This window comes from Microcoleus sp. bin48.metabat.b7b8b9.023 (assembly GCF_013299185.1).
Lineage (GTDB): Bacteria > Cyanobacteriota > Cyanobacteriia > Cyanobacteriales > Microcoleaceae > Microcoleus.
Map to the genome: position 1 here is coordinate 1 of NZ_JAAFKG010000003.1, position 57671 is coordinate 57671.

Consider the following 57671-nt stretch of genomic DNA (forward strand, 5'->3'; position numbering starts at 1 on the left):
GCAGTAGTATATTGCAGGGTGACTTGTCTCGTGAAATAATATGAAGCGTCATGTCTCCTATTTTATAACACTTTTTTTACTCTGCTTACTTTTTTTCTCGGCTACCCCGAATTATTGAGCGGATACGAAAAATCTATCCCTCCGATCATTTTGGTCTCCTCACCCAGCTAGAATCCATCGCCTCTTTACAAACCATCTCACCTGTCTATAAAAGTGCAGTTGTAATCATTCCACCGGATGACATTTTACCTGCAATTCAAAGTATTCGCCGCCGCTGCGATCGCCAATTTCATCGTTGGATGCCTCATATCAATATAATATATGGTTTTCTGCCAGAATCATATTTTTCAGAAGCAGCAGCAGCCATCACCCAAGCACTGACAAAACTAGAATCATTTACTATAACTCTATCAAACTTTGAAACTTTCACGCACTCTTCTAGCTGTACGGCATGGTTAAATCCGATTCCTCAACCTGCCATTGCGCTGCATCAATTACAAGCAATACTTCAACAAATATTTCCGCAATGCGACGAACAAAGTAGCAAATCAGCTAACGGATTTACACCCCATTTAACTGTAGGTCAATTTCCCACAACTCAAGTCGCCCAAACCGAACTTTCCCAATGGCATCCAGTCAAATTTCAAGTAGACTCGATCGCCCTAATTAGCCGCCGCGATAACGAACCATTCGAGATTAGATATCGGATACCTTTAAAATCAGCAACTCCCTCAGAAATTTCCGGCGCAAAAACAGGAGAAAATGAGTCTAACTTATCGCTAATCCAAATAATCGACCAACTCGATCCCAAACTCACTCAAACACAGATACTGCATCGAGAAGTCATTCAATCAATTGTCGCCCAAGCTTGTCAAGAATGTTTGGGCTACCAACCATTATTACAGCAAATCGGTTCGGGCAGGATCGGCGTACAAAGCAGCCACAGCGATTTAGATTTACTTTGTATAATTCCTGCCCCTTTAACACCAGAAGCATTCCTCAAACAGGTACAAACTAGATTAGCAGGATTGTGCGATTTATCGCAACTGGTGAAATCGGAGAGAGTACCAGTATTGAGAATGGAAATTGAAGGAATCGCCGTCGATTTACTCTCTGCCACAACCCTCGGACAATCCCAGATAATTGAACCATTATCTGAATCTGCTAGATTATTTTTTGATGCCCTCAGTTGGAGTGCCGTAGTAGGTGCTTTGGAAGCGGATTTAATGGTAGATACAGTCAGCCAACATCTCTCCTGGGATTTGTTTATAAACTTGTTAAGGGCGGTGCGAACCTGGGCAAAAGCACGTCAGATTCACGGTAATGCTTGGGGATTTCTCGGTAATTTTTCTTGGGCGTTACTGACAGCTTGGAGTTCGATTCATAGCAAAGACTTAAACCTAGATATCTTGCTTGCCGATTTTTTCCAAATCCTCAGCCAACATGATTGGACTCAACCAATAGCATTAACTGAAGCCGGAACACAGTATCAAGTACAAAAATCGCGGGAATGGTTGCCTGTAATTACATCGATCGCACCTTGTCACAACAGTACCAGAAATGTCACGCGATCGACCGCAGAAATATTGCGCCGTGAATTAGAGAGGGGTGCAGAAATTGCCTCGCAAGTATTGACAGGAAATACCACTTGGACTACTCTATTTGAGTCGGTTGATTTATCTGCACAATCGAATGCGTTTTTAGTATTGACGGTAAGTAGTGAAAAAGTTGGTAATTTAGAAAAATGTGGCGGCTGGATTGAAGGTCACATCATTGGATTAGCGATTAATTTAGAGCAAAAACTGAATATTTATGTCAGGCCTTGGCCGGAAATTCAGAAAAGGCAAAATCTAGTTAGTGTAGTGTTGGGCATCATCTGTAATATAGATCGAGATGCTGGTACGATCGCCCAAATTAGCAATGAGTTTCGCGATCGGTTCAATGCTGCTAACGATTGTAGCGGTATATTGGCGATCGAGTTGTGCGATCGCGATTCATATCACGTCGCGTCGGGTCGATCGCATTGTACCTCATCTACCTGAGAAAGGCTACAGAACCCATTTGACATCTTTTCTTGAACAAGAAAGGCAGATCGATCCGTCGTCTGGCGTAACTCAATGGTAAAATTGTAATCCAACTGTAGCGCTCCGATGAATTTGCATCCTACATTCCCAAATAAAAACTCAAATTAGCGCCTCCACCGAGTCACTAACCTACCAGCGTTATCTGCGCCTAGCAGTTTTTAAAGAAATGGATTTACCAAAATTTTTATGAATATAAAATGGTCGATAAAAAACTTATTTCGATCGCAGAACTTCTGGATAATTGTGCTAGTTGTGGCCATCTCTAGGATTGTCTTAAATTCACAACTTGACGAGTGGATTGGTGTAGCGCCACCTTCAGCAGCAATCGAACGTCTCGCCACCGCCGCCACCATGACGCGGGAAGCGCAACAAATTTTCTACCGGCAAACTCCAACCATCGAACCCAAGCAAACCTTCTTAAAAGTGTGTCAACCAAAGGAAGGGATGAAGGACAGCTTAATTATATTTGGGTGCTATTTCACCAACGGTAAATCGGGCAAAATTGCGATTCAGTCGGTTACAGACGATCGATTTCAAGGCGTGATGGAAGTGACAGCAGCCCATGAAATGCTCCATGCCGCTTACACTCGCCTCAGTCCATCGGATCGCGACAAGCTAACACCCCAACTCAAACAAGCTGCTTTGCTTATCAAAAACGATCGCTTGTCTAGCATATTGAAACAATACCAGCAAAAGGATATAGCTTTGTATGTTAACGAATTGCACTCGTATCTGGGGACAGAGCTCGGCAATCTCGGCGATGTCGAACTCGAACAATACTATCAGCGTTACTTTCGCGATCGCCAACAAGTGGTAAAATTAGCGGATAGCTCTCAAGAGATCGTGCGAAAATTAGATGAGAAATCCCAGCAACTCAAACCTGAAATTGATACCTTAGAAGCAAGTCTCACACAAGCCAAGCAAACAATCAAAGAGCGCAATCTCGAACTCGGATCGAAGAAACGCAATCTAGATGCGTTGCAATTGGACTTACTGCGTTTTAAGGAACAAGCTGAAGAATCTTACCGACAGGGTAACGGCTCTCCAGAAAAGGTGTTTCAGTTTGAACAAAATAAATCTGATTACAATCAAAAAGTGCAAGAATTTAACGATGGAGTGCGCCAACAGCAGGAGCGCGTTGCTGGTTTTCAAAAGCAATTCGATATTTACAAGCAGAAAGTTAACGATTACAATGCAATTGGTCGTGAAGAAAAAGCCCTCTTCGACGATCTCAAAGCTACCCCACCAGTCAAGCTCGAAGCCCCAAAAGAGCGCTGAAGCGCAACTATAGCGGTTATCAGAAAGATGAGGTACGTTGTTGGGCTTTAGCCCTCTTTGCTAATCTTCGGAAAGAGCGCTAAAGCGCAACTACATACCTTGGCTTATTGGTAGTTGTATATATCCTATCCTGACAAGATGGTTTTATTGTAGTCGCGCTCTTTGCAAATATTAGGAAAGAGCGCTGAAGCGCAACTACATACCTTGGCCTAAAACTTTTATTATAATACCAACGGAAGTGTCACCACACAAGTTGTACCAATACCAACTTCACTGGTAATCTCAATACTACCTTGATGCAAATCAACGCACTTTTTAACTACGATCAATCCCAATCCCGTACCAGGAATAGTTCGGACATTCTTACCTCGGTGAAATGGCTCAAATAACTGCTTGATATCTTCAGGAAAAATGCCAATTCCTCGATCGCAAACCTGGAGTAGCACCTGATGCAACTGAAACTCTAAACCAAGATGCACATTTCCTCCTTTGGGCGAATACTTAATTGCATTCGACAACACATTCGACAAAATCGATCGCAACAATTTTTCATCCAAACAAACGGGAATTGGATTTCCTTCACAGGTAAAGGTGATGGTATACTGACTGCCAGCGCTGAGCCGCATTTCTTCCACAAATTGTTCGCAAAATTTGTCCAAAACCAAAAATTTTGGATTAAATTCTAGTTTCCCAGTTTCGGCGCGATTGATGGTTAAAATATCGTCGAGCAATTGCACCATATTCCTCACAGAATCCTGAATTCGGTGCAGGTTTCTCAGTCGCTTTTGGGAGTCATTCCATTCGTCTGGGCTGTTTTCTAGAATTTGAGCTGCTGCTAAAGCCGTACTGAGTGGAGTGCGAAATTCATGGGATGCCATTGAAAAAAAACGGGTTTTCAGAATACTCAGTTCTTTTTCGCGCTCCAGGGCTAACCGAATTTCATCGAGTCGTTTGCGTTCGGTGATGTCACGAGTATTGACGATAATTTGTGTGGTGGCTGCATTGTTTATAAAAGGCTGGCTAATCGCTTCCAAGGTTCGCCAAGAATTATCTTTGTGTCGGTAGCGGAATTCAATGGGACGGTTTAGTTCTGCACTTTGCCAAGTATTGGTGAGACTTTGATAAGTAGTGGTAAAATCATCTGGGTGAATTGGCTCAAATATTTTTTTCCCCACGAGTTCAGATACTAAATAGCCTAAGACTTTTTCCACAGAAGGACTGACATAGCCGATCGTACCATCTGTATCTAGAATCATAATGATGTCTAGAGCATTTTCAATGAGCGATCGAAACCGTTCTTCGCTATGTCGCAGGGCTTGTTCTGCTTGTTTTCGTTCGGTGGTGTCTCGCTGGATGGCGATCCAGTGCGTATACCAACCCGTGCGATCGCCAACAGGAACAATACTAAATTCATTCCAATATTCGGAGCCATTTTTCCGATAATTAATCACTTCAACGGTGACTGATTCCCAACGCGAAAGTGCTGTCCGAATTTTGTCTAATTCTGTGCGATCGGTTTTTTCGCCCTGCAAAATCCGGGGTGTTTTACCCAAAACTTCTTCTAGGCTATATCCTGTAATGTTGGTAAATGCTTCATTGACATAGATGATGCGAAGACCAAGTTCATCGATCGCTTCCGCTTCGGTAATTACGACGCCATCGTTTGTGTTAACAACAACTGATTGGAGGAGTCGCACCTGTTCTTCCTGTTGCTTTTGTTCGGTAATGTCGGCAATCACTGCGACAATGCCATCAATCTGATTCTCACTATTCTTTAAGGGGGCGGCGGAGAAGATAATGTCGATCGCACTTCCGTCTTTTTTGTGGCGGCGCAGTTCGACACTATATGTGATTCCTTGCAGAAGATTGCTGCGGAGAGTGGAATAATCTTCTAATGGATCGTCTATAAAAATTGGGTTGGGATGGTTGATGACTTCTGCTTCTGTCCAACCAAACATCTGTTCGGCGGCAGGATTCCAAATCTTGACGTATCCTTCTATATCCAGCGTGAAGATAGCGCGAGGAGAGGCGCTAATCAGGGTTTTTAGGGTGTGGTTGGTGTGGCGCAGTTCTACTTCGGTGCGCTGTCGTTCGGCAATTTCGGCTCGCAGGGCGACGTTGGCGCGAGCTAATTCTTCGGTGCGCTGTTGCACGCGCTGTTCTAGTTCGGCATTGAGTTGTTGAAGCTGTTGGTATAATTCAGACTGTTGAATGGCGATCGCCACCTGCGTCGCTAGTTGCTGCATTAACTCCAATTCCCAGGTTTCCCAGATGCGGGGGCGATCGCATTGGTGAGCAATCAATAACCCCCAAAGATACGGTACAGAAGGATTCCCCTCAACCTGCCGATTTTCTTGGACGATGGGGACAACCAATTTTGCTATGACTCCAAATTGTTGGAGAAAATCAGTCAGACAAGTTTCGAGATCGGCTTCTTCAATATTTTCTATGAGGCGGGTTTTCCCCAGAGAATAAGCCTCATGGTACTCGCTGGGAAACACTTCTGGTGGAAAGGATGTTCCTAAAATGACGGGGTAAGGGGGTAAAACCGCTTCGTTAATGGCACTGCCCGTTCCGTCTGGCCACAGGCGGTAAATGAGAACGCGATCGGCTTCCAGAAAGCGTTGCACATCTGCTACCGTGGTTTCTAGCACGTGGTCTAAATCCAGGGATTGTCGGATGTGTTGAGCAATTTGATTGACTAACCGTTCGCGATCGGTTTGTTGTCGCAGCACCCCTTCCGCTGTTTGTCGTCGGGCTACTTCCTGTTTGAAGCAGGGGCAAATGACTACTACAAGTAAAATACCGATCGCAACTAGAAAAATGTTACTTAGCATAGAAAATGGCTGGATAATTCCTATGAAAATCAGGAGGCCACCAACAAACAACAATGCTGGAACCATGCTAACCAGTATCAGCCAGATCAAGAGCTTGGATCGAACCTAGTCTGGAAACTACCATATTTAAACCAGTATTGCTTGAGGTTGTGACAAGGCGTATGCAAACTGGCTTTGGCACGATATAGAATGACTTGACGGTGATCGCCCATCCAAATTTTGTCGATCGGCTGAACCGAGATTAATGTTCCTCCTAAAGCCGTAATCGACTCGGTAAACCGCTCAATAGCGCTATAGTCTATAGTTTCAAAGATGTAAAAATTGCCAGAACAAATTAAATGACGGCTGCGAATCCAGCATTGCAACTTTTTTTGGGCTTGTGGTGGCAACATTCTAATATGATTGAGTGTGATACTCATGGTCTATCGGCAAAATGTGATGAGGATTTAATATTAAATTAAATTTTGTCAAGCCAGTACATCGATAGAGTTGACATCCTTCCGAATCGACTGCGCTCAATTCTGGACAATACTTTAGCATCTCAAGATGAGGAAATACCAGTCCTCCAAAATCATACAATATTAACAAATGTAGGTTGATAGTAGGATATCTACCCAACGATGTATATTGTACAATTATTTGTTTGAGAAACTGGTATTAAATCAACTTTCATCCAGTTTTTATAGAGGGATGTAGGGAGATATAAATCTAATTAAAAACACTAGAAAAAACGCCCTACCCAGTGATTCAATCCATCTATTATACCTGGGATTTGTGTTGGATTTAGAGAATCTCAGTGATGCTAACAATTTTGCCAGAGGTGCGATTGATCCGCTGAATTTGCGGAGTCATATTGTCTCCTGCCACAATGTATGTCGTGTTGCTGAGGCGCCGAGGTCGATCGAATTTAGACCCTGTTACCACAATTTTGAACATCTTTTCGGTTGCCACATAAGCGCCTCCTCGACTGGTTGAGGGCTTGATGGCGTTAGCGCTGTTCGTGGCAACGGCGTAGACTAACTGAGATGCTTTGACGGCACTGTCGATTTGGGCGAAACCCCGATCGAGCAGCGACATCCGATTGTAACCTAGTTGCTTGGTATTTGCTTCGCTGCTTCTGCCTCGGTAATAGGGAACAACGTTTTCACCAAAAGCGGTTTGATACTCGTCGCTGTCGAGATAGGAGTCAATTTCGGCACTGTAGCCTTGCTCAACACAGCGGATAATGTGTTCAGAAATTTCTGTTTGATCTTGGGGCGCACGGCCTAGCAGGTGCAGGAAATTGAGTTCGACAAATCGATAGGGAGCGCACTTTTGAAAATAGCGAGTGCTATAAAAATCAGATTTAGCAACCAATCGCACAAATTCACGGACGGAGATGCTGCGATCGCACAATTGAGATTCCGCAGTTACCAACCGCTCGCTTTCCATCACGTGGGGATTGCCCAAAACCTGCTTGTAGACGGCGCGAATCACAGCTTGCACCTCATCCGCGCCGCTGGTTTGCCACAGTTCACATTTTGTCGAATCTGCCATTACAATTAATCTCCGATACAAATAGTTGATAGTTGGTATTAGCTGAAATCTTGCATCACGGTCAATAACAGGCAAGATGCCTGTTCCACAAAAATCAATTTTCTTGTGGGTCGGAATTCGGCCCGCCCGTAAAAGGGTGATTGCAAATGCTGCAAGATTTCAGCAGTAAAGTCCTGAACGCACCTGTCGTTAAAAACCTGTTTTTTGAGAACCTTTTGTTACCAAAAAGAATTGGTTGAAAGCCCGCCCGCCCGGGAGAAATTAAAATCAGGCTATTCATTACTCCCCTACTCGGATTTCTAGGTCAACTGTCAACTGTCAACTGTCAACTGTCAACTGTCAACAGCCTGCTTCAAAGGCAAAAAATCAGTTTTATGAACGTTTTTAGGCGTTAGTCTCGATAGTTTCCGGTCAGAATTTGACCAGAATTTGACTAGACAGGGGTGATACTAGCGATCGTCCCACCTTGTTTGTGAATCCGTTGATAGGTTTCGGATAGTTCGTTAAACGACACCAGGTAAACTTGGTTGCTGCGGCGAAACTTGGAAATCCGATTCACCACATTGGCGCGATAGCCGGTAACTTCAATGCGATAGACTTTGCCGTTTTCATCCGATCCAGCGCCATGACGAGTCCGAGCACTACCGGATGGATTGCGGAATGTCGATCCGCTGCTGGCTGGAGAAATTACGGCGGTTGGCGTGCCCTGAATTACTAGGGAATTCAAACGCGGACTCTTGCCTGCCAGATTTCCCTTCAAGCTGCTGCTAGAAGCACCTCGCACCAACTCGAAGGTATGGGTAAACTGCACCATGCTTTGACAAGCTTCGGTTTTGTATCCCCGGATGTAGGGAACAATGTCATCTCCAAAAGTATTCTGGTATTCATCGCTATCGAGATAAGAATCGATCTCAGCCTCAAAGCCTTTGGTATCCAGAATGGTACTTTTGCTCCGCATTTCTTCGAGATCTAGCGGTGGGCGGCCAAGTAGATGTCTGAAGTTGAGTTCGATCGCGCGATAACGAGCACAACTATCGAAAAATCGCGATCGATACAAGTCAGACTTAGCAACCCGACGCACAAACTCCCGTACCGTCAGTTCATCGCGTTTAAACTGCGATTCACAAACGGTGAGGCGTTCGCTCTCCATCACGTAGGCATTTCCCAAAACTTGTCGGTATACTGCCTGAATGATGGTTTCAAGGTCTTCATTGGAGTTACCTGTAACCCGCTCTATTGGTGGGGTTTCATCAAACAGGCTCACTCCCAATCTTGAAGCTGGTCCAAAAGTCATTTAACACTAATCTCCCAAATTAACTATCAAGTGGGTGGGAGAATTTACCCCATCCAAATGCCGATCCCACCCAGATTTGCATAGAATAAGTAAAGAAATGAGTCTGAAAACGGTAAAGAAATCGGAAAGATTCTTAATAAGTAATAAATCGTGATTTTTTGCAATATTTTTTAATAAAGCTTTGACCAATGGTTTCTGAGCTTCACTTGGGTCAAAACTTGTTGACATCTCGATCGCAAATCGGTAAAATTTGGGGCCCAAATGCGAATAAGATGTTGAGGAGCTAGAATGGCGATCGCCCTAGCCCTATTTGCATTAGACCGCTCTGGTTCGCTAACTCAATCTTGTCTAAAAGTCAACTCGAACAGAAGGAGTCCCCCGCTGTACAACGAGCGTACTCGCGATGTTTGTCAGCGGTGGGAGGAATTCGCGCGAGGTGAGGATTCCATCTGCCCATAATCCATCAAGCGACGCTCTTGGCAGATGGGCAGATGGATGACGAGACGAGCAAATTCCTTGCTCTTGCCAAAGTTTCACGTATTGAGATACAATGAACTCATGAAGCAAGTCCTGACAGTATCCTGCAAACTCCAAGTAACACCCGAACAGTCCGCCAAAATTGACGGAACTCTTCGGGCGTTTGCTGCTGCTTGCGGATACGTGAACGAAACTGTACAACCAACTCTGATGAATGAGTTGGCGATCCAGTCCTTGGTTTATCACGATGTCAGGGCTAAATTTGGGCTTTCGGCTCAGTTGGCTATCCACGCGATTAGACGGGTTTCTGGCAACAGGAAGACGGCTAAAAAGGACGGTAAACCAGTTGGGAGTTTTGCCCCTACCAGCGCGACTTACGATGCCCGTACCTTTTCCTTCAGGGAGAAAGACTGGACGGTAAGTTTGACAACTATCGATGGTAGAGAGCGATTTAACCTGGCTATCGGCAACTACCAGATCGGATTGTTGAAGGGACACAAGCCTAAAACAGCGACTTTGTGTAAGCGCAAAGATGGTACTTACTATCTGAATATCCAGCTTGAATCTACGCCACCAGAACCGGAGAAAACCTCTAAGGTTTTGGGCTGCGATTTGGGTAGAACCGACATTGTTGTTACATCTGAAGGGGATAAGTTTAGCGGTAAAGAAATTACCAAAGTTAGAAATCATTACGCTTCCTTGAGAGCGAATATCCAACAAAAAGCCACGAGAGGCTCGCGTTGCACTCGACGCAGATGTCGAGAATTGTTGAAACGGTTGTCGGGCAAGGAGAAACGCTTTCAGGAATTGGTAAATCACACCATCAGCCACAGGCTGATAGCTAGGGCAAAATCGAGCAAACAAGCCATTGCTTTGGAAGATTTGACCGGAATTAGAGATCGTACCAACCAAATCCCTCGCACCAAGAAAGAGCGAAGGTTGAGTAATAGTTGGGCGTTTTTCCAGTTGCGACAATTATTGATATATAAAGCGATTAAGCATGGCGTACATCTTATATTTATCGACCCTAGATATACCAGCCAAACTTGCCACAATTGCAACCATATTCATCCCGTTCGTGGTGAATCCTATCGGAGTGGTAAAAAGTTTTCTTGTGGACATTGTGGCTGGATTGGTGATGCGGATTTGAATGGCAGCCGGAATATTGCTGCTCTTGGGGCTGTCGTAAATCAGCCTAAAGGTTCGGGATTGTCTTGCTCTTTGCACGACCATCTCAGGGCTATTGAAAGCCCCCGCCATATTGTGAGTGCGTAAGCACGAAACAATTGGCGGTGGGTAATTTACTAAGTGGTTTTGTACTTTCCCCCAGCCTCTTTATTATGAGGATTCTCTTGGTTGAAGACGATCTGCGCCTTGCAGAAACCTTGGCAGAAGCCTTGACAGACCAGCGCTATGTTGTTGATATAGTTACCGATGGGGAATCTGGATGGCATCAAGCAAAGATGCTCAACTATGATTTGCTGCTACTAGATTTGATGTTACCAGAACTCGATGGAATTAGCCTTTGCCATCGATTGCGATCGCACGGCTATACTATGCCTGTCCTCATGATCACAGCCCGTGACACCCTCAGTGATGAAATTAATGGGCTGGATGCTGGGGCTGATGATTATGTAGTCAAGCCAGTGGACTTGCAAAAACTATTTGCTCGGATTCGAGCCTTATTGCGTCGAGGTAGTAGCTCTTCTGGGCCGATTTTAGAATGGGAAGAAATTCGCCTCAACCCCAGCACCTATGAAGTCACCTACAGGAAAACTCCACTGCATCTCACGCCCAAAGAATACGCGCTTCTGGAACTTCTCTTGCGAAATGGTCGCCGCGTTCTCAGTCGAAGTGTCATGATCGAACACGTCTGGTCGTTGGAATCTCCTCCAGAAGAAAATACTGTCAAGGTTCACATTAGAGGTTTGCGTCAAAAACTCAAAGCTGCGGGATCTGCTGAAGATTTAATTGAGACAGTTCACAGTATGGGCTATCGTCTCAAACAATCAGATTCCAGTACAAATACGATCAAAACTCCTCTAGAGGAATTGAAAACTACACGTTGAAAACATTCACTTCACCAACAATACCCGCCAATAATTGACAATCTCAAATGACCATCTCAAAAACCCGTCCCTGCCGACATATTATTATTATAATCAATCGATCGTCCAGAATATAATAACCAGATCCCCGACTTCTTATTAAATAAGTCGGGGATCTAACAGAACAAAACAATACTAAAGCTAGGCTTCAGCAGAAACCAATTCTACTTCATCTTCTTTGAAGTGAGCTCGAAATTTTTTGTCAAACTGAACTAGCACCGGCCAATTAGCACTGACTGGTCTGCCTTGCCATTCGTGAACGATCGCCACGACTTCTCCTTCCAGACCCTTAATCTCAACTGGTTGACTGCGATTTTCCGGGTGGTGGTAGACAACAACAGAGTTTTTAACGCAAACGCGATCGCCAATTTTCATAGGTAAAAATTTAGTGTTCTTTCTTCAAAACTCTACAAAGCCTGCAAGTGCAGAACACCTTTAGGCTTTGGGGACAGTCTTTTCATCTTCCCACAGAAGTAGAGCGAATACTCAAAGAAAATTGGCGGTTGTTTGTCGGTACTTCGATTCCGGGAAGCCTGAATGCCGATCGACTCTGATTCGATCCCCACCGCCCGATCGGCATTTAAACCGATCTGGCGGATTCTGCTGTGCCGGAATTGATGCAGGTTAATCGATCGGCGATCGGCTTAATTGATCCAACCAACACTCAACATCAACGGCAAGAGTTTGACCCAACTCCAACAACTGCCGGATCGAAGGCAACTCCCAGCCGCCGTCTGAGCTGGCGGTATCCAAGGTAACAGGGTCAACCTTATTATCGCCCGTCGAAGCAGCTTGCCGTTGCAGCCAGCCCAAACACAGAGGGACAATTTGACTGTACAGAGAATCAAAATAGAGTTCCTGCGATTTGTCCAAACACAAACCCAGACTCAGCCGATCGCCCACAGCTATCAAACGCTGAATGTAGCGGATATCAGCTTCTAACTTGACAGACGATCGATCGTCCGCGCCCGATCCTGCTTGCAGTAGCGTGTCTAGAGAACGCCAAACCAGCCGTTCCAAAATTTGCTTGACTTCAGGAACATTCAACCGGCTGCGGAGGTTGCCAGCTTCAGTGGCGATCGCCTCAATTTCCGCCAGCAGCGACTCCGCGTCCTCCGTTTCCAGTTCCAGCGCCTTCGCCGCCGTCAAACAGCGGTGTCCCAAAGCCACCTCAGCAGCCACCTGCAACTCTAGCGGCACCGGCAACTCGTCGCGGTGGAAAGCCATCATCACCCCGTAATTTTCCCGATAAACCTGAGTGTAAAGTTGATCCAAGCGAGTCAAATTTTCCTGACTCAGCAACTGCACGATGCGGTGGCGTTCCTCAGCAAATAAATCCCGCAAGCTAAAGGACTGATCCCCAAACAACCGCACCATTTCCAGAATCGCGTGGGCCGCCGAAGCTTCTTCCAGAACTCCAAACAACCGCTCTTTGAGCATAGTGTAAGACCGGCGGCTGCCGAAAGGCTGAATGCAGCAGTGGAAGTCCCAGCCCCCGAGGTGGAATGCAGCAAACACAAAAACCTCTGTTTCCCGGGTAATTTCCGAGGTTAACTGCAATTGACCCACGGCCAGAGTCATCGATCCCATGCGCTGAATTTGGAAATCTTCCTGTTCGGCCTGATAGCAGTAAACTCGCTGTTCGCGGGGATATTTGGCAAACAGAGAACTAATCGCGTAGTGGGCGGCTACTTGTTTGAGACTGACTTGGGCCGTCGTCACCAGTTGGCGGTAAACTTCTGCACCCGTTTTGAAAGAGTCAACGTTGCTGGGTATTAGGGCTAGTCGATCGATAAAATCCTTTTCGAGGTGCACACCAGCAACTTCCCCCGCCAATTCCAGCGCCCTGGCTGCGTAGCGCAAAATTTGCACGCCTTCGGGGCGAGAGACTTCTTCAAAAAACCAGCCGCAGCTAGTGAACATTAACAAAGTGTGGCGCTGCATTTCCAGGAGGCGCAGGGCGTCTACCTGTTCGGCGGCATCGAGTTCGCGAATTTGATGGCGTTGGAGGAAACTGTCAACGTTAGCGGGCGATCGATCGCGGATGACATCAATATATTCATCTCTAGCTTTCCAGGGATCGCGAAACAGCTTGCGCCCCGCTTCCTCATAAATCGGAATCAGTCGATCGCGCAGCCAATTTAGAGTATCGCGCAAAGGCTTGCGCCACAGGAGGTGCCACCCGCCACCGCCACCGCACCCACAATCATCTTGCCAGCGATCGACCCCGTGAGAACAACTCCAAGCCGTCACCGGTTTGAGTTCCACTTCCCAAGTGCTGGGATTTTGACCTAAATAATGAGCATAATTTGTCACAGTCCAGCCGCGGCGGGGAAACTCTTCTGTGAAAGCGTAGGCGAGACATTTTTCCGTACTGTTTTTGTGGTGGCCGAAAGTTTCGCCATCTGTCGCCACGGAGATTAATTGAGCCGGTCTGTGGTCTCCCCGCACTGCTTGACCCAAGCGCCCCGCCAAATGGTGGCTGCTGCTGAGAACGTCGTTGAAACCCATATCTCGCGAGATCGGGCCGTCATAGAAAAAGATATCGATGTAGGGAGTGTTAGGATTTGGGGCTGAGGACTGCTGGCCGTGTCCGCGAGTAAAGTGGTAAGTGCTCAGGGGCGAAAGTTGGTGGTCAGCCATCAAGCGCATTTCCGGCTTCAAATAGCAGCGGTAGGGGCGAGTCGGATCGATTTGGCCGCCGCCGACTTCGTGCCATTCGGCATCTGTTTCTTGTTGTCCTTCTTGGTTTTGCCCGATTAGCGGGCGGCAGCGTTCGGCTTGGGAGGGGGCTAAGACAATAAAACGAATGCCTTCAGCCACCAAAACTTCCAGGGTGGCGTAGTCTACTGCGGTTTCGGCGAGCCACATTCCTTCGGGATGGCGATCGAATCTAGAGCGAAAATCTGCGATCCCCCAGCGAATTTGGGTGTATTTGTCTCGCTCGTTCGCCAGCGGCATGATGATGTGATTGTACACTTGGGCGATCGCGTTGCCGTGACCGTTGAGGCGCTGAGAGCTTTTGCGATCGGCTTCCAGAATCCGCTGGTAGACTGAACTGTCGTAGCGTTCCAGCCAGCTCATCAGGGTCGGGCCGATGTTGAAGCTGAGATATTCGTAGTTGTTGACGATCCCCGCGACTTCACCGCGATCGTTGAGTATGCGTGCAAAGGCGTTCGGGCGGTAGCACTCGTTGTCAATTCGTTCGTTCCAGTCGTGGAAGGGAGAGGCGCTGGCTTGGCGTTCGATCGCGTCCAGGTAAGGGTTTTCCCGAGGTGGCTGGTAAAAGTGACCGTGAACTGTGATACACACTCCAGTTGCTGTAGCGGTGCTGCTTTGGGTTGCAGCCGTCACGATTGGCGCAGACACAGAGAGCAAGTCGGACTGAGTTTTAGAAATCGAAACCATGCGATCGAATCCTCAAGTAGTTAAAGACATGAAAACCAGCCTAATCAGTAAGTTAAACCTTACGCAGCAGGCGTTTGGGCTAGGCATCTGTAGGTGCTAAATTTTGCCAGATAATTTTTGATTCATTTGTAGTATTTCGAGCAAAGCATTCGTTGCAATATATCAACCGTCGATCCCTGAGTTTTTCTGCCAATGCTTTGCTGTTGAAAGAGTTATAAAAGTTAGCTGTTGCTGCTTTGTGGCACTTTCGACCCATTTCAGGTTAGTGCGTGCAGGGCTGCTCGTTGAGAGTTTATATTTACATTGCTGCATTTTAAAGTCTTATTCATTAAATGGCAAGTTTTCCCCGGAAAAATTTAATCTTTGGCGATCGATGGTAGTTGTGCTGCTGAAAGTTAACAACAGGGTGAAACCCCTCAACAGCCAAAATTTTGGCTGCTGAGGGGTCTGTTGCACCGCTTTACTGTACTGTTGCTGTGCTTCTCCTCCCGAAAGTTCATTTGGATGGTATCGGGGGCGATCGTAGACATTGCGGAGGACTGTACCGGACTAATCCAGAAAATGATTATACTGCAACTGTCCGAAGTATTGGTTACATAGACAATGCAAGAATCCTTTTCCAACTCAGCAGGCAGGCATTTACAGGATGCCCAAATTCTCTTGCAAACCCAACGCTGGGACAACGCTGTTTACCTTGCTGCCTATGTCGTGGAATGTTCATTTAAACTACTTGTTGAGCTATACTTTAAAGATGATAAAGGTGCCGTAAAAAAGTATGGACACGACCTCCAGGAACTTGATGGAAGAGCAATGGAACGCTTGCGGGTTCTTTATCCCATTTTGGATCGGCAACTTCCTGCTTCAAGAATAGCTGGCACTGTTCTAGCCCAAGATCACCCAGAGAGGAGATACGCCAAGTCTCAGCTTTGGACTGAGGAAGAAGCAAAGTTAGCTGTTAAACGTGCCGAAGAAATTTACCGATCAATCATCCCCAAATTAGTGCTAAATGGCTCAATTTCCAGCAAGGATATTTAACACATGACGATCGCTTTTGGTGAAACATTTGAGCGAGTAAAGGAATGTTTTAGTGAACCCAGCATTGTATCTGAACTTGTGCCTAAGCTTCAGTCTGTCACCATTATTCGTGATGTCAATGGAAAAATTAGACTTTTTCTTAATTTATCGGAAGGTCAAAAACCACAAGAAGTTAATACTACTGACCTCGCTCAGCTTCTTTCTCAAAAACTTGGCCCTTATTACGGCACTGATATCTGGTTGCCAGCGGGAGAAAATGATGCTTACAAAGCCTTAATTGATACTATCGAGAAAGAAAGAGTTTTGGCCTCGTGGGATGATGAATTAGTTCTGCCTCGCTGGTATATTCTTGAGCGTCACATTGCTAAACAGGCCTGGACAGATCAGAAGGTAGGTGAACCACCTTGGAAAGAGGAATTAGTCTATGAAAAGCGTAAGCCTGCGATCGTATCTTTTTTCTCCTTCAAAGGAGGTGTCGGACGAACCAGTACCCTCGTTGCTACTGCATTAACTTTAGCCCGTAACGGTCATCGAGTTGCCATTGTTGACCTCGATTTAGAAGCACCCGGTCTTGCTACAATTTTTTCACCAGACAACTCCAATAATCCTGGTGTAATTGATTATTTATTAGAAAAGAAGATTCAAGGAAACGATTGGAAACTTAGCACTCACATCAAAAATCTTACTGAACCAACTTTGCTAGGAGATAATGGCGAAGACCTGAAATTACTTCCGGCGGGTACAGTAGATCGAGATTACTTAGAAAAATTAGCACGATTGGATTTTCAGAATCTCGTCGGTGGTGAACTGCGAAGTACAATGGGAGATATGTTAAAAGAATTACAAAGTGCAGCAAAACCTTTAGATTTTATTCTAATGGATGCGCGGGCTGGTTTTCACGATATTGGTGGCTTGGCGATTGCCAATCTTTCCCATGCAGCAGTTATCTTTGGAACTCAATCACGCCAAAGTTGGGCGGGACTAACTCATGTAATACGCCATTTAGCAAGCCCTGGAGTCGATCAGCGTTTACCATTAATTCTCGTACATTCGATGGCTCCAGCATTAGGAATACCGGGCAGGGAGCAAGAGTTAGCAGGATTTCGAGAACAAGCCTATACGATTTTTCAAGATAACTATTATTCTGAAGATGAAACCGTTCCTAATTCAACTAATATAGGGGAGCCATTTACCCCTTTTGTTATACCATATCAGGAAAATCTACGAGGAGACATAGCCCTATTTATCCGTAATTTAACCCCTGAAGAAGCAAGTCGGCTGTCAGACATTGTAAGGATAATGACTAATTCCCCTTATCAGGATATTGCTAGAAAATTATGCGAAATATTTAATTTTAACCTTGAAAAAAGTAGATAAACAAGCATCAAAAAATGAGTGAATTTAACCAACAAAAACTACTAGAATTGATCGGTGAAATTGCTCCCGGAATGGGTACGGCTGAGCACGAAAGTGATAATGAGGAGAAGTTCTTAAAAAATTTCTTACCGATTCCAAATTATCGCTATGCTTTAGAACCCAATATCTTGTTAATACTAGGAGGACGCGGGGTAGGAAAAACAGAATTATTCCGTTTACTAGCCATCCCTTCTGGACGGGAAGCCTTGGTTGAAAGTTTGAGAATTAGAGGATTACCTCCTTTGAGCCAAACAACGTGGATAGCTGGCTTTGGGCGGACTCGCACAGCAGAAAAGCGATTTCCTATACCAGACATTGTTGAGCGTCAAATGCAAGAAGCTACAAATATTGAATGGCGTAGCTTCTGGATCGGTTTAATGTTAGGTGTCATCCTAGAGCAAGAAGAATTTAAGCTAAAAGATTTTCTTCTTGAAGCAATAGAGCCGGAAATTATTAATGTCCTCAAAGGGAAATTATCTCTATTGTCAGACTGGCTGCCCCTAGTCAACAAAAATATTGAAAAGTTAAATTATGTCTTAGATAAATTAGACGAAAAACTCCTTGAGACTGATGATTGGTTATTTGTCACTTATGATGAATTAGATCGATTAGTTACTTCCTACATTGCCTTAGCAAATCCCATTCGTCAACTTTTAGCTTTGTGGCTAGATAGATGGCGACGTTGGGAGAGAATACGCCCCAAAATATTTTTGCGTACCGATCTATTTCGAGAGGATTTTTTGAGCTTTCCCGATGCTTCCAAACTGCGAGGTCATCAGGTTGAATTGGAATGGAAACCTTCATGGCTTTATCAACTTTTTGTCAAACGACTGGCGAACTCTGGCCCTGAAATGACAGAATATTTACAAAAAATCCCAGAGTTGATTATTGAAAACAGAACTAGCTTGGGATGGACTGCAACATCAAACGAGAAATTGTTTGAAGAACTTATCGAAAAGATGATTGGTAAGTATATGGGGCCTAATCCTAAAAAAGGAATTACCTATCGTTGGATTCCTAATCACCTTCAGGATGCTGGCGGTAGAATTGCGCCACGTTCTTTTCTGAAGTTATTTGCATTATCAGCAAAAGATAGAAGGGAATCGAACTCTATTGTGGAAGACACTAAAGAACTTTTGCAACCTTCTGACTTGCAGGCGGCTTTAACACGTACCTCAGAAGATCGAATCAGGGAATTGCAAGATGAGTATCCCTGGTTAGAATCTCTCAAAACGAGTTTAGTTGGTCTAGAAGCTCCCATACCAAGGGAGAAGTTTTTAGATGCAGTTAAATCAACCAAATGGAGTGAACAACTGGAAAAACAACCACCCACCACTAACCCTGAAGAATTTTTGCAATATTTACTTCTACTTGGGATTGTAGAAAATCGTTCTGATGGACGTATTAATATGCCTGAAATCTATTTGTATGGCTTTCAAGTTAAACGGAGAGGAGGGGTTAAACGTCCAAAGTAATATTAACGATATTTGGCAAGCTATCTCTTACCTTACTGTTGAGGCTCAGTCTTTGAACGCTGAAATTATTACCAAAATGACGATCGAATTAAAAAGAAGTCAAATTGCCTCAAGAACTAAAAAAATCGCCAAACTTGTTTTGCATTAGCGCCAATCATCCAATACAAAAACCTCCGGTCGATTGTAACCGGGATCGTTGGGTCTGTGCATTACTAAACCTGTACTTTCAGTGCGAAAATTGCGATCGACCATTCTGCTATAAGCGCCATCATGGCTCGTATTCACTCCAGCCCTGAGACGCAACATTTTTTGACTCGCCCCAAAGGCTTCACAGACATCGAGCAACTGTTCAAACAGTTCGCCTGCTTGCACTCCCGATCGCACAGCTCCAAATTTGACGTAACATACATCAGAACCAGCTTCGCTACCCGCACCACAATGACAAACAGCAAATCCTGCCAAACCTTTGTCATCCCACAGTAAAACCGTATCGCCCAAGTTTTGAGCGTCAACAGCCAAAATCTCCCGCGATAAGTCCAGCCCTGGATAAATAGCATCTGTCAGTTGATAACATTCTTTCAGAAAGTGCGATCGCTCCTGTAGACTTAGCTCAGAGTATTTTGTTACTGGTAAGTCCAACTCAACCGACTCAATGGGTTTTACCATTATAAATGTCAGAAAACGCGGGTAGAACCCGAATTTATGATACAGCCCATGGTGTTTTGGGCTGTTGGGAAAAGTAAATAAACCCGCCTGTACCGTCCCCCATTTTGAGAATTTGTCGATCGCACATTCATTCATTCAATGAGTCAATCAAACGTTGAGCAACACCTCGACCCCAAAAGTCAGGATGAACGCTCAGCGGCCCCAAAAAACCGACACTCCCCCAACAAATAGCTATATTCGAGCCAACTAGCTGCCCATCAACCTCGGCGGCAAAAGCCGCTGTCGGATCGATTTGCGATCGGGTTTGAACATAGTTCATATCAGCACAAAAATCTGTGGGTTCAGGCAATCCAATAAAAGTACCAAAGGCCAGTCTAAAAATATGTTCAGCCGCAGATAACTCATTTTCTCGAAGCAGTCGAAGAGAAATGTTGTTCATTAGGGAAGATATCTGAGTTAACAATAGGAAAATTACCAACAATTAATATCAAATCCGGTAGCATTGGAATTATTAATCTCTCTCTTCTCTCTTCTCTCTGTGTCCTCTGCGGTCTCTGCGGTAAAATCATTCCGATGCAACCGGAAACGATATAATATCTCCGAATCCTTAAATAATTCGGAGATACTTGCCGCACGAGCCGCGTAATTAATTTTAGTTGTCTGCTGGCGCCTCTCGTAATTTACGCGATCGCCTCAGTGGGTGCAGCTACAAAGTTCTTCAGCACATCCGGCTGTTGAGTGAATGCCAAATATTTGGCGGTCATCTCTGGCGTTAGGAACTCTAACATCAAATGGTTTTCTACCCAAAACTCAATCACATCAAAGAAAGATTCGCGATCGCAGCGGACAACCCGCCAACCTTCTCGCTTCCCAATCTGTTCAATTTCAGTTTGACTGCTAGGGACGGACACGGCGGCATGAGTTGCTGTCAATTGAGACGCTTGAGGATTGTGCATAAAACTGCACCCATCCGGCCCGGAACCCGGACTGATTTCCACTCCCGAAGGCAAGACTTCAATGGCTGTACCGTGTTCATCCATCGCGATGACCATGTAGCTGTTTGGATGAACTTGAAAGGGCACCGCTTGACCTTTGAGGACTTCTGCCAGGACTTGGGCGACGTGCTGGGGGTTTTGAGCGGAAACGGAAATGTGATGGATCATAAAACCTCTTTTGAGATCTGTAGTTGTGGACTAAATGGGAGTGTAATGACGCTGCCCTGAGAGCGACTTTGGGGATACAAGAATCTGTGTAGAGTTGTCAGGTACACATCCTGATGGACTACTACCAACATAGTAAGGCTCGCCCCTCTCCATCTTTTAGATTCTTGCGATTTTTTATAGATTCTTGCGGTGTTCGAGAATCATTTTTGGGGTGACACCCAACAATCGCTTGATGTGAACGTTCAAATGCGCTTGATTGGCAAATCCAACTTGTTGGGCAATTTCCGCGATCGACTCTTTTCCAGCTAGCAGTAAAGTTTTTGCCCGTTCCACCCGACACCGAATCACAAATTGATGTGGCGTCAATCCAGTGGATTTCTTAAACAAGCGCGTAAAGTAGTGCGGGCTCAGATTGGCAATTGCCGCCAAATCTGCCAATCCTAACTCGCCACCGAGATTTGCTTCAATATACTCAATAACTTGACGCAGTATAGACCGAGGCAATCCATCCGTGTAGTCTTTAAATTCCAGTTTCCGTTTACCGTACTTTTGCAGTAGATGTACCGACAGCATTGCCGCTGCGGTTTCTGCATACAAGCGACTGCCAGCAGGATCTTGTTCGAGAACAGATTTAAGCGACAAACCAAGTTGATACACCAAAGGATCGGGCGTAGAAAAATGGGGCAATAGTTCGGTCTGAGTGAAATAGGCTGCATCATCGATCGCACGGGCAACCAAAGAAGTATCTAGCCCAATCACAATCATCTCTCCTTCAGTGAACCAGCGAACGCTATGACCAATATTCGCAGGAACAACTACAATATCTCCAACATTAGTTGACTCGCTCTTAGAAATGCCATCGATCGATCGTTCTGAGACATTGCAACTTGTAAAGATACCAACGCCATCCAGTGGAATGCAAACTTCGGGAAGTTCGTAGGGTGACTGTCGCATGGTAATCACTGAGATTCCTTGCCACTGCGTTGCAAAACTGGTCAAGTGCGGTGGACGGGGAAACAGACTCACATACTCGCGGGGCGATCGAGCAATTGACGGTTGATGATGCTGCATGGCACATTTACCGTTCAGGACTATTCCAATTATATGCGACTGCTGTCCCGCCCCCTTTCGTCCGCCCTCACCGTGCTGTGCAAGTGCAGTGAAGCCCCTGCACAGCCTATTTTCAGCCAACCTTCTCCACCGTAAATCCAATTTCTTGCCCGTAGGATAGTTCCAGAGTATGGCCGTCCGGGTCTCGCAAAAAAGCCCAATAGCCGATCGGATATCCAGAATCTTTTGGTTCATCGACCAGTACGCCTTCTTGACGTGCCTTATCGCATAGAGAATCCATATATTCCCTACTCTTGCAACCAACCCCAAGGTGTGCCAGCGGAGACAAAACTGGATGTACAGAGTTTGTCTGAATGAGCACAATTACAAAAGGACGAGTGCCGTCAGAAAGCCATACGACAGCAACACCTGCTGCTGCATCAATCCGGCGGTGAACGACCTGCATCCCAGCATACTTCGAGTAGAATTCAATACTTTTCTCAACATCGGAAACTGGGAGTGCGATGTGAGTTAAACCTATATCAATCATTTGAAATTTCCTCCATGCTTTAGACTTAAAACTTTGCAAATACTCCTGGATGCAGCGGAGGTTAGAAACCGGGCTTTTTGACAAAAACTTTTCGCTGTAGCCTTCATGTTAGGTGAAAAATCCGGTTTCTTTAGTCTTAATACGTAAGTCATGACAAAATGACTTCATAATGTTCGACTGTCGGAAATGGATCGTAAAAATGGTGCAATAAGGAACGCCACTTTTGATAATCTGGCGATTCTCGGAATCCCACAGTATGGTCTTCCAAACTTTGCCACCGCACCAACAAAATATAACGATTTGTGTTTTCTATGCAGCGTTGCAGCTCGTGCGAGATATACCCCGGCATAGAAGATATAATACCTGAAGCTGTTTTGAAAGCAATTTCAAACTCAGCAGCCATATTAGCTTTAACATCAAGAATTGCAACTTCTAATATCATAGGTTTAAACAGCTATTTTGCTAATTCTAGCACCTCAACGAGGGTAACGTATTCACCGATAAAGTTGTTCGGCGTGCAGCATCTCTATCTAAGGGCACTTCTGCATAAATTTTTTCTCAATAGCAGCATTTTCTATCTGGTTCCGAAATATATCCAGCATTCCTATAACTTCTCTGTGTAACTCTAGATATTCATCCCTATCAAACACCGAATAATTTCCGTGTGCAATTTCGTTCCTTGTCTTCAAAAGCTTAGTATCAATTAATACCGACTTAGTAGAGTAGATTGAAAAATCAATTCCCAGAATATAAGTTATTTCCTTTAAAATTTCAGAAGATAGATTCGATGCAGTAGATATTACATCTTTAGGTAGGATACATCTCTGATTCAATTCGGAAATAAAGAAGTCACAAACAGGTATATACAATGATGGCTTATTTGTCTCTTTTGCTTCCTTAAGTTTTTCTTTCATCGCCAAAGCTAAAAAATTACTAGAAAGCTCCTGATAAGTAAGCTTTTTTGAGATTACATATTCTAGATAAGAGTTCGCTGCTAACTTAACAAAACCTTCCCAATGGGAATAGAGAATACATACTCCACTCCGCACTAATGCTTTATGTCTTTGATCGGAAACATTTTTTGCTTCTACCATAGATTTCATTTCTGAAAGTTCCTTTTTTCGCCAAGAAAGATCCGTAGCCAGTCTGTCACTTAATTCTTCTGCTGTTCGGATGCTCATAAAGGTGAAAATACCTTTCTGCCAAGCGGAATCAGATAGGGTAAGCGTCTGGCTGCATTCACTCCAGCTCCCGACCATTGTTTATAAATTGGATCTGACCAAATACATTTTATACGATTAGGTATTTGGTCGGTTGGAATCGGATTTTGATAGTTGTATCCAATTCCTAGTGCTACCACCTCATAGGCAGATAATAGAAAGCCTCCCAGGAATTTATCATTCTCCGATTTATATCGCTTGAAGCTATCGTCTCCCATAGCTTCATTAAGCATATTGAAAGTCACATCAAACGCTCTCTCTATGTGGCTGCTATCCAAATCTTTTTTCAGAGCCATTTCTCGCATTCTAGCGGTTAGGAACTCGCTGACATCACCACCTAACTTTTTAAGACTTTCATCATCTTGGTCAAAGAGAAGAATAAAACGCAATACTAATTCCATATCATACTGTTCTTCATAGAGTCGATCGCTCAAAGCAATGCAGCTTTTGAATGACTCGCGATCTGCCAGTGAACGCATCAAATTATACAAATCTTTATTCAACATTAAAAGAATGCAGTTTCTTACTTCTTGTGGTGTAGCAATTGAGCCTCCTGTATTGAGTCGCTGAAATAGCTCATATTTAATCATTTTGTCGCTTTCTTTTTCAACAATATTTACGGCTATTTTTGCTCGCTTTATCAATAGACGCTGTGCTTGAGTGAAAGAGTTATTTTTATCGTTTGGATCGTCCCATTTTTTTCCTTGTAATGAAGGTAAATAAGTAGTTTTTTGTAAAGCGATAAAAGATGTATCTGGCTCTTGATTCTCGGGCTTCAAAAGACCGACAAATTCATAGATGGTTGAGAGTCTCTGCAAACCATCGATCACATCCCAAATTCCATCATCTCTTTGACTAACAAAAATTGGTGGAATTGGTATGCCTAAAAGAATTGATTCTATAAAAGTTGATTTTTGATAATCAGACCACCGAAAAAACCTTTGAAAATCTGGGTGAATATCGATTTCATTATTTTCATAAAGGCTGATCCACTCGCCAATAGACATTGAGTAGCTATCTGTCCGAATTTCTTGCCTTGTTTTGTCAATTTCTTCTTGTAGAGGCATGGCTGAAACATTCCTAAGTATTATTATGTATAGCTATCATTGCAGGGCAATACATAGACATTATATCACTAGGCGATCATTTGAAGAAAGGAGACCCAGAAATAGTCAACTTTGTTGTCAAGACCATGCGAAATCAGATCTGCTGAAGTTTCCAGGTATTTTCTATTGTAAATTAGTGACACAACCTTCATACTGATTCGATCGTTACTGATTTATCGGCTGCACAGAAAAATCTTAAACATACGGACAACGGGGAGAAACTGATTGTTTGGGAGCGGAATTTCAAATTGCTCGATCGCCCGATAGCCAAATTTTGTGTAAAATGGCTCTCCTGCCAGCGTTGCGATCGTCTCCACATCCTTAAATCCAGCACGCTCAGCAGCCAGTTCAGAGGATTGCATAATTTGACTGCCAATTCCTTGACGCGCCCATACTGGATCGACAAAGAATGCCCGAATCTTTGCTGAGTCGCTGTCTGGGTTGAGCAGGCTGTCTTCTTGATTATTTTTGCCTGAATCACCTCCATAAAGCGTTTTTCGCTGGCTCCAACCACCGCAACCGACAATTTGGCGATCGCGCTCAGCAACAAAGTATGTTCGATCTTGAATCAGTTGACTGTCAACTCCAAAGACTGTGCCGATTGCACCTTCAATCTGCTCAGAAGTGTAGTAGTCTGCTTGCAAAGCTCTAGCAGAATCGGGAATTAAAGTTGTCAGCTTAGGAATATCTTTTAAGCTAGCTAATCGAATACAAAAATCCATTTCATATGGTGTCTGGTTAATTAACAGTGATTTGCAACGGTTCGTAGTGAGGACTTTATTCCTCAAATTATGCGGACTAAAGTCCTCACTACAAACCTTGTTTATTGTGGTCTTGGCTGCGGAGATTATATTATTCGGTGAGACTCGTGGAAGATTTGAATTTCAATCATACTTAAACTTCGATCGCCCGAATCGATTCCAACTCCCGTACAACAGGCAATCCCGATGCGACAAGTTCAGGCGGCACCTGATGGGTTTCCAGGTATTTTCCGTCGTGAATTACCCGCAGAACGTTCATCCGGTGAGGGCGGGTGTAATAGCGGTGGGTTGGTTCCGTCTTTTGCCGTTCTTGCAAGCTTTCGTTGGCAATTTTCTTGCGGAGTTTGACGATCGCATCCATGATTGCTTCTGGCCGCGGCGGACATCCAGGTAAATAAACATCTACCGGAATTAGCTTGTCCACACCGCGCACAACAGTCGGAGAATCTGCACTAAACATTCCGCCCGTAATCGTGCAAGCGCCCATAGCAATCACGTATTTGGGCTCGGGCATTTGTTCGTAAAGCCGCACCAAAACCGGAGCGTACTTCATCGTAATTGTGCCGGCGGTAATCATCAAATCTGCCTGTCGGGGAGACATTCGGGGAAATACACCTAATCGATCCAAATCGAAGCGGGAAGCGAGCATGGCGCTAAACTCAATGAAGCAGCAAGCAGTGCCAAACATCAACGGATACAGGCTGGACATTTTTGCCCAGTTGTAAAGGTCATCGACTGTGGTGAAAATTACGTTTTCCGATAGCTGTTGCGTAACTTCGGGATAAGCAGCCGGGTTGGCGATCGACAAATCTTCTGAAGCAATATCTCGTGTCATGTCAGGTGAATTCATGTTGACAAAACTCCTGGAACGATATAGCTGTTGGTTGTTCGTTGACACTCTAATTCTGGCATCGAATTCTAGCTCTCGCCACGAACTGTCAGATATCTTGATACTCGCGCACGATCTCATCTTCAAAACAGGCAATTTATCTTTGTAGCAGTTTAGTTCTGGGCTGATTCAACAGTTGACAGTTGACCGCTTGACAGTTGACAGTTTGAGAGCGAACTCTACCCTTAAGTTTGAGGATTGGAGTAATGAATAGTCCGATCTTAATTTCTCCGGATCGGGCGGGCGGGCTTTCAACCAATTCTTTCTGGTAAATTTCAAATTATCGATCGCCCTTTTCAATTTTATTAACTATCTTCGCCAACTTCTGACCAAAAAACGCGAGTAAGTGCGATCGCCCACCCCCAGCTTTCAACCTTAAACCAACAGCCAATTCCTTTCCCCCTCCCCCTTAACTAAACTTCTTGGCAGGCTATGATTGACGGTTGGGAGCTTTTCAGAATTTAAATGCTAAACACAACCAACATAATTTCCAGCCTGCTGCTATTTATCCCAGTTTCCATCGCCGGACACTTTCTCGGCTGGGAATCCTCCACAATCTTCATCACCTCCGCCCTAGCCATCGTCCCTTTAGCCGCCTGGATGGGTACGGCTACTGAAGAAATCGCCGTTGTCCTCGGCGCCAACTTGGGGGGTTTGCTGAATGCTACCTTCGGAAATGCCACGGAATTGATTATCGGCATCGTCGCCCTCAACGCCGGATTAATAGATGTTGTTAAGGCCAGCATCACCGGTTCAATTATCAGCAACTTACTGCTGGTGATGGGATTTGCAATGCTGCTAGGCGGCTTGCGCTACAAAGAACAAGAATTTCAGCCAACAGTCGCGCGGTTGAATGCTTCGGCGATGAACTTAGCTGTGATTGCCATTTTGGTGCCGACGGCGGTTAATGTCACCTCTATGGGCATCGCTCCACAAACTATGCAGAATCTCTCTAGCGCTGTTGCTATAGTCCTGATTATTGTCTACGTGCTGACTCTGCTGTTTTCGATGAAAACCCACAGTTATCTTTACGATGTAGGGGTGGCAGAAGTCGAAGGTCTCGAAGAATTAGCCGAAAGTAACTTAGCACCAGAGAGTTCCGACCACAAGGTGAATCTACCGTTGTGGATTTCGGTACTGTTGGCCTGTACCGTCATGGTGGCGATCGAGTCAGAACTCCTGGTTGGTACTCTAGAAGAAGCGACGGCGCGTTTGGGGCTGACATCACTGTTTACCGGGGTGATTTTAGTGCCGATTATTGGCAATGCTGCCGAACACACGACGGCGGTGACGGTGGCGATGAAAAATAAAATGGATTTGTCGGTTTCTGTGGCTATGGGATCGAGCTTGCAAATTGCTTTGTTTGTTGCCCCGGTGTTGGTTTTGGTGGGTTATATCGTGGGCAAACCGATGGACTTGAACTTCAACCCGTTTGACCTCGTAGCGGTTACGGTGTCGGTGCTGATTGCGAATTCTATCAGTTCTGATGGCAAGTCTAACTGGCTCGAAGGTACTTTGCTCTTGGCTACTTATGCGGTTTTGGCGTTGGCGTTTTTCTTCCATCCGGTCATCGAAGGACTCGTTTAAAATTCTAGAGATGGAAGAAGGAAGAGGGAAGATGGAAGATGGAAGATGGAAGATGGAAGATGGAAGAAGAAAGATGGAAGATGGAAGATGGAAGATGGAAGATGGAAGTTCTGCCTTATTCGCAATGTGCGGAATTTAACGGATAGAATTCTCGATCGCCCATCAGTTATGCCGTCATCGGGAAGAAGGAATTCCGAGGGAAGAAAGAAGAAGGAAGTTCGGCCTTATTCGCAATGTGCAGGATTTAACGAATGTAACTGATAGAAGAATTCCCGATTACCTATCAGTTATGCCGTCATCCGGAAGAGGGAAGAAAGCAAAAGGAAGGAAGACGGAAAAGGCATTAGGCAAATGTTTGTCCCCCCCTCTCCCCCTCTCCCCCTCCCCCACTCTCTTTTATTTCTTCCTTCCAGAGTGCTCCGGAGCGATCGTACAATGGAAAGCGGAAAACGAGCTAGAGTTCACTTCGCTTGACTTTAGCGACGCGAAGGATTTAAATCAAGAGTGCTCATCAGTCTTGTACTGGGTGTGATACGATCGTCGCAGGTTGAAAATTGAGTATAACTAGACAACGTAAAAACTTAACTGGATTGTTGAGTACGCAGTCACACCGATCGGTGTTGCCGTCTAGGAAAACTCGCATTTGAACAAAAACCTGACTAGATCGAGACGATCGATCGAGTACGGTAGGGCATACCGGAATTTACGCTTGAGGAGAAGACACCTTTACTTGACCTGGAGTAATCCAGTCGCAAGCAAGTGACTTCGTTGAACCAAGAATCTCAGTCACAAGCAAGTGCTGAGAGTGCCAAAGTAAAACTTGATAGAGCAACCTCAATCAGGGTTATGTGGCTTCGTGAGTTATTGCCTCAATCCCAAATGCCCGAATCCCTCCGATCCAGCCAACTCTGGTAAATCCGCGTGCATCCACTGCGGGTCTGAACTTTTGTTGCAAGGTAGATATCGGCTAGTCGCGCCTCTCGGAGGCGGTGGCTTTGGCAGAACATTTGAAGTGGACGACAACGGCGCCCGAAGAGTGCTCAAAGTCCTGCTGAAAGAACATCCCAAAGCTGTAGAACTGTTTAAGCAAGAAGCCGACGTATTGGTCAGGCTGAGACATCCAGGTATTCCAAAGGTCGATCGCGACGGTTATTTTACATTTTCGCCAGCTCACAGCACAGAGTCTTTTCACTGTCTGGTGATGGAGAAAATTGCTGGGGCCAATTTGCAAGACTGGCTGAAACATCGGGGCCGCCCGATCAGTCAAGAACAAGCTCTGAACTGGCTCAAACAACTGTCGGAAATTTTAGACCAAGTTCACCGACTCAACTATTTTCATCGGGATATCAAGCCGCACAATATTATGTGCAAGCCGAACGGGCAGCTAGTGCTGATTGACTTCGGCACTGCTCGGGAAGTGTCGGCGACTTATTTCGCTAAGGTGGGCCAGGGGCAAAATGTCACTGGTATTGTTTCCCCTGGCTATACGCCGCCCGAACAAACTAATGGCAAGGCTGTTCCGCAGTCGGATTTTTTTGCTCTGGGGCGCACTTTTGTTTATTTGTTGACTGGGAAGCCACCGACTGCGTTCCCAGAGAACCCCCGCACGGGCAGATTAATGTGGCGCAAAGGAGCTCCTCAGGTTTCCGACCCCTTGGCTAATGTCATCGATTACCTGATGGCGCCTTTTCCCGGAAATCGACCTCAAAGTCCGCAGATGGTTTTGCAGTGCTTGGAGGAAATTAATCTTGACGGTGCGGAAACTCAGTTACCAACTCAGTTGCCGACGACGGGGCAAACTAAAATTCGCGGAACTTCCGGGGCGTCTGGGGCGACGAAGCAGACTTCCATCAACCGCCTCAAACCTCTGAATTCTGGTGGCTTGAACAAGCCGGAGCAAGAGGTTTTAGATTGGAAAAAGAAGTTGGTGGCGGGCGCTGCTGTTTTGATGCTGGGTATTGGCGCGTCTCAAATTTATGGTTCGATGCGTTACGGGGTGTTTCCGGCAAATCCGGTGTGGCTGCTTTCTAGTTTGCCTAGCAGTCAGTTTTTGCAAAGAAGTTTGGATAATGTCGGAAGTGTAAATGCGATCGCCCTGTCGCCGGACGGTCAAACTTTGGTCAGCGCCAGCTTTGGGACGATTAGAATTTGGAATCTGAAGACGGGACGCCTGGTGCGGACTCTGAATCCGGTGCATTCTAAACAATCGGTTAACACGCTAGCGGTGAGCCCGGACAGTTCGACTTTGGCCAGCGGCGGCAACGACAATAATGTGATTTTGTGGGATTTGAAGACGGGGCGGCGGGTGCGGACAATTCCTGCTCACAAAGCCCCTGTCAACGCGATCGCCTTCAGCAGCGACGGTCAAAATCTGGCTAGCGGCAGCGATGACAAAACTGTTCGCTTGTGGAATGTCAGAACCGGCAGCAGGTTGCTGACTTTGACCGGTCACATCGGAGCAGTAAACGCGATCGCTCTGAGCCGGGACGGTCAAACTCTCGCTAGTGGCAGTGAGGACAAGACTGTGCGTTTGTGGAATCTTGACACCGGAGAAGTCAGAAGAATTATCACCGGCCACGGGGGTGCGGTTAATGCTGTGGCTTTTAGCCCGAACGGTCAAGTTGTGGCTAGTGCTAGCAGCGACAATACGATCCGTTTGTCGAACGTGCAAGACGGGAAGCGCACCCGCACTTTTAAAGGCCATTCGAGCTGGGTGAGGACGATCGCCTTTAGTCCCGACAGTCGCACTTTGATTAGCGGGGGCGGAGATATTATAGTGTGGGATTTGAAGACGGGGAAAGAAAGAAACACTCTTTCTGGTCACGGTCAGTTTGTGAATTCTGTGGCTATTTCTAGAGATAACAAGACTTTGGTCAGCGGCAGTCCCGATCGCACGATTAAAATTTGGCGAATGCCATAGTCTGTTGACTGTTGGCAGTTGGCAGTTGACGGTTGACGGTTGACGGTTGACAGTTGTAGGGGCAGTGCCCCCGTGCCTGCCCTCTCCGTTGACAGTTGACAGTTGATCGAAGGAAGAGGGAAGAAGTAACAATTACCAATTACCAATTCCCAATTCCCAATTCCCAATCCCCAATTTTCAATTTTCAAATAATCAAGAGATTGTGCAAAGGGATTTGATATTATCCCAAAATTCCCCGCCCGTTTTTGGCAAATTCATCCACAGTTTGCTGCGACAATTCGTGAAGTGTCATAGCTTGCAACACGTCCAAAGGCAATGTCAAATGATGGGCGCCGGCTAATAAAGTCTTTACTGCTTCTTCCGGCGATTTAATGCTAGCTGCCAAAATCTCTGTATTCGTTCTCTGCAAAACATTTGCCATATCCCGCACTAAGGCAAAACCGTCTCCCAACAATCGGGTGGCACGATTCACGTAGGCGATCGCATATTTGGCGCCCGCTTCTGCGGCAACAACGGCCTGGGCTGCACTGTAAATAGCTGTCACCGCACAAGGAATTTCCGGCGACAAATGGGCTACTGCTTGGAAGCCGGCCGCCGTTGCTGGAACTTTCAAAACTGTTTGTTGCCCAATTAATGCAAAAGCCGCTTTTCCTTCTGCTACCATCCCATCAAAATCCGATGCTGTTAGCTGATAGTACACTTCCCCAGGAATCAGTTGTGCCAGTTGTTTTAGTGTCTCTTCAGGAGATAGCTCGCTTTTTGCCAAAAGTGTGGGATTAGTAGTAATTCCCGCTATCCACCCGAACTTGCTCGCCCGTATTGCTTCCGCTACAATTGCAGTATCAACATAAATCGCCATCGACTCTACACCTTCAGTTTCTTAATAATTTCCAGATTCTTGCTTTCAGCTTGAGAGCGATCGGAGTCAAATTAATTGTTAAGCTTTCACAATATCAGAATCTCGGAAATATTACTGTTAAGTAAATATAACAATTCAGTGATGTGCATCACTGGCAGTGTGTGAGTTAGGAATGCTTCAACAGTTGACAGTTGACAATTTGTAGGGGCGGTGCCCCCGTGCCCGCCCTCTTAACAGTTTAAGAGCGGCCTCTACCTAAAAGGAAGAGGATTGGAGTAATGAATAGCGTGATTTTAATTTCTCCCGAGCAGGCGTGCGGGCTTTTAACCAATTCTGTCTTGTAATATCGTGCCTGCGGTCACGAGGGTAATGAAATTAGTTTGCAGGGAGGACTCGCATTCCTCACTCAAAACTGGAGCGCGGTTATTTTATCGGAAAATACGAGGTATTAATTCAACAGGACTTACCAAAAAAGAATAGGTTTCTGAGGGAAAGTGCATAAATGCTGTTGAAGATATCTTATAACCGAATTTAAAACTTTCAACTCTTTTGGTAACTGCGATTCTCTGGTACCAAAAAATTTACTTCCCAAATCCCGGATACAGATAAGTTTTATTTGTAGTTATGGTTATGTATCTAATCACTTAAGGAGGTGACTCAGAAATGACGGAAAAAGAAAATCAGCACACACAAATCAGCTTTGAGGCATCTTCTGAACCAGCCCAATCGGACAAAGCACCAGCAACTGCTGACGAATTCTCGGCAAATGTTCAGTCTGAAAATGCGTTTCAACTTATTCAAAATATCCAACAAGACACTTTAAAGGCTGTAGAACGTTTCTTGATGGTCAGCATAGATTGGAAGCTGTCAGAAATTTCTAAACGCAAGTAAGTTATGAAGTGCTACCGCAACGGGAAAGTTATGAGTTATGAGTTTAGTGGTAATTTTTGCTAGATTCACAAGTTACCACTCTGGGAATTAAATAATTTTAGTTCATTCTTTAAAAATCCCGTGTCTAGTGAGGACTAAAGTCCTCTTTTTAATGACTTAAATCTTAAACACAGCGCTGATGAGTTTTATTTGATGCCTTTAAACTGCCCCAAAAAAGTGGGTTTAGGACAGGTAACGCGCACTGGCCACAGCGCTTTGATGACGGCAAAAAGTTTGTGTCAAATATAGCGATTTATGCTATGTTGGCGAAATTTCCCGGAATCCGGGGATACCAAACCGCCTCTATCCCCTGTAGATAGGCATCTCGGTGCTGAGGTTGCACCCAACAAATATAATGTGGAATTAACTGGGTTATTCTAGAGGTTATGCCAGTCGAGAGGTTTTGAGGGTGAGTCGAATTGTTGTTACTACAATTGGTTCTTTAGGAGATCTGCATCCTAAAATTGCGATCGCCCTGGAATTGCGAAAACGCGGTCATGATGTCGTGTTTGCAACCCACAAGGAATATCAAACCAAAATAGCAGCCTTGGGATTCGAGTTTCAGCGGATTGTCGGAGAACAAAATGGTGTTTTTGTTGCCTGCGATGAGATTGAAAAACTGCTTGAATAAGCTGCTATTTAGGTGTAAAATCGTTGTCGATAATGTTATTTTTTGTTTTATTGTCGAGGTATGTTGTTGCGCTTGGGCGCTCTTTCATAGATATAAATAAACAGGTACGTTGTTGCGCTTCAGCGCTCTTTCATAGATATAAGCGAAGAGCGCTGAAGCGCAACTACATACCTGGGAATTTGCGTTCTTTTATAGATATAAGCGAAGAGCGCTGAAGCGCAACTACATACCTGGGAATTTGCGTTCTTTTATAGATATAAGCGAAGAGCGCTTAAGCGCAACTACGTACCTGGGAATTTGCGTTCTTTTATAGATATAAGCGAAGAGCGCTTAAGCGCAACTACGTACCTGGGAATTTGCGTTCTTTTATAGATATAAGCGAAGAGCGCCCAAGCGCAACTACATACCTTGGAATTTGCGTTCTTTTATAGATATAAGCGAAGAGCGCCCAAGCGCAACTACGTACCTGGGAATTTGCGTTCTTTTATAGATATAAGCGAAGAGCGCTGAAGCGCAACTACATACCTTGGAATCATCGCTTTTTCCTAGATATAAGCGAAGAGCGCTGAAGCGCAACTACGTACCTTGGAATTTGCGTTCTTTTATAGATATAAGCGAAGAGCGCTGAAGCGCAACTACATACCTTGGAATCATCGCTTTTTCCTAGATATAAGCAAAGAGCGCTGAAGCGCAACTACATACCTTGGAATCAGCGCTTTTTTATACATATACGCGAAGAGCGCTGAAGCGCAACTACATACCTTGGAAGCTGCGCTTTTTTATACATATACGCGAAGAGCGCTGAAGCGCAACTACATACCTTGGAAGCTGCGCTTTTTTATACATATACGCGAAGAGCGCTGAAGCGCAACTACATACCTTGGAAAATGTCCTACTATTTAATATTTTCCGAACCAACGGCTTCGGAAATTGAATTAAATCCTTTTTCTTCTAACTTTTTCAGCAAGCCTGCTAAAATTCGGCGCACCATCCAAGGCCCTTCGTAAACCCAACCTGTGTAAACTTGAATTAAACTCGCACCTGCGGCAATTTTTTCCCAAGCATCTTCGGCGGTGAAAATGCCACCTACTCCAATTATTGGTAATTCGCCTTTGGTATATTGCCAGATAAATCTGATTACTTCTGTCGATCGCTCTTGCACTGGCATTCCGCTAATTCCGCCCGCTTCTTCGGCGATTGGTTTGCCAGTTTCTCGCAAGATTTGGGTTTTGAGTCCGTCGCGGCGGATGGTGGTGTTGGTGGCGATAATTCCTGCTAGTTGGTAGGTTTTTGCTAAGTCGAGGATGGATGCGATCGCCTCTGGTTCCAAATCCGGCGCAATCTTGACTAAAATTGGCTTGATTCCCCGATTTTCTTGTTGCAAAGTTTCCAAAATTGTGCTGAGCCCAGCAGCATCTTGGAGCGATCGCAATCCAGGCGTATTCGGAGAGGAAACGTTGACTACAAAATAGTCGCCCCAATCTTTGAGCAGCTTAAAACTCTCCAAATAATCGGCTGCGGCCAGCTCTAACGGTGTTACCTTAGATTTACCGAGATTGATGCCCAAGGGGAAAGGAGACTCAGGCATGGGGCGCGAGCCGTCTAATTTTAACTTTTTTTGTGCTTCCTGAAACCGGGCTGCCATTGCCGCAGCTCCTTGATTGTTGAATCCCATGCGGTTGAGGGCTGCACTGTCAGCCTCTAAGCGAAACAACCGAGGTTGGGGGTTTCCCGGCTGGGCTTGGCTGGTGACTGTACCGAGCTCGGCAAAGCCAAAGCCAAAATTTGCCCAAATGTCCGCAGCTACGCCATTTTTATCAAATCCTGCGGCTAAGCCGACAGGATTTTTAAAGCTCAGCCCCCACTTCGATTGTTCGAGGCGAGAATCTTGGACTCCCAAAGATTTCTGCAATCGCCAGAGCATTTGACTGGTGGCAGGATTAGACTGGCTTCGGGCTGCTATTTCTAGAACTTGAAGAGTGCGGTTGTGCAGCCACTCGGCATCGGTTTTGAATACCGAAAATAACAGCGGGCGTACACCTAATTGATAAATATCCAATGACTTGTCCTGGGGCAATTGATAAATAATCGGGTCGATCGATTTTAGATGCTAGATTTGAGATTTTAGATTTACAAGGGCTGATGAATCTGGGACATTCAATTTTGGTCTAAAATTTTAGGTTCTTCACGACATAAGTGGGAAAGCAAGCATCTGTTTTTGGGTGGAATCTATAAAAATATTCAGGAGGAGAGTGGAAAGGTGAGATTTTTACTTTTACGGAGATCGACCGGATCGACATTTTAGATTGAAGCATAATTTAGACGACTATATTATAGGTTGATTCTTTTCCATTTTAAATTTTGAAATTTTTAAGTTTGTAAGTTGAAATTGGACAAAGGTGTGGGGAATCTGGGACATGGGGCAGGAGCAAAGAGCGAAGGATTTAGACGAACAAATCGCGGGGCTGGAGCGCGTGCTCCAGACTCTCCGAGAAGAGGAGAATGTGGAAGTGCTGCTGGAGACGGCACTCGGTTATTTGCAAGCGGAATTTGACTGGCGGTTGATTTGGATCGGGTTGTACGATCGACAGGCGCACCGATTGTTAGGGAAAGGCGGCATGACTCCTAACGGTGACTTGTCTTTTCTCAAACAGCGGTTTGCCCTGACTCCGGGGGATTTGCTGGAACAAGTGGTGATTCAGATCCGGCCCGTGGGAGTCCCGGATTTGCGATCGGAAAACAGGGCAGGAGAATGGCGCAAAGCGGCTCAGACTTACAATATTCAAGGCACGACTCTGTTTCCACTGCGCTACAAAGACCGCTGCTACGGCGTAATTTTGCTGGGAACAGACGTGTGGGGTTCTGCGCCAAATTCGGCAGAAAAAACGCAGTTGGCGATCGTATTTGGAGCGCTGGCAACTGCTCTTTATCAAATAGAAAAAGATTGGCAGCGACAACAGGTCAAACGCCCGGACGAGTCTCTGTTAGCGCTGATTTCGCAGTTGCGGGAATTGCGATCGCTCGACCAATATTTGCAAGCGGTAGTCGAACAAGCCCATGAATTTATTGAGCCGACGCGCACTAATGTTTATTGGTTTGAGCGAGAGCGGCGCTATTTTTGGCGCCGAGTCAGCAACCGCCAAATTGCTCCTGGTTTGGGTACGATCCGACCGGCTTCGGGCATTACTGTGCAAGACTTGGGCGAATTTTATCAGGCTTTAGCGGCAGAACAAATAGTTTGGATCGGTGAATCTCACAGTTCTCTAAAAACTGAGCTGACGGGGCGGTTGATGCAGCAAATCCGGGCTCGCTCTCTGTTGGCGGCGCCGATTGTTTTGGAAGGGGAATTGTTGGGATTTTTGGCAGTGGAAGCTGGCGAGCCGCGGATTTGGCAAGACAATGAAAAACAGTACCTGCGGGGAGCGGCGCAATTAGTGGCTCTGACGGCTCCTCTGTCGGAAATGGAGGAGAGGATTGAGCAAACACAGCTCGATCGAGATTTAACTGCTGGAATAGCCCGCGCCATCTACAGCGATGCTGACTGGGAGGCAACTTTGAAAAATACGGCAGAGCAGTTGTGCTCTCGGCTCAAATGCGAATACTTTTTGCTGTTGTTGTACAGGGAAGAACAAAATCGCTTTGAAATTGTCTCCCAAAATCTGCCCCGCAACCGCAGACAAGTGCCGTCGCCGCTCAACGCCCTTGATGCGGCTGATGTGGGGCTGGTGCAAGAAAGCGGGGAACCTCTGGCGATCGAAAATTGGGAGGAAGACGGGCGGTTGGGCGCTTGGCGGGAAGTGCTGGCGGAAGCGGGGGTACGATCGCTTTTGGCATCGAGCACTCGCGCAAAACAGTCGGAGGGAGAAAACCCCAGTCGAAAATCGAACATCGAACATCGAAAATCGATCGAGGGTTTGCTGGTTGTCGGGCACAGTGCAACTCGCACTTGGAGGCGATCGGAACGAGAATTAGTTCGAGTAGTCAGCCAACAGCTAGGATTGATCCTGCACTCCTGGCAGCAGAGTTCGGAAATTGACAAATATCAGGAATTTGAGCGATCGATCAAATCGGGTTTGGCGCTGTTGCAGAATTCGGGCGAGCCGCAATCTCCACAACAGAAATTTGTTGCTTCGCCGAATATGTTCCCAGAGTTGCCGCTGCAAAAGCTCGATCGTCATTTTGCCGAACACGTTTCCCAGACAATTGCCTGTCCTTTAGTGGCAGTAATTACTTGGAATCCCGGCCACGAGGCTGCTTCAATCTCCGCCGCCGTAGCTGCCAATCCCGTATTTGCCCTGAATCCCGAGGCGCTGATTCCTGTCCAAACAGACGCTTTGATCCAACAAACCCTGGCTGAAGGAGGCGTGCTGCAACAGAGTATGAGCCAAGTGCTGCTGGCGACGAAGCGGTGGCTGCGGAGTCCAGGAATTGGCGAAATTATGACAGTGGCGCTGCGGAGTGCCCCAGAACACGCTCCCCTGGGCATTGTGGTGGTGGCGGACGCTCCGGGCCGCCAGTGGTCGGAGTTGTCGGTGAATTTGCTGAGTTCGATGGCATCTCAGTTGGCTTGGCGGCGCAGGTATGTGGCAGTGCAATCGGCGCAGGAGTCGCAGCGATTGGATCTGGAGATGCTCAACTGGTACAAGCAGCGCCGTTTCGAGGATTTTTACCGGACTGTGGCAGCGGGCGTCAAGGAGTTGGGAGAGTTGAGCCAGTCGATTTTGCGATCGGCGAAGGAACAAAAGGATGCTCTGAAAACCTTGCGCTACCAACAGGTTTTGCGGCAAATTGGCAATGCTTTGGGGTCAATTCATTTGGTGCTGAAACAGGAACAGTGGCGGCCGCAATTCGGACAAGATGCGGTGCCTGTGAGCGCTTGGCTGAGGCGATCGCTCGATCGCACGGCCCCCCTGGTCAAGCAGTCGGGAGTCTTGCTGGAAGTGAACAGAGAGACCGCTGTGTCACTGCCTGCGGGTAAGACTTTGGGAGTTCGCGGGGATGGCATCAAGCTGGATTTGATCCTGTGCGAATTGCTGGCGATGGCTTGCAGGCGCTCCGGAGTTGGTGAGAAGGTGGAGATACGCTCTCAACTTTTGGGAGAAGATTGGCTAGAATTATCTGTGATTGATAGTGGCGAGTGCGATCGACAGTTACTTGCCGGCTTCAACGGCGGTTTCCAGGGCGATATATTGGCCGTTACGTCAAATAGGTCGATCGTGCAAAATCTCTTAATTTGTCAGCGAGCAGTACGCTTAATGGGGGGTGACTTTTCCTTAGAAATATTAGAAAATAAGTTAATTGTCGCCCGTTTAGTCCTGCCGCTAGCCACAGCTTAAAATTCTATAGGAAGCAGCAAGGATAGGTCAGGTTCGTAGTGAGGACTTCAGTCCTTTCCAGGTTCGTAGTGAGGACTTCAGTCCTTTCCAGGTTCGTAGTGAGGACTTCAGTCCTTCTTCAGGTTCGTAGTGAAGACTTCAGTCCTTCTTCAGGTTCGTAGTGAAGACTTCAGTCCTTCTTCAGGTTCGTAGTGAAGACTTCAGTCCTTTCCAGGTTCGTAGTGAGGACTTCAGTCCTTCTTCAGGTTCGTAGTGAGGACTTCAGTCCTTCTTCAGGTTCGTAGTGAAGACTTCAGTCCTTCTTCAGGTTCGTAGTGAGGACTTCAGTCCTTCTTCAGGTTCGTAGTGAAGACTTCAGTCCTTCTTCAGGTTCGTAGTGAGGACTTCAGTCCGCATCCCTAAATATTCAATGAAATCCTCACCATTAAAACCTGCATCGAGAAATGGATGATTAACATCCAAAGTATTGAAAACCCTCTCCTTAAACCGAAGGACTAGCAGTTTCCACCACCTCAGAACTCGGGAAAAATCTTTCAGTAATCCAAGCAGTTACAATATGAGAAAGCAATCCCATCGGCCCAGCAAACAAACACAAAGCCAAAGAATGAACAGTCCAAACACCCGTCCGCTGTCCTTCCAAATAAATCCAGCGTCCCACAAACAAATCCATCACTAAAAAATGAATCCATCCCGTAGCAGCCGCCGTTTCCTCCCCCAGAAACTTAGCAATATCTGCTAACTTAGGATTGGACAAAGCAGCCGCATTTTCTGGAGTCAAACTGCTACCAAACAAATATATGTACAAGACAGCGAGCACGGCAAACGGAATAAAGGAATTCATCACTTTGCGAGTGATTCCCCAGTTGGGTAATAAAATCATAATTGCCCAGAAAGGCAAAACGAAGACATTACCTACATCGAAAATTAGTTCTGGCGTCATAGTCGGCTGTTGGCTCCTGTAGATGAATGCAATAAATGATGTTAAGATTACTTTACACAATTTTTGCTAACATTTCTCAAAATCCGCCAGAAATACAAGATTTACACGTTCAGGTATGTAGTTGCGCTTCAGCGCTCTTTCCAGGTATGTAGTTGCGCTTCAGCGCTCTTTCATAAAAAATCCGATTCACAAATGAGACATAATTCCTAGATTTATCGGAAATGTAAGATTTACACGTGCAGGTATGTAGTTGCGCTTCAGCGCTCTTTCATATCTATAATCGAAGAGCGCTGAAGCGCAACTACGTACCTTAAAGACGGAAATTTCAAAGCTTAAATTTATGACAAAAAATTATAATAACAGGTATGTAGTTGCGGTTTAGCGCTCTTTCATATTTATAATCGAAGAGCGCTGAAGCGCAACAACGTACCTTAAGAACTAAAAGGTAAAACCCATGACAACAAATTATAATAACTTTTCCGACTGGTGCAAGTACAAAGATAATCTCTCTCCCGGCGCGAAACATACCGTAGAAATACTATTGCAAATATCAGATACTACCGAGTGCGATCGAGCCAACGAACTGCTTTCTAATATAACAGAACTCAACCTTAAACTTGCTCGACTTACCGATATTAGTCCCCTGTCATCTTTCCCTCAACTTACTAATCTAAATCTTAGTAGCAATCAAATATCTGACCTCGCTCCCCTGAAATCTTTAACCAAACTGAAAACTCTGATAATAGATGTCAATCAAATATCAGATATCAGTCCGCTTTCATCTCTCACAAATCTGACTCGACTCGTTCTCGATACCAATCAAATATCAGACATCAGTCCCCTGGCGCCTCTAACTAATCTTACCGAACTTGTCTTGTTTGACAACAAAATTTCTGACATCAGTCCCGTGAAAGCTTTAACTAACTTAAAGGCGCTGATTCTCTACAAAAATCAAATTTCCGATGTCGCTACTCTGTCAAATTTAACTGAACTTCACACACTCTACCTTTACAAAAATCAAATATCCGATATCAGTCCGCTGGCTGCTTTGAAAAATCTCTCTACGTTGTTTCTGTTCGAGAATCAAATATCTGACTTAACTCCGCTGAAAGCTTTGACTAAATTAAATAAACTGGTTTTGTTTGAAAATAAAATATCTGATATTAGTGCTTTGGCAGATTTGACTAATTTAGTTGAGTTGAACCTTGGCAACAATCAAATTTCAGACATTACTCCGCTAAAAGCCTTAACTAATTTGACTCAACTTTATTTGTTCAACAATCCGATTGCTGATATCAGCGCGGTGCAAGCTTTGAATAATTTGTTTGTACTCGACTTGTACAACAATCAAATCTCTGATATCAGTGCGCTGCAATCTTTGCAAAAGCTAACGACGCTTGACTTGCGCGGAAATTCGATCGCAAATAAGATTTGCCCGGTGACTCCTGAATCTATCTGTCGGTTTTAATTGTTAAGGCCGTGGCGAAATCTGGGTGTGTGTGATAAGCTATCGAACGTCGGTATCAGGAGAAAGTTATGAGCGGACACGATGCTTTGATGTTAGGAATGCTGTTGTTGCCCGGTTTGGCTTTGTCGATCGCAGTTATGGGCGCTTTTGCCGCTGGTGGATAAGGTGTTCGATCGTTCGGACTTTAGTCCTATTCTAAACGCTCGGAGGACTAAAGTCCTTACTACAAACCTGCGCTTTTGCCGCTGGTGGATAAGGTGTTCGATCGTTCGGACTTTAGTCCTATTCTAAACGCTCGGAGGACTAAAGTCCTTACTACAAACCTGTTCGATCGTTCGGACTTTAGTCCTATTCTAAACGCTCGGAGGACTAAAGTCCTTACTACAAACCTGTTCGATCGTTCGGACTTTAGTCCTATTCTAAACGCTCGGAGGACTAAAGTCCTTACTACAAACCTGTTCGATCGTTCGGACTTTAGTCCTATTCTAAACGCTCGGAGGACTAAAGTCCTTACTACAAACCTGTTCGATCGTTCGGACTTTAGTCCTATTCTAAACGCTCGGAGGACTAAAGTCCTTACTACAAACCTGTTCGATCGTTCGGACTTTAGTCCTATTCTAAACACTCGGAGGACTAAAGTCCTTACTACAAACCTGTTGCGGCTGGCTTTACAAAAATTGTGCTGTCACATCGGAATTGACTAGGGTATTCGCGCACAAAATACCCGATGCTGCGACGGCGGGAACCCCGATTCCGGGCATGGTGCTGTCTCCCACTCGATATAAGCCTTTGACTGGTGTTTGCGGCCCGGGAAATGTGCCTTTTCCAGCGGCGATTGCAGGCCCGTAGGTTCCTTGATAGCGGTGCAAAAATCGGGCGTGGGTTAGCGGTGTACCGATCGACTCCAAGACTATTCGCGATCGCAAATCCGGTATAATTTTTTCTAAAGCTTTGAACAGAGATTGCGATCGCCCTTGTTTCCTTTCCTGATAACCGCCGCCATACTCCCAGCCTGCGTAAGGTTCCAATGTATAGGCGTGAATCGCGTGATGTCCGGGCGGTGCAAGAGTTGCATCCCACACAGTCGGAATCGAAATCATGCAGGTATTTCCGGGTACTGTAATGTCAACCTTGCTGTCATGAACGACGACGTGGTGGCCGGTCAAGCCTTCGATTCCTTCGGCTTTAATGCCTAAATGCAGGTGCATGAAACTGTCTACTGCGGGCATAGATAAGGCAGTTTTTCGATAACTTGCAGGCAAATCTTCGGGGCGCAGTAATTTTGTATAAGTATCCCAAACTGTGGCATTTGAAATCACAATGGGGGCGCGGATTGTTTCGCCACTTTTCAAGCGAACTCCCGTAGTTTTGCCAGATTCAACTAATATTTGCTCGACGGGTGTTCCCAATCGCAACTTTCCACCCCAGCGCTGCAAACCTCGAACTAAGGCATCCACGATCGCACCGCTGCCTCCTACAGGATACTCGATCGCCGATCGCGATCGTTCGCCAATCATAAAAGCGATTTCTGGCGCGACAGTTTCGTGCGCTTTCAAGCCCGATAGCAAGAAGCACTCCAAATCGATCAAACGCCTCACCCAAGGATCCTGCACGTCCCTATCCATTAATGTACCAGCCGAACTGGCGATCGCACCCAATGACGGCAAAAGCTTCAGCAAAGCAGGCGAGTAGCGAGACAGCAACACAGGTATCAACCGCCAGTCGGATCTCAGTGCTAAAGCCGGAATTCCCCGCAAACCTTCATATAAAACTAATAAATTTTGTTGAAATTGCTGCAATTCTATAGCACCTTGCGGTGCGAATTTAGCTACAGCATCTAAGTAATTTCTCGCATCAGCATAAACTGGCAAACTTCCCTCAGGAAAATGGTAATGCCCCAGGGGATCGTAAGCAATAGCTGCGATCGATTCCTCCAAAATATTCAAGACTTGCCGCAAAGGATTCAGCGACTGGGCGTCACTCAAACCGCAATAAAAAGAAGGCCCCGAATCAAAGTGAAATCCCCGGCGCGAAAAGCTGTGAGCAGCCCCGCCCGCTATGGTGTGGCTCTCGCAGACGAGTACCCCTTTACCGTAGCGAGCCAGCATCGCACCCGCCACTAAGCCACCAATACCGCTGCCAATTACGATCGCATCAAAGTCTTGCATTTATCAAATGTGGTATGATTTTATTATTTATCGCTGACTCTTGACTCGCCCAAAAACGGGTACTGTGCCACGTACTTAAGTCGTGGACATACTAAGATTTTACACTCTTGTTCGGGTTCCTTTGATTCAATGTGAGAGTAAATCTAAAATCTAAAATCTAAAATCTAAAATCTAAAATCGACTAATAGGGTATTTTTTGGGGGATAAAAACTATGCAATCTTTATCTATTTTAGATGAAGTTGTTCGCGAACTTGAACAAGATCTGAATCTTTCGCGCATTAAAAAAATCATATTTTTTGCTTGTAAAGAGAGTTGGGAAAACGATCCGGCAAAACTTGCCAGCGAAGATGTAGGAAAGTTGATTGAAGAGATCTGTGCTAAATACAGCAGGTTAGAAGATATTGAAACAGTTTTAAACAATATCGTTGCCAAGGTTAACAAAAAAACCGAGTACGCCTTAGTGGCAGATAAAATCGTCTGCCAACTGAGCAGGCTTTACGAATACCAAGATTTTACCAAATTAGAAACAAATATATCTAATTTTGGTGGTAGCGAAGCACCTGCATTTGATGACCACTTCAATTCGCAACTGCCCGCAGGGGAGTCGCCAGAAAGAGACGCCGGAAACTTGTTTGATGTCCGACAAAAAATTGTACAGCAAACCAATCCGCTGAGGGCAAAAATCCTGATTTTTTCTACTCTTTATCACGAATTCACTTTTAGCGAGCGCGATTGGCTGCTGCTTAAAACCCAAGAACTTGACAAGCTGCTGCGACAACTATTTAATGTCTGTGGCAGCCTGGCCGAACTCGAATCTAATTTGTACGGAACTGCGGGCAAACTCGACAACACCGACGAATGCGACCAAGCAGCTAGCGTGATTATCAAAGCAATGAATCCTTGTTACGCAAAATTGCAACAGGAAGAACGCGATATAGCCGAAGATTCGGTTAGCGAAGATTCGTCTACCGAAGACTACGATCAGACGCATTTAAACAACAGTTTTTATGAAGATATTGTTCCGGTTGACAGGCGCAACGAATATTTTGAACCTGGGGATATTACTCAGATCATTCAAGCTGCTCCGGCTCACTATCATTATGACCCCCAGAAGAGTTACTTAGTGCCTGCTCCGGTAGAAAGCATACAGTTTAAAGACTCAAAAACCAGCAGCAATAATGCCACTGCTGATGTCAGACAGGAATTGGTAGAAACAGTCGAAGTTGCAGAAATGCCGACAATTGTCGAAAGTGTAGAACCAGCCGCTCCTGTTACTATCAATATTACCGATTCCATCAAACGCAAGTTGGGATTGGAAGAGGAAATGAAAGGCTTAGTCAGTCAAAGTGCTAACTCCACAACAGCGCAAATAGAACAAATATTCAGCGAGTTAGAAGCTGCTATGAACGGAAAATTTTCTACAGAAAGTGCCGAGGAGCGTTTGTATTGGAAATATAAAAGTCTCAGAAATTATGTAACAAGAGTTCAGGAATTTACTGACAAATTAATGGAAATGCTGAGCGAAGTTGAGTCAAAAGAAAGCGGGTTTTCTCCTACTCAAATCCAGGAGAAGATTGCCGAAAATAGTTCAGCAACAGAGCCACAAAACTCTAGCCACAAACCAAATCAGTATCAGCTTGTGGAAATGGCAAAACAAGGCAAACCAAAGGCGATCGCCATTTTGATCAATCAACTGCTACAACCCAAGGGAATTACTGCCACAGCGGGATTTAAAGATGGTTGGCTCCACGTCATTCTGGAGTCTGCCGAAGTCCCAAGCCAACAGGATACAGCTACATACATTTACAAAAAACTGGGTACTTTAAAATCACAGTCTCTGACTCATGTGAAAATTCACGGGCGACAATTCGGCAACAAAACAGTCGCTTGGACTCAAGATTTTGTGAATAAAACTAATTAAATGCCAAGATTAAAATTTGTGTTCGCAAAAACTTTCATCCCTTTCTAAAAGACCCTAACTGCCATCAATCTATAAATATAGCGCTTCTCAAAAAAGTGAGATATGCCCTATGCCCTATGCCTATGCCCATGAGTAACTCATCTTTCTGAGAAAGGCTATAGCAAGTACAGTTTGCCAAAAATCAACAACAAAACAACATGAATGCTAGCGAAATTTTAAGGCGATATACATCAGGAGAACTGGATTTTCAAGGTATGAATCTAAGAGGCGTTCACCTGAGCGGTGCAGATTTAATTGGCGTCAATTTAAGCAGTGCAGACCTCTGGGGTGCCAACTTAACGATGTCATACCTGAACAGAATTAACCTTCAGCGTGCAAATTTAACTAATGCCAAGTTTTCGGGTGCCAACTTAAATCAGGCAAACTTAAGCGGAGCAAATTTGTCTGATTCCGACTTCCACGGAGCTAGTTTGCAAGGTGTAGATTTTCGTAAAGCCAACATTTCTTTGGCAGTTTTTATCGATACAAATTTGACTGATGCAGATATGCGAGGCGTCAATTTACAAGGTGCAGATTTACGCGGTGCTTGCTTGCGCGGTGCGAATTTCCGGAAGGAACAGCGGATTTTTGAGGGTGCAAATTTACGGGGTGCAAATTTGCAAGGTGCAGATTTGCGGGGTGTGAATTTGCTGGGTGCAGATTTGACTAAAGCTAATCTCAGTCAAGCGAATTTGACTGAAGCATCTTTGCGGGAAGCAAATTTGACCCAGGCAAATTTGAACCAAGCTATTTTAGATGGCACATTTTTAACTGAAGCAACTTTGGTAGAAACAAATTTTTCCTGGGCTGTGATGACAAATGCTAAATTGGAAAGAGCTGTGTTAATTGATGCTGAATTGGCTGGTGCTAATTTGCGCGGTGCGTTTTTTCCTGATGCTAAGTTGAGTAATGCTAATTTGGTGATGGCTGATTTGAGTCGTGCTAATTTGGTGCGGGCTGATTTGAGTCGTGCTAATTTTAATCAGGCGAATTTGAGTGAGGCTGATTTGACTGATGCTTATCTGGCTCGAACTGATGTGCGGGATGCTATTTTGCACCGCACAAGTTTGATTAGGGCTGATTTGAGTACGGCTAATTTAGCGGGCGCTCAATTCCGCGGCACGATTATGCCTAATGGAGAATTGCACGGTTAGGAATTGCTAATTGTTAGGTACGTAGTTGCGCTTCAGCGCTCTTTGCTTATATAAAGAAAGAGCGCTTTCATCGCAACTACATACCTGGAAATTCTATAATCAATCTATATTCTAAAATCTACAATCAAATGGCAACACCAGTTGATTTTCCTAAATATCTGCAATCTCTAATTAAGTCCTATGAAAGCCAACCGGATCTCTACACGCTGACAGATTTACAGGTGGAGGTGCGGGTGGAAATTTCACCGGAAGATCGATCGCCCGAAACTCCCAAAAATAAACCAGAAACCAAAATAGAGCGCCTGGAAGTGCTCGCAGGAATCCGCAAATACCTGCGCGACGGAAATGTGCTGCTAGTGGGGAAGCCCGGTTCGGGAAAATCGACGGTTTTGCAGCGTTTTCGGTGGGAATTGGCACGGGAAGCATTGAAGGATTGCGATCGCCCGATTCCGATCTTAGTGCAGTTGAGGAGCGATCGCTCGATCGAACAAGCAATTTGTGCCGAATTTCGCCAAGCCAAACTCAGAGTTAGCACGGAAGAAGTGAAAGATTTGCTGTTAGATGACAAGTTGCTGCTGTTGCTGGATGGCGTGAATGAGATTCCATCACAACAACGGCGGCAGGAATTCCAGCTATTTCGCGACGAAAATTCCGATACGCCGATGATTTTGACGACGCGGGATTTGGCGCTGGGCGGATCGTTCGGGATTGAGAAAAAGTTAGAAATGTGCGCGCTAACGGAAGCGCAGATGCGGGAGTTTGTGCACAAACATTTGCCGCAACATGGAGATTTGCTGCTGCGACAGTTGCGCGATCGCCTGCGAGAAATTGCAGAAACGCCGTTGCTGTTATGGATGATGTGTGAGGTGTTTGAAAGTACCGGGGAAATTCCGCAAAGTAAGGGCGAATTGTTTCAGAAGTTCGATCGCCAGTATGACGATTTCAAAGGTTGTATCCCGGTTTCAGATGATTTTCGGCGCTTCAAATCGGATATTTTGCCGCAGTTGGCTTTTGTGATGTTGCAGGGCGATTTGCAGCAGCCTGCGGAGGGTTTGGTGGCAATTTCGCGCGATCGGGCTGAGGGAATTTTGGAGTGCTGGTTGCGCGCTCGGGGGGTGCTGGATGCGCCAACCAAGGCGAAAGAATGGCTGGAGGATTTGCTGGAACATCATCTATTGCAGGTGGCGGCAAAGCCGGAGGAAATTGAGTTTCACCACCAATTATTTCAGGAATATTATGCGGGGCGGGCGTTGCTGAAACTGTTGGTTGAGAAGCATCAAGATGCGATCGATGATGAAAGGTTACAGCATTTCTATTTGAATTATTTTAAATGGACTGAGCCTCTGGCGTTCATGCTGTCGTCGTTGGGGGATGAGGTGCAGGCGGTGCGGGTGGTGCGGCTGGCTTTGGATGTGGATTTGATGTTGGGGGCGCGGCTGGCGGGGGAGGTGAAGCGGGTGTTTCAGCAGCGCACGGTTGGGTTGGTGGATGGGTTGGATGTGCCGGGGTGGTTGAAGGTTGGGCTTTTGGGAGAAGTGCGATCGGATGAGGCGATTCCAGGGTTACTTAAGTTCGTTGAAGATTCAGACTCTGATGTGCGTAGGAGGGTTGCAGATGCGTTAGGTGCGATCGGTTCCGAGCTGGCGATTTCTGAATTGTTTAAACTCGTTGAAGATTCAGACTCTCATGTGCGTTGGAGTGTAGCAGATGCCTTAGGCAAAATCGGTGACAAGGCAGCAATTTCTGGATTGTTTAAACTCGTTGAAGATTCAGACTCTGGTGTGCGTTGGAGTGTGACAGATGCCTTAGGAGAAATTAGTTCTGACGCGGCAATTACGGAATTAATAGAACTCCTTGAAGATTCAGATTCATATGTGCGTATGAGAGCGGCATATGCTTTAGGCAACATCGGTTCCGAGGTGGCAATTCCTGGATTGCTTAAACTCGTTAAAGATTCAGATTCATATGTACGCAAGAGTATGGCATATGCCTTAAGCAAAATCGGTTCCCAGGCAGGGATTACGGAATTACTTAAACTCGTTGAAGATTCAGAATCAGATTCATATATACGTATGAGTGTGGCAGATGCCTTAGGCAACATCGGTTCCGAGGTAGCAATTCCCGCATTACTTAAACTCGTTGAAGATTCAGAATCACATTCATATATACGTATGAGTGCGGCAGATGCTTTAGGCAACATCGGTTCCGAGGTGGCAATTCCCGGATTGCTTAAACTCGTTGGACATTTAGATTCATATGTGCGTATGAGTGTTGCAAATGCCTTAGGCAAAATCGGTTCCGAGGCAGGTGTTTTAGGCTTACTTAAACTCGCTAAAGATTCAGATTCATATGTGCGTAGGAGGGTGGCAGATGCCTTAGGTAAAATCGGTTCCGATGTCTGTATTTTAGGTTTGCTTGAACTCGCTAAAGATTCAGATTCATATGTGTGTATGAGAGCGGCAGATGCCTTAGGCAACATCGGTTCCACAATAGGAATTCCGGAATTATTTAAGCTGGTTAAACATTCAGATTCATATGTGCGTATGAGTGCGGTAGACGCCTTATATAAAATCGCTTTTGACGTAATGATACCTGACTTAGTTGAACTCGTTGAACATTCCGATTCATATGTGCGTAGAATAGCGGCAGAAGCCTTAGGTGAAATCGGTGACAAGGCAGGTATTTCTGGATTACTTAAACTCCTTGAAGATTCAGATTCATATGTGCGTATTACTGCGATAAATGCATTAGGCAATATCGGCTCCGAGGCTGGAACTTTGGGCTTACTTAAGGTCGTTGAAAATTCAAAATTATATATGCGAAAGAGTGCGGCAGAGGCATTAGGCAAGATAGGTAACAAGGCTGCAATTCTGGGGTTATTTAAGCTCGTTGAAGATTCAGATTTATATGTGCGTAACAGTGCGATAGATGCGCTCGCCAATATCGCTAAGCAGCACAAAGAGAAAGTCGCCCCCCATCTCCCCCACCTCCTCACCTTAATTCCCTCCGAATTCGGTACAAAAGTTCACCCCATCATCCTCGCCATCCAAGCCGCCTGCAAATACTACGACTATGAGATTCGTCAGTTGTCCCTAACACCGCAGCCAGCCAAACCACCCCAACCAAACGAGCTCCTTGCTAAAATTGACGAAACCACCCAGCAAATCGACAACAGAACAAAACAAATGGCTGATCAACCCACCCAAGACTTCTCCAAAGCAACCTTCAACGCCCTCGTCAACTTCGGCACCAACAACGGCAATCAAGCCCAAAACCTCACCATCGCCGCCCAGCAATCCTCCCCTGAAGCTGCACTGAATGCAGTGGTGCAAATCATTCAGGCATTAGAAAAAAAGTATACTTATGTGAAAGACGAAGAACAAGCACTCAATATTATTGATGCAGAATTTAAGGAAATCAAAGAGCAAAAAGGCATCGAGTGGCAAAACCTAATCAGCGTCAAACGGCTTTACAACGGTGGCAAAAATGCAGCGGTGAAAGTTGGCGAACACTTCGCCGAATCAAACCCCTGGGGTAAAGGAATTGTTGCTTTCATTGAAGGCGTATCCGAAGACGTGAATTAGCCATAGGAATTACGCACGGGAACTCAGAAACCGGGTTTTTGCGAAGATACTTCGTTCGTACTCGAAGATTAAGTAAAAAACCCGGTTTCTCACCCCACCCGCCACTACTGCCAACTGCCAACCGCCAACTGACTAATGACTCCTTAAAACAACTTTAGCCGATCGCGCAAAATCTCAGCTTGTTTTTCCGATTCCGCCAAAGCATCCCTCGCGCCCTGAACCACATCAGGAGTAGCCTTATCCACAAACTTCTGATTAGTCAAACGCGCCGCCGTATGCTTAATTTCAGCTTCTACCTTAGCCAGCTTCTTCTCCAACTTACCGCGCAAAGCCACTAAATCGACCACACCAGCCAAAGGAATTAAAACTTGGACAGTACCAACAACCCCAGCAATTGTCTGTCCCAAATCAGCGCCTAAACTAGCTGTCACCGTCAGATTTTCGACTTTCGCCAAATCTTTGATGTAAACGCTTCCATCCAAGAGAATTTGGCGTTCCTTTTCATTTTCGCTTTGCAAAATCGCTGTCACCTTCACACTCGGTTTGATATCCGAATCAGCCCGCAAATTGCGAATAGTGCGAATAGTCCCGAACAACAACTCAAACTGCTGTTCTAATTCTGGATTAATTAGTGATGGTTCTGGTTCAGGATAAGCTTGCAAAGCCAAACAATCACCATCACCAGTTTGAGTCAGAGTGTGCCAAATTTCCTCAGTAATGTGCGGCATAAAAGGATGCAGCAATTTCAGAATTCCTTCCAACACAAAAGCAAAAGTTTGCTGTGCAACTTTCTTAGAATTGGGTTCAGCATCCTGTTGTAAGCGAGACTTGACTAACTCAATATACCAGTCGCAAAAATCGCCCCAAATAAACTCGTAAAGCCCCTTCGCCGCTTCTCCCAAACCGTAATTTTCTAAACAAGTGCGACTTTGTTGTACAACTTGATAATAGCGAGAAAGAATCCAGCGATCGCTAAGGTTCGTAGTAAGGACTTCAGTCCTTTCTTGTTGAGGACTAAAGTCCTCACTACGAACCTGGTTTGTAGTAAGGACTTCAGTCCTCTCCCCATGAGGACTAAAGTCCTCACTACGAACCAGATAGGGAGGACTTCCCAATTGCTGAGGAGTTTGTCCTTCCAGATTCATCATCACAAACCGGGCGGCATTCCACAACTTATTAGTGAAATTCCGGGAAGTCTCCACTGATTTAGATTCATCAGTTTTGCGATCGTACTCCATGCGAATATTCTGCCCGGCCCCAATCACTTCCTTAACCAAAGTGTAGCGCAAAGCATCAGTCCCGTACTTCGCAATCAACAACAGCGGGTCAATACCATTGTTTTTACTCTTAGACATTTTGTGGCCGTTTTCATCCAACACCAAACCGTGAATGTAAACAGTCTCAAAAGGCATCTTTCCAGTAAAATGTCCCGCCATCATCGTCATTCTAGCAACCCAGAAAAAGATGATATCAAAACCCGTAACTAAAGTAGTTGTCGGATAGTAAAAATCCAAATCCTTAGTTTCGTCCGGCCAGCCCAAAGTTGAGAAAGGCCACAATCCCGACGAAAACCAAGTATCTAATACATCTGGATCTCTTGCTAACTGGACATCCCGACCAAACTTAGTCTCCGCTTTTTCCCTAGCTTCAGCTTCTGTTTTCGCCACCACAAACGGAGTTGTATCAGTAATTTCGCCGTTAGTCTCGCTAACAGCATACCAAGCCGGGATTTGATGTCCCCACCACAATTGTCGGGAGATACACCAATCTTTTAGCTTCACCAACCAATCGCGATAAACCTTTGTCCATCTCTCAGGAACAAAGACTGGTGAATTATTTTGATCTAAGGCTTCTAAAGCACGTCCAGAAAGCGGATCTATTTTCACAAACCATTGAGTAGATAACAGCGGTTCGACGGGAACTTTGCCGCGTTCGCTGTAGGGAACTGTATGTTTGTAATCTTCAATTTTTACCAAAATACCATCTGTTTCCAGCCGCTTAATCACATTCTTGCGAGCAACAAATCTGTCTTGTCCCTGGAACTCTCGGGCATTTTCATTTAAAGTACCGTCTTTATTCATGATGTTGATAAACGGCAAATTGTGACGCTTACCCATCTCGAAGTCATTCGGATCGTGGGCGGGAGTCACCTTCACACAACCTGTTCCGAAACTCGCATCAACTAATTCATCGGCAAAAATTGGAATTTCGCGATCGACAATTGGCAAAGTGACAGTTTTACCGATAAGATGCTTGTAGCGATCGTCCTCAGGATTCACAGCAACGCCAGTATCGCCCAACATCGTCTCCGGTCGAGTCGTCGCCACCTCCAAATAACCCGAACCGTCCGTCAAAGGATAGCGGAAGTGCCACAAATGCCCCTCAACTTCCTGCTGATCCACCTCCAAATCCGACACAGCAGACTGACTCGCCGGACACCAATTCACCAAATAATTGCCGCGATAAATCAGCCCCTCATCGTAGAGGCGGACAAAAGCTTCTAAAACCGCAGCGGATAAGCCTTCATCCATCGTAAAGCGTTCCCGCGACCAATCGACAGACACGCCCAAACTGCGGAGTTGATTAGTAATAGTATTGCCAGACTCAGCTTTCCATTCCCAAGCCCGTTCTAGGAATTTTTCTCTACCTAAATCGTGGCGAGTTTTGCCTTGTGCTTTGAGTTGTTTTTCGAGAATAGTTTGAACAGCGATACTAGCATGATCCGTTCCCGGCAACCACAGGGTATTGCGTCCAGTCATGCGGTGATAGCGGACGAGGACATCAATTAGGGTTTCTTCAAAGGCGTGTCCCATGTGGAGGCTGCCAGTCACATTTGGCGGCGGGATGACGACGCAGTAAGGTTCGCCGCCTTTTTCTGGATCGGCTTTGAAGGTTTGGTTGTCTTCCCAGTATTTTTGCCACTTGGTTTCGGTGGCTTTGGGGTCGTATTGGGGCGGTAGGTTTGCGGTCATGGTGGCTTTGGAGTTGTATCTTATTTATGATTGTGCCACAGGAGAGGGAAGAGAAGAGTTTTTAACCGCAGAGGGCGCAGAGGACGCAGAGGGAAGAGTATTGCGAGGGTTTTGGGTGTAGTGAAAACCTTTCATCCCTCTCCTCTCTGCGCTCTCTGCGCCCTCTGCGGTAAAATCCTCTTAATATCTATTTCACTTCTCTATAATCCACTTCATTAAGAGAAGATTTTTGAACCGCAGAGGGCACAGAGGGCGCAGAGGGAATAGTGTTGCGAGGGTTTTGGGTTATGATTTTGATATTGATTTGAAAAGAGGAGAGGGGAGTTGGCAGAGGATCTTAATGAATTGAGTTACGCTGTGATTGGGGCGGCGATGGAGGTTCATAAGGAGTTGGGGCCGGGGTTTTTGGAAGCGGTATATGAGAATTCGTTGCGTGAAGAACTGTTGCGGCGGGGAATTCGTTTTGACCCTCAACCTACGGTGAATGTTCTTTATAAGGGTGTTGTGGTTGGGGAAGGCAGATACGATATGCTGGTTGCTAACACTCTGGTTGTTGAATTAAAGTCAGTCCAAACTATACTGCCTATCCATGAGGCTCAAGTTATATCATATCTGAAGATGACTGGTTATCCTCTCGGTCTTCTCATTAATTTTAATGTCCGCTTTTTAAAAGAAGGAATCCGCCGCCTGATCCTGTCTTAAAAAACTCTCACTTTTCCCTCTCTGTGTTCTCTGTGCTCTCTGTGGTAAAATCCTCTTATTAAGAGAAGATTTTTTTTACCGCAGAGGGCGCAGAGGGCGCAGAGGGAAGAGTGTTATGAGAGTTTTGGATGTTGTGGAAAATTCTCTGATCTTTCTCCTCTCTGTGTTCTCTGCGGTCTCTGTGGTAAAATCCTCTTAATATCTATTTCACCTCTTTATAATCCACCCCATAACTCGTATCTCTCCCCGACAAATATGTAGTTTTCCCCGTTAAAGTCTCTAAAGTTTCTCTCGTTTTACTCGAAGTAATCGTATTCAGCGGCACTCCCAACTTGCTAGCCAAACCCGCCGCCACGCCCACACCTTGTCCTTGATAAATATTCACCGTCGCAATTCGCCCGACTGATACCGCCATCCCGACATAACCGGACGATCGCCCTACGATCGCCAAATTACTCACTTTACTAGCCAAAGCGCTCTCTATCCCAAAATTATAGGTTGGCAGTGGCGGAATTCTCGATTCCAAATCCTTGACTCCGCCCCGCAAGTCGAAATCATAGGAAAAACTGCCGATCGACTTTTCGGCCTCGGTTCCTCCTTTGATAATCTCCTTCCCACTTAGCGGCGCCACCACATCCCGAACGTTCAAAGTTTGTCTGATGTAAACTTCATCAGGGATAAATACTCTCACATCTTTACCCGATTTTTTTTGCAGCCATTCTTGCAGATATGACATTTCTTTTAGCATCTCAGGAGTCGGTTTTCTGTCGTTAGCTTCCATCTTCATTAGTTGGTCAACTTGATATTTAAACAGAAAGCCGTTCCACGACATGGAATTATCCTTATAAACGCAAATATTTGCCTTGTCAAAAAAGAAGCCTTTATCTTGAGTAAAGGGCAGATTTCTATCAACATGATATGCCGCTCCCAAAGCTACACTTCTAATATTGTAGCCGTCTCGATATGCCTGATAAATCGGGCTTAAAAAATTCCTCATCCAAAATTCGGCACTCGCATCATCTTTATATTTGGTAATACTTGTTTTAATCTTTTCTACTAAAGGCGTGTTGTAAAGAATCTCATCTTCCATTCTACGGAGATCGGATATCGTCAGGCCCGTAATTGTCGGAACTATAGATATCGCTAAGGTTTCATTTTTGGATTTAATATTTTGCGATTCATATCCTGTATAATAAGATAACCCGGCTTTGACTGCGAGTTCGGCATCTTGAGTTACGTCAATGAAAGAGTTAGCTTTGATTTTGATGCCACTGCCTTTTACTTCGGCATATTCAATTTTTTTATCGACTACGTGGGGAGTGAGAGTCGAGTTGGAAATAACTTTAACTCCGGCTGCTGAAAGCATATCTTTGAGTGCTTTATCTGCTGTTTTTGGTTCCAAGCAAGATTCGGGCACGTTGGCTTTGTCGAGGAATTCCCGGAAACATTGGGCGTAGGGTTGGTTGTACCAATCTGGGATTTTATCTAAATCGACGTAACCTAAACCGCCGCGAGTGAGTACGCCGCCTAACATTGCGGTTTCATGATTCGATCGCACAACAGCAACTTTGCCCTTTTCACCTAGGGTTTTCTTTGCCCAGATAGCTGCACATATCCCCGGCACTTCATCGCCATATACTACTACATCAAACTTTTGATCCGGTGATTTGTGGGGTTCTGCTGCGGGCGGGCTGCTGGATTTTTGCCGGATAGTTTCGGTATCTGATGTGGCGCTGGCTGGGTTTCTGTGTGTGATGTCATTAGCAGCTTGTTGGAAGTGCGGAGAGTCAACTAAAATTTTTACGGCTACGAAGAAGATTGCAATGGCGGCTAATTTCTTGAAAGTAAAGGGCATTTAGTTGACTCGTTAATAATTTTGGCATACCTGAAAGCGCTGTTCAGGGTTTACGGAGTTGAATATATCACGTTTAGGTAATTTCGGCACAAGTTTCGCATTTGTTTGGCTGCGCGCTTGTGGTTTGAGAAGGCAAGTAGCCGCAGTGGAGGCGATCGCACTTCTGACTCTCTGACTCACGAATTTACTGGTAATGTGATACTACGTGGTAGGCATAAAAGGGCGATCGTGAGTTTGCTCAATAGTGTCTAATCATGCAACGACGTTATAAAATAGAGGGAAGCGTAACAAAATGACAAAAAATATACAGATAACGATCGAAGCAATTGACCATACATCTCCTCATTTGCAAACCGTTATAGCACTAGGTGATGCCCATAAAAAAACTCTAGGCTTATTACCAAGAGATGCTTTTATCGAATATGCAATCAAGCGCACGATCCTTGTGGCTATTGATTCCGATAAAAATTGCATTGGGTATCTACTATACCGGAAGGTGATCCGAAAGCACGCAATTGTTATTGTTCATCTCTGTGTCAATCCGTCATGCCGTGGCAAAGATGTTGCTAAAAAGCTAGTCAATTACTTAAGTCAAAAAACTCAGGATTTTTATAGAATTGAGCTTAAATGCCGCCGAGACTATGGAATAGACGGGATGTGGTATAAATTAGGCTTTGTTCCCTTAGATGAAAAGACAGGCAACAGTAAGGATGGTAAACTTCTTACAATTTGGTGGCTAGAACACTATCATCCTACCATATTTTCTTATGCTGCTAATCAGAAGCTTGAATCTAAACTTTGTGCAGTCATTGATACCAGCGTTTTCTTTGAATTGCACGGAGATGAAGAGCTTAAAACTACAGAATCTGATTCTCTGCTCGCTGATTGGTTGCAGGATGACTTGGAGTTATGCATTACTGATGAAATATTTAAATCAATAAACAAAATTGATTCTGCTAACTTAAGAGATAGTAAGCGTTTGCTTGCCAATGGTTTTACTCAGTTAGTACATAACAAAACGAGAATAGAAGGTATTTTAAATACTCTTAATGAAGTGTTTTGCAAACAAGCTTCAACTGACGATATATCCCTAATCAATCAGTTAGCTCTAACCATCGCTTCTGATGCTCAAGTTTTTGTCACTCGCAACATAGAAGTCTTGAATTTAGCTGATGAAATTTATAAAAAGTTCACATTGGAAGTAATCAGCCCAACAAATTTAATTTTAAAATTAGATGATATTCGCAGAAATGTTGAATATCAACCTGTACGCTTGGCAGGTACATTTATAAAGATGAAACTCATTCAGAGATTAGAAGAATCTCGACTACTTGATGGTTTCAATGCTAGTGAAAAGGGCGAAAAAGAGGGAGAATTTAAACAACGACTACGTCACATTATTGCTAATTCCGACAAGTTTCAAAGTTATGTTTTTTTAGACAATGAAAATAAACCCCTTGCTTTAATTGTTTTTGAGCGAGACCAAGCTAAGGAACTAAAAGTGACAATTATGCGAGTTATTCCCGGCGCTATAGCGGCGACATTCGCACGCTACTTGGTTTTTTATTCTATATCACTCTCAGCCGATGAAAAGCGAGAATTTACCAGAATTATTGATCCATATCTGGAAGAAACTGTTTTACAAGCTATTCAAGAAGATGCTTTTGTTAGAGTTGATAACGGGTATTTAAAGGCGAATCTTGATATTGCAAAAACATCAGCAGAACTATCTAAATACCTTGATAAATTAGGTAAGATGGGATCGGAATATAATTTTTGCATTCAGCTTGCAGAAACTCTTACCATCAGTCAATCTACTCAAGACATAAAGACTATATCAGAGATAGAACGCCATCTTTGGCCTGCTAAAGTCATTAATGCTGATTTGCCTACATTCATTATTCCTATTCAACCCATATGGGCAAAAGATTTGTTCGACAAAGAATTGGCTCGTCAGTACATCTTGGAATCTCAAACTGATCTAGCGCTCAGACGTGAACAGGTGTACTATAAGTGCAATAATGGCAGTCTAAAACCTGGTGTTATTGGTAGAATTTTATGGTATGTTAGCTCCGATAGAGCATTTACTGGCACACAAGAGGTTAAAGCTTGCTCTAGGTTAGATGAAGTTATCATAGACAAACCTGAAAAACTATATAGACAGTTCCGCCACTTAGGTGTATACGAGTTAAAACATTTAATGACTCTAGCAAAAGACCAACCCGATGAAGATATTATGGCTATCAGATTT

Annotated in this window: 44 protein-coding genes (1 of these 44 running past the window's edge); 20 read left to right on the forward strand and 24 right to left on the reverse strand. The window is 45.1% G+C overall.

The features are described 5' to 3' along the window. Positions 1-242: 242 nt before the first annotated feature. Together QZW82_RS02415 and QZW82_RS02420 are read left to right on the forward strand one after the other, a co-directional pair. Positions 243-2042 (forward strand): poly(A) polymerase, encoded by a 1800-nt coding sequence (locus tag QZW82_RS02415; protein ID WP_293144578.1) that lies wholly within the window; start codon positions 243-245, stop codon positions 2040-2042. Positions 2043-2270: 228 nt separating this feature from the next. Further along, positions 2271-3362, forward strand: a complete 1092-nt coding sequence (locus tag QZW82_RS02420) for a hypothetical protein (protein WP_293144037.1) — start codon at positions 2271-2273, stop codon at positions 3360-3362. 221 nt (positions 3363-3583) lie between these two features. On the opposite strand, the gene QZW82_RS02425 is transcribed toward QZW82_RS02420, so the two are convergent. The 4 genes from QZW82_RS02425 to QZW82_RS02440 all read right to left on the reverse strand — a co-directional run bounded on the left by QZW82_RS02425 (position 3584) and on the right by QZW82_RS02440 (position 9029). Further along, positions 3584-6199 (reverse strand): PAS domain S-box protein, encoded by a 2616-nt coding sequence (locus QZW82_RS02425; RefSeq protein ID WP_293144040.1) that lies wholly within the window; start codon positions 6197-6199, stop codon positions 3584-3586. An 86-nt stretch (positions 6200-6285) separates the two neighbouring features. Beyond that, positions 6286-6618, reverse strand: a complete 333-nt coding sequence (locus QZW82_RS02430) for a CpeR family transcriptional regulator (protein WP_293144043.1) — start codon at positions 6616-6618, stop codon at positions 6286-6288. Between the two features lie 364 nt (positions 6619-6982). Further along, a complete protein-coding gene (locus QZW82_RS02435; RefSeq protein ID WP_293144046.1) occupies positions 6983-7735 on the reverse strand; it encodes a phycobilisome rod-core linker polypeptide in 753 nt (250 codons plus the stop codon). A gap of 433 nt (positions 7736-8168) precedes the next feature. Further along, entirely contained in the window at positions 8169-9029 is an 861-nt protein-coding gene (locus QZW82_RS02440; RefSeq protein WP_293144049.1) for a phycobilisome linker polypeptide, read from the reverse strand. Positions 9030-9524: 495 nt separating this feature from the next. Here QZW82_RS02440 and QZW82_RS02445 point away from each other — a divergent pair, with 495 nt between their 5' ends. Together QZW82_RS02445 and QZW82_RS02450 are read left to right on the forward strand one after the other, a co-directional pair. Further along, positions 9525-10781, forward strand: coding sequence for a transposase (locus tag QZW82_RS02445; RefSeq protein WP_293144052.1), 1257 nt, complete (start codon positions 9525-9527; stop codon positions 10779-10781). A 65-nt stretch (positions 10782-10846) separates the two neighbouring features. Beyond that, positions 10847-11575, forward strand: a complete 729-nt coding sequence (locus tag QZW82_RS02450) for a response regulator transcription factor (protein ID WP_293144055.1) — start codon at positions 10847-10849, stop codon at positions 11573-11575. A gap of 180 nt (positions 11576-11755) precedes the next feature. On the opposite strand, the gene QZW82_RS02455 is transcribed toward QZW82_RS02450, so the two are convergent. Continuing rightward, complete coding sequence (locus QZW82_RS02455; RefSeq protein ID WP_293144057.1) at positions 11756-11989, reverse strand: ferredoxin-thioredoxin reductase variable chain; 234 nt, start codon at positions 11987-11989, stop codon at positions 11756-11758. A 47-nt stretch (positions 11990-12036) separates the two neighbouring features. Between QZW82_RS02455 and QZW82_RS02460 the strand changes: the two genes are divergently transcribed. Beyond that, positions 12037-12168, forward strand: a complete 132-nt coding sequence (locus QZW82_RS02460) for a hypothetical protein (protein WP_293144060.1) — start codon at positions 12037-12039, stop codon at positions 12166-12168. 70 nt (positions 12169-12238) lie between these two features. Here QZW82_RS02460 and QZW82_RS02465 read toward each other — a convergent pair whose 3' ends face one another. After that, positions 12239-15022 (reverse strand): DUF3536 domain-containing protein, encoded by a 2784-nt coding sequence (locus QZW82_RS02465; RefSeq protein WP_293144063.1) that lies wholly within the window; start codon positions 15020-15022, stop codon positions 12239-12241. A 321-nt stretch (positions 15023-15343) separates the two neighbouring features. Further along, on the reverse strand, positions 15344-15478 hold the full coding sequence (locus QZW82_RS02470) for a hypothetical protein (RefSeq protein ID WP_293144066.1): 135 nt from the start codon (positions 15476-15478) through the stop codon (positions 15344-15346). Positions 15479-15625: 147 nt separating this feature from the next. Between QZW82_RS02470 and QZW82_RS02475 the strand changes: the two genes are divergently transcribed. Genes QZW82_RS02475 through QZW82_RS02485 form a run of 3 tightly spaced genes read left to right on the forward strand, consistent with a single transcriptional unit; the run spans position 15626 to position 18948 of the window. Next, positions 15626-16057, forward strand: a complete 432-nt coding sequence (locus QZW82_RS02475) for a HEPN domain-containing protein (protein ID WP_293144069.1) — start codon at positions 15626-15628, stop codon at positions 16055-16057. Positions 16058-16060: 3 nt separating this feature from the next. Continuing rightward, positions 16061-17434: an AAA family ATPase gene (locus tag QZW82_RS02480; RefSeq protein WP_293144072.1), complete on the forward strand. Its 1374-nt coding sequence runs from the start codon at positions 16061-16063 to the stop codon at positions 17432-17434. 14 nt (positions 17435-17448) lie between these two features. Continuing rightward, positions 17449-18948 (forward strand): hypothetical protein, encoded by a 1500-nt coding sequence (locus tag QZW82_RS02485; protein WP_293144075.1) that lies wholly within the window; start codon positions 17449-17451, stop codon positions 18946-18948. Positions 18949-19092: 144 nt separating this feature from the next. Here QZW82_RS02485 and QZW82_RS02490 read toward each other — a convergent pair whose 3' ends face one another. The 10 genes from QZW82_RS02490 to nuoB form a co-directional block, all read right to left on the reverse strand. Further along, on the reverse strand, positions 19093-19614 hold the full coding sequence (locus QZW82_RS02490; RefSeq protein WP_293144078.1) for a hypothetical protein: 522 nt from the start codon (positions 19612-19614) through the stop codon (positions 19093-19095). 127 nt (positions 19615-19741) lie between these two features. Then, the gene (locus tag QZW82_RS02495) at positions 19742-20053 is read right to left on the reverse strand and encodes a GNAT family N-acetyltransferase (RefSeq protein WP_293144081.1); all 312 of its coding nucleotides are present in this window, start codon (positions 20051-20053) and stop codon (positions 19742-19744) included. A 241-nt stretch (positions 20054-20294) separates the two neighbouring features. Next, the gene (locus tag QZW82_RS02500) at positions 20295-20777 is read right to left on the reverse strand and encodes a hypothetical protein (protein ID WP_293144084.1); all 483 of its coding nucleotides are present in this window, start codon (positions 20775-20777) and stop codon (positions 20295-20297) included. A gap of 174 nt (positions 20778-20951) precedes the next feature. Continuing rightward, positions 20952-21848: an AraC family transcriptional regulator gene (locus QZW82_RS02505; protein WP_293144087.1), complete on the reverse strand. Its 897-nt coding sequence runs from the start codon at positions 21846-21848 to the stop codon at positions 20952-20954. Between the two features lie 112 nt (positions 21849-21960). After that, on the reverse strand, positions 21961-22377 hold the full coding sequence (locus tag QZW82_RS02510) for a VOC family protein (protein WP_293144090.1): 417 nt from the start codon (positions 22375-22377) through the stop codon (positions 21961-21963). 148 nt (positions 22378-22525) lie between these two features. Continuing rightward, a complete protein-coding gene (locus QZW82_RS02515) occupies positions 22526-22819 on the reverse strand; it encodes an antibiotic biosynthesis monooxygenase (protein WP_293144093.1) in 294 nt (97 codons plus the stop codon). Positions 22820-22907: 88 nt separating this feature from the next. Next, on the reverse strand, positions 22908-23558 hold the full coding sequence (locus QZW82_RS02520) for an MAE_28990/MAE_18760 family HEPN-like nuclease (protein WP_293144096.1): 651 nt from the start codon (positions 23556-23558) through the stop codon (positions 22908-22910). After that, positions 23555-24664 (reverse strand): DUF262 domain-containing protein, encoded by a 1110-nt coding sequence (locus tag QZW82_RS02525; RefSeq protein WP_293144099.1) that lies wholly within the window; start codon positions 24662-24664, stop codon positions 23555-23557. The genes QZW82_RS02520 and QZW82_RS02525 overlap by 4 nt, the downstream gene beginning before the upstream one ends. 212 nt (positions 24665-24876) lie before the next feature. Continuing rightward, the gene (locus tag QZW82_RS02530) at positions 24877-25425 is read right to left on the reverse strand and encodes a GNAT family N-acetyltransferase (protein ID WP_293144101.1); all 549 of its coding nucleotides are present in this window, start codon (positions 25423-25425) and stop codon (positions 24877-24879) included. Between the two features lie 172 nt (positions 25426-25597). After that, complete coding sequence (gene nuoB / locus QZW82_RS02535) at positions 25598-26299, reverse strand: NADH-quinone oxidoreductase subunit NuoB (RefSeq protein WP_293144581.1); 702 nt, start codon at positions 26297-26299, stop codon at positions 25598-25600. A 519-nt stretch (positions 26300-26818) separates the two neighbouring features. On the opposite strand from nuoB, the gene cax reads away from it, so the two are divergent. The 3 genes from cax (at position 26819) to QZW82_RS02550 (ending at position 30860) form a co-directional block, all read left to right on the forward strand. Beyond that, on the forward strand, positions 26819-27940 hold the full coding sequence (cax, locus tag QZW82_RS02540; protein WP_293144104.1) for a calcium/proton exchanger: 1122 nt from the start codon (positions 26819-26821) through the stop codon (positions 27938-27940). Positions 27941-27985: 45 nt separating this feature from the next. Next, positions 27986-28201 (forward strand): hypothetical protein, encoded by a 216-nt coding sequence (locus QZW82_RS02545; protein ID WP_293144107.1) that lies wholly within the window; start codon positions 27986-27988, stop codon positions 28199-28201. A gap of 595 nt (positions 28202-28796) precedes the next feature. Next, on the forward strand, positions 28797-30860 hold the full coding sequence (locus tag QZW82_RS02550) for a serine/threonine-protein kinase (RefSeq protein WP_293144110.1): 2064 nt from the start codon (positions 28797-28799) through the stop codon (positions 30858-30860). Here the strand turns inward: QZW82_RS02550 and QZW82_RS02555 are convergent. Together QZW82_RS02555 and QZW82_RS02560 are read right to left on the reverse strand one after the other, a co-directional pair. Next, entirely contained in the window at positions 30767-31048 is a 282-nt protein-coding gene (locus tag QZW82_RS02555) for a hypothetical protein (RefSeq protein WP_293144113.1), read from the reverse strand. The genes QZW82_RS02550 and QZW82_RS02555 overlap by 94 nt on opposite strands. Before the next feature lie 32 nt (positions 31049-31080). Next, positions 31081-31719: a transaldolase family protein gene (locus QZW82_RS02560; RefSeq protein ID WP_293144116.1), complete on the reverse strand. Its 639-nt coding sequence runs from the start codon at positions 31717-31719 to the stop codon at positions 31081-31083. A gap of 663 nt (positions 31720-32382) precedes the next feature. Between QZW82_RS02560 and QZW82_RS02565 the strand changes: the two genes are divergently transcribed. After that, positions 32383-32610 (forward strand): hypothetical protein, encoded by a 228-nt coding sequence (locus QZW82_RS02565; protein ID WP_293144119.1) that lies wholly within the window; start codon positions 32383-32385, stop codon positions 32608-32610. Between the two features lie 448 nt (positions 32611-33058). Then, the gene (locus QZW82_RS02570; RefSeq protein ID WP_293144122.1) at positions 33059-33280 is read left to right on the forward strand and encodes a glycosyltransferase; all 222 of its coding nucleotides are present in this window, start codon (positions 33059-33061) and stop codon (positions 33278-33280) included. Between the two features lie 895 nt (positions 33281-34175). Here QZW82_RS02570 and QZW82_RS02575 read toward each other — a convergent pair. Then, positions 34176-35339, reverse strand: coding sequence for a quinone-dependent dihydroorotate dehydrogenase (locus QZW82_RS02575; RefSeq protein ID WP_293144125.1), 1164 nt, complete (start codon positions 35337-35339; stop codon positions 34176-34178). A 358-nt stretch (positions 35340-35697) separates the two neighbouring features. On the opposite strand from QZW82_RS02575, the gene QZW82_RS02580 reads away from it, so the two are divergent. Then, entirely contained in the window at positions 35698-38616 is a 2919-nt protein-coding gene (locus tag QZW82_RS02580) for a GAF domain-containing protein (RefSeq protein ID WP_293144128.1), read from the forward strand. Positions 38617-39097: 481 nt separating this feature from the next. On the opposite strand, the gene QZW82_RS02585 is transcribed toward QZW82_RS02580, so the two are convergent. Continuing rightward, on the reverse strand, positions 39098-39556 hold the full coding sequence (locus QZW82_RS02585; protein ID WP_293144131.1) for an ABA4-like family protein: 459 nt from the start codon (positions 39554-39556) through the stop codon (positions 39098-39100). A gap of 454 nt (positions 39557-40010) precedes the next feature. Between QZW82_RS02585 and QZW82_RS02590 the strand changes: the two genes are divergently transcribed. Continuing rightward, positions 40011-41024, forward strand: coding sequence for a leucine-rich repeat domain-containing protein (locus QZW82_RS02590; RefSeq protein WP_293144134.1), 1014 nt, complete (start codon positions 40011-40013; stop codon positions 41022-41024). Positions 41025-41692: 668 nt separating this feature from the next. On the opposite strand, the gene QZW82_RS02595 is transcribed toward QZW82_RS02590, so the two are convergent. Further along, positions 41693-43192 carry an NAD(P)/FAD-dependent oxidoreductase gene (locus tag QZW82_RS02595; RefSeq protein ID WP_293144137.1) on the reverse strand — a complete coding sequence of 500 codons (1500 nt, stop codon included), beginning with the start codon at positions 43190-43192 and terminating at the stop codon, positions 41693-41695. A gap of 212 nt (positions 43193-43404) precedes the next feature. Between QZW82_RS02595 and QZW82_RS02600 the strand changes: the two genes are divergently transcribed. The 3 genes from QZW82_RS02600 to QZW82_RS02610 all read left to right on the forward strand — a co-directional run bounded on the left by QZW82_RS02600 (position 43405) and on the right by QZW82_RS02610 (position 49891). Next, the gene (locus tag QZW82_RS02600) at positions 43405-45114 is read left to right on the forward strand and encodes a hypothetical protein (RefSeq protein WP_293144140.1); all 1710 of its coding nucleotides are present in this window, start codon (positions 43405-43407) and stop codon (positions 45112-45114) included. A 197-nt stretch (positions 45115-45311) separates the two neighbouring features. Continuing rightward, positions 45312-46307, forward strand: coding sequence for a pentapeptide repeat-containing protein (locus tag QZW82_RS02605; protein WP_293144143.1), 996 nt, complete (start codon positions 45312-45314; stop codon positions 46305-46307). Positions 46308-46435: 128 nt separating this feature from the next. Next, positions 46436-49891 (forward strand): HEAT repeat domain-containing protein, encoded by a 3456-nt coding sequence (locus QZW82_RS02610; RefSeq protein ID WP_293144146.1) that lies wholly within the window; start codon positions 46436-46438, stop codon positions 49889-49891. Between the two features lie 143 nt (positions 49892-50034). On the opposite strand, the gene QZW82_RS02615 is transcribed toward QZW82_RS02610, so the two are convergent. Then, a complete protein-coding gene (locus tag QZW82_RS02615; protein WP_293144149.1) occupies positions 50035-52863 on the reverse strand; it encodes a valine--tRNA ligase in 2829 nt (942 codons plus the stop codon). A gap of 324 nt (positions 52864-53187) precedes the next feature. Here QZW82_RS02615 and QZW82_RS02620 point away from each other — a divergent pair, with 324 nt between their 5' ends. Beyond that, the gene (locus QZW82_RS02620; RefSeq protein WP_293144152.1) at positions 53188-53565 is read left to right on the forward strand and encodes a GxxExxY protein; all 378 of its coding nucleotides are present in this window, start codon (positions 53188-53190) and stop codon (positions 53563-53565) included. 202 nt (positions 53566-53767) lie between these two features. On the opposite strand, the gene QZW82_RS02625 is transcribed toward QZW82_RS02620, so the two are convergent. Continuing rightward, positions 53768-55420: an FAD-dependent oxidoreductase gene (locus QZW82_RS02625; protein ID WP_293144155.1), complete on the reverse strand. Its 1653-nt coding sequence runs from the start codon at positions 55418-55420 to the stop codon at positions 53768-53770. A 292-nt stretch (positions 55421-55712) separates the two neighbouring features. Here QZW82_RS02625 and QZW82_RS02630 point away from each other — a divergent pair, with 292 nt between their 5' ends. Beyond that, positions 55713-57671: the 5' portion of a GNAT family N-acetyltransferase gene (locus tag QZW82_RS02630; RefSeq protein WP_293144158.1), read on the forward strand. The gene runs 141 nt beyond the window's last position; the window shows 1959 of its 2100 coding nt (coding positions 1-1959); it begins with the start codon at positions 55713-55715; the stop codon falls past the right edge of the window.

What these genes read in the sequence shown, in the direction of transcription:
- QZW82_RS02610 (WP_293144146.1), top strand. Translation starts at nt 46,436, where the DNA reads ATGGCAACACCAGTTGATTTTCCTAAATATCTGCAATCTCTAATTAAG.
- QZW82_RS02525 (WP_293144099.1), bottom strand. Translation starts at nt 24,664, where the DNA reads ATGCCTCTACAAGAAGAAATTGACAAAACAAGGCAAGAAATTCGGACA.
- QZW82_RS02520 (WP_293144096.1), bottom strand. Translation starts at nt 23,558, where the DNA reads ATGAGCATCCGAACAGCAGAAGAATTAAGTGACAGACTGGCTACGGAT.
- QZW82_RS02585 (WP_293144131.1), bottom strand. Translation starts at nt 39,556, where the DNA reads ATGACGCCAGAACTAATTTTCGATGTAGGTAATGTCTTCGTTTTGCCT.
- QZW82_RS02435 (WP_293144046.1), bottom strand. Translation starts at nt 7,735, where the DNA reads ATGGCAGATTCGACAAAATGTGAACTGTGGCAAACCAGCGGCGCGGAT.
- QZW82_RS02465 (WP_293144063.1), bottom strand. Translation starts at nt 15,022, where the DNA reads ATGGTTTCGATTTCTAAAACTCAGTCCGACTTGCTCTCTGTGTCTGCG.
- QZW82_RS02530 (WP_293144101.1), bottom strand. Translation starts at nt 25,425, where the DNA reads ATGGATTTTTGTATTCGATTAGCTAGCTTAAAAGATATTCCTAAGCTG.
- QZW82_RS02580 (WP_293144128.1), top strand. Translation starts at nt 35,698, where the DNA reads ATGGGGCAGGAGCAAAGAGCGAAGGATTTAGACGAACAAATCGCGGGG.
- QZW82_RS02500 (WP_293144084.1), bottom strand. Translation starts at nt 20,777, where the DNA reads ATGATCCATCACATTTCCGTTTCCGCTCAAAACCCCCAGCACGTCGCC.
- nuoB (WP_293144581.1), bottom strand. Translation starts at nt 26,299, where the DNA reads ATGACACGAGATATTGCTTCAGAAGATTTGTCGATCGCCAACCCGGCT.
- QZW82_RS02440 (WP_293144049.1), bottom strand. Translation starts at nt 9,029, where the DNA reads ATGACTTTTGGACCAGCTTCAAGATTGGGAGTGAGCCTGTTTGATGAA.
- QZW82_RS02490 (WP_293144078.1), bottom strand. Translation starts at nt 19,614, where the DNA reads ATGGTAAAACCCATTGAGTCGGTTGAGTTGGACTTACCAGTAACAAAA.
- QZW82_RS02455 (WP_293144057.1), bottom strand. Translation starts at nt 11,989, where the DNA reads ATGAAAATTGGCGATCGCGTTTGCGTTAAAAACTCTGTTGTTGTCTAC.
- QZW82_RS02445 (WP_293144052.1), top strand. Translation starts at nt 9,525, where the DNA reads ATGACGAGACGAGCAAATTCCTTGCTCTTGCCAAAGTTTCACGTATTG.
- QZW82_RS02560 (WP_293144116.1), bottom strand. Translation starts at nt 31,719, where the DNA reads ATGGCGATTTATGTTGATACTGCAATTGTAGCGGAAGCAATACGGGCG.
- QZW82_RS02615 (WP_293144149.1), bottom strand. Translation starts at nt 52,863, where the DNA reads ATGACCGCAAACCTACCGCCCCAATACGACCCCAAAGCCACCGAAACC.
- QZW82_RS02605 (WP_293144143.1), top strand. Translation starts at nt 45,312, where the DNA reads ATGAATGCTAGCGAAATTTTAAGGCGATATACATCAGGAGAACTGGAT.
- QZW82_RS02595 (WP_293144137.1), bottom strand. Translation starts at nt 43,192, where the DNA reads ATGCAAGACTTTGATGCGATCGTAATTGGCAGCGGTATTGGTGGCTTA.
- QZW82_RS02450 (WP_293144055.1), top strand. Translation starts at nt 10,847, where the DNA reads ATGAGGATTCTCTTGGTTGAAGACGATCTGCGCCTTGCAGAAACCTTG.
- QZW82_RS02420 (WP_293144037.1), top strand. Translation starts at nt 2,271, where the DNA reads ATGAATATAAAATGGTCGATAAAAAACTTATTTCGATCGCAGAACTTC.
- QZW82_RS02480 (WP_293144072.1), top strand. Translation starts at nt 16,061, where the DNA reads ATGACGATCGCTTTTGGTGAAACATTTGAGCGAGTAAAGGAATGTTTT.
- cax (WP_293144104.1), top strand. Translation starts at nt 26,819, where the DNA reads ATGCTAAACACAACCAACATAATTTCCAGCCTGCTGCTATTTATCCCA.
- QZW82_RS02485 (WP_293144075.1), top strand. Translation starts at nt 17,449, where the DNA reads ATGAGTGAATTTAACCAACAAAAACTACTAGAATTGATCGGTGAAATT.
- QZW82_RS02600 (WP_293144140.1), top strand. Translation starts at nt 43,405, where the DNA reads ATGCAATCTTTATCTATTTTAGATGAAGTTGTTCGCGAACTTGAACAA.
- QZW82_RS02475 (WP_293144069.1), top strand. Translation starts at nt 15,626, where the DNA reads ATGCAAGAATCCTTTTCCAACTCAGCAGGCAGGCATTTACAGGATGCC.
- QZW82_RS02495 (WP_293144081.1), bottom strand. Translation starts at nt 20,053, where the DNA reads ATGAACAACATTTCTCTTCGACTGCTTCGAGAAAATGAGTTATCTGCG.
- QZW82_RS02510 (WP_293144090.1), bottom strand. Translation starts at nt 22,377, where the DNA reads ATGATTGATATAGGTTTAACTCACATCGCACTCCCAGTTTCCGATGTT.
- QZW82_RS02625 (WP_293144155.1), bottom strand. Translation starts at nt 55,420, where the DNA reads ATGCCCTTTACTTTCAAGAAATTAGCCGCCATTGCAATCTTCTTCGTA.
- QZW82_RS02565 (WP_293144119.1), top strand. Translation starts at nt 32,383, where the DNA reads ATGACGGAAAAAGAAAATCAGCACACACAAATCAGCTTTGAGGCATCT.
- QZW82_RS02425 (WP_293144040.1), bottom strand. Translation starts at nt 6,199, where the DNA reads ATGCTAAGTAACATTTTTCTAGTTGCGATCGGTATTTTACTTGTAGTA.
- QZW82_RS02430 (WP_293144043.1), bottom strand. Translation starts at nt 6,618, where the DNA reads ATGAGTATCACACTCAATCATATTAGAATGTTGCCACCACAAGCCCAA.
- QZW82_RS02545 (WP_293144107.1), top strand. Translation starts at nt 27,986, where the DNA reads ATGGAAGATGGAAGATGGAAGAAGAAAGATGGAAGATGGAAGATGGAA.
- QZW82_RS02505 (WP_293144087.1), bottom strand. Translation starts at nt 21,848, where the DNA reads ATGCAGCATCATCAACCGTCAATTGCTCGATCGCCCCGCGAGTATGTG.
- QZW82_RS02515 (WP_293144093.1), bottom strand. Translation starts at nt 22,819, where the DNA reads ATGATATTAGAAGTTGCAATTCTTGATGTTAAAGCTAATATGGCTGCT.
- QZW82_RS02590 (WP_293144134.1), top strand. Translation starts at nt 40,011, where the DNA reads ATGACAACAAATTATAATAACTTTTCCGACTGGTGCAAGTACAAAGAT.